Origin of the sequence: Enterococcus villorum (assembly GCF_007990225.1) — a bacterium.
In the GTDB taxonomy this organism is placed as follows: domain Bacteria; phylum Bacillota; class Bacilli; order Lactobacillales; family Enterococcaceae; genus Enterococcus_B; species Enterococcus_B villorum.
In genome coordinates, this window is sequence record NZ_BJWF01000021.1 from 1 (window position 1) to 43,861 (window position 43,861).

Annotated in this window: 35 protein-coding genes and 1 pseudogene; 11 read left to right on the forward strand and 25 right to left on the reverse strand. The window is 36.4% G+C overall.

The genetic code is table 11. The annotated features are described in order from the left end of the window. Nucleotides 1-276: 276 nt before the first annotated feature. The 3 genes from EVI01_RS08375 to EVI01_RS08385 form a co-directional block, all read right to left on the reverse strand. A complete protein-coding gene (locus tag EVI01_RS08375) occupies nucleotides 277-489 on the reverse strand; it encodes a hypothetical protein (protein WP_010750300.1) in 213 nt (70 codons plus the stop codon). A gap of 247 nt (nucleotides 490-736) precedes the next feature. Beyond that, a complete protein-coding gene (locus EVI01_RS08380) occupies nucleotides 737-1,078 on the reverse strand; it encodes a YlbF/YmcA family competence regulator (RefSeq protein ID WP_010750299.1) in 342 nt (113 codons plus the stop codon). 65 nt (nucleotides 1,079-1,143) lie between these two features. Continuing rightward, on the reverse strand, nucleotides 1,144-3,315 hold the full coding sequence (locus EVI01_RS08385; RefSeq protein WP_010750298.1) for a PBP1A family penicillin-binding protein: 2,172 nt from the start codon (nucleotides 3,313-3,315) through the stop codon (nucleotides 1,144-1,146). A gap of 205 nt (nucleotides 3,316-3,520) precedes the next feature. Here EVI01_RS08385 and EVI01_RS08390 point away from each other — a divergent pair, with 205 nt between their 5' ends. Next, the gene (locus EVI01_RS08390) at nucleotides 3,521-4,375 is read left to right on the forward strand and encodes an RluA family pseudouridine synthase (RefSeq protein WP_010750297.1); all 855 of its coding nucleotides are present in this window, start codon (nucleotides 3,521-3,523) and stop codon (nucleotides 4,373-4,375) included. 148 nt (nucleotides 4,376-4,523) lie between these two features. Here the strand turns inward: EVI01_RS08390 and EVI01_RS08395 are convergent, their stop codons facing one another. From EVI01_RS08395 to EVI01_RS08405, 3 genes are read right to left on the reverse strand one after another with little or no spacing between them, the layout of a single operon-like run. After that, on the reverse strand, nucleotides 4,524-5,387 hold the full coding sequence (locus tag EVI01_RS08395; RefSeq protein ID WP_010750296.1) for an ROK family protein: 864 nt from the start codon (nucleotides 5,385-5,387) through the stop codon (nucleotides 4,524-4,526). A gap of 3 nt (nucleotides 5,388-5,390) precedes the next feature. Beyond that, nucleotides 5,391-8,072: an alpha-mannosidase gene (locus EVI01_RS08400; RefSeq protein ID WP_010750295.1), complete on the reverse strand. Its 2,682-nt coding sequence runs from the start codon at nucleotides 8,070-8,072 to the stop codon at nucleotides 5,391-5,393. Nucleotides 8,073-8,082: 10 nt separating this feature from the next. After that, nucleotides 8,083-9,384, reverse strand: a complete 1,302-nt coding sequence (locus EVI01_RS08405) for a glycoside hydrolase family 125 protein (RefSeq protein ID WP_010750294.1) — start codon at nucleotides 9,382-9,384, stop codon at nucleotides 8,083-8,085. A gap of 154 nt (nucleotides 9,385-9,538) precedes the next feature. Here EVI01_RS08405 and EVI01_RS08410 point away from each other — a divergent pair, with 154 nt between their 5' ends. Both EVI01_RS08410 and EVI01_RS08415 read left to right on the forward strand, forming a co-directional pair. Further along, nucleotides 9,539-10,585 (forward strand): GntR family transcriptional regulator, encoded by a 1,047-nt coding sequence (locus EVI01_RS08410; RefSeq protein ID WP_010750293.1) that lies wholly within the window; start codon nucleotides 9,539-9,541, stop codon nucleotides 10,583-10,585. A 1-nt stretch (nucleotide 10,586) separates the two neighbouring features. Further along, nucleotides 10,587-12,737, forward strand: a complete 2,151-nt coding sequence (locus EVI01_RS08415; protein WP_010750292.1) for a GH92 family glycosyl hydrolase — start codon at nucleotides 10,587-10,589, stop codon at nucleotides 12,735-12,737. A gap of 256 nt (nucleotides 12,738-12,993) precedes the next feature. Here the strand turns inward: EVI01_RS08415 and EVI01_RS08420 are convergent, their stop codons facing one another. The 3 genes from EVI01_RS08420 to rlmH form a co-directional block, all read right to left on the reverse strand. Then, a complete protein-coding gene (locus EVI01_RS08420; RefSeq protein WP_010750291.1) occupies nucleotides 12,994-13,932 on the reverse strand; it encodes a 2-dehydropantoate 2-reductase in 939 nt (312 codons plus the stop codon). Nucleotides 13,933-14,256: 324 nt separating this feature from the next. Next, the gene (locus tag EVI01_RS08425; protein WP_010750290.1) at nucleotides 14,257-15,003 is read right to left on the reverse strand and encodes a TIM44-like domain-containing protein; all 747 of its coding nucleotides are present in this window, start codon (nucleotides 15,001-15,003) and stop codon (nucleotides 14,257-14,259) included. A 314-nt stretch (nucleotides 15,004-15,317) separates the two neighbouring features. Continuing rightward, nucleotides 15,318-15,797 (reverse strand): 23S rRNA (pseudouridine(1915)-N(3))-methyltransferase RlmH, encoded by a 480-nt coding sequence (rlmH, locus tag EVI01_RS08430; RefSeq protein WP_010750289.1) that lies wholly within the window; start codon nucleotides 15,795-15,797, stop codon nucleotides 15,318-15,320. Nucleotides 15,798-16,231: 434 nt separating this feature from the next. Between rlmH and EVI01_RS08435 the strand changes: the two genes are divergently transcribed. Continuing rightward, nucleotides 16,232-17,521 carry a S1C family serine protease gene (locus EVI01_RS08435; RefSeq protein ID WP_010750288.1) on the forward strand — a complete coding sequence of 430 codons (1,290 nt, stop codon included), beginning with the start codon at nucleotides 16,232-16,234 and terminating at the stop codon, nucleotides 17,519-17,521. A gap of 383 nt (nucleotides 17,522-17,904) precedes the next feature. Here EVI01_RS08435 and EVI01_RS08440 read toward each other — a convergent pair whose 3' ends face one another. The 5 genes from EVI01_RS08440 to pepA form a co-directional block, all read right to left on the reverse strand. Beyond that, complete coding sequence (locus EVI01_RS08440; RefSeq protein ID WP_010750287.1) at nucleotides 17,905-18,336, reverse strand: hypothetical protein; 432 nt, start codon at nucleotides 18,334-18,336, stop codon at nucleotides 17,905-17,907. A 263-nt stretch (nucleotides 18,337-18,599) separates the two neighbouring features. Beyond that, entirely contained in the window at nucleotides 18,600-19,205 is a 606-nt protein-coding gene (gene ytpR / locus EVI01_RS08445; RefSeq protein ID WP_010750286.1) for a YtpR family tRNA-binding protein, read from the reverse strand. Between the two features lie 186 nt (nucleotides 19,206-19,391). Continuing rightward, nucleotides 19,392-19,859 (reverse strand): universal stress protein, encoded by a 468-nt coding sequence (locus EVI01_RS08450; RefSeq protein WP_010750285.1) that lies wholly within the window; start codon nucleotides 19,857-19,859, stop codon nucleotides 19,392-19,394. Between the two features lie 21 nt (nucleotides 19,860-19,880). Further along, nucleotides 19,881-20,201 carry a thioredoxin family protein gene (locus EVI01_RS08455; protein WP_010750284.1) on the reverse strand — a complete coding sequence of 107 codons (321 nt, stop codon included), beginning with the start codon at nucleotides 20,199-20,201 and terminating at the stop codon, nucleotides 19,881-19,883. A 269-nt stretch (nucleotides 20,202-20,470) separates the two neighbouring features. After that, nucleotides 20,471-21,550: a glutamyl aminopeptidase gene (gene pepA, locus EVI01_RS08460; RefSeq protein WP_010750283.1), complete on the reverse strand. Its 1,080-nt coding sequence runs from the start codon at nucleotides 21,548-21,550 to the stop codon at nucleotides 20,471-20,473. Between the two features lie 193 nt (nucleotides 21,551-21,743). On the opposite strand from pepA, the gene EVI01_RS08465 reads away from it, so the two are divergent. Together EVI01_RS08465 and EVI01_RS08470 are read left to right on the forward strand one after the other, a co-directional pair. Next, a complete protein-coding gene (locus tag EVI01_RS08465) occupies nucleotides 21,744-22,088 on the forward strand; it encodes a PepSY domain-containing protein (protein ID WP_010750282.1) in 345 nt (114 codons plus the stop codon). 187 nt (nucleotides 22,089-22,275) lie between these two features. Next, nucleotides 22,276-23,232: a glycosyltransferase family 2 protein gene (locus EVI01_RS08470; protein ID WP_010750281.1), complete on the forward strand. Its 957-nt coding sequence runs from the start codon at nucleotides 22,276-22,278 to the stop codon at nucleotides 23,230-23,232. Between the two features lie 61 nt (nucleotides 23,233-23,293). Here EVI01_RS08470 and EVI01_RS08475 read toward each other — a convergent pair whose 3' ends face one another. Beyond that, nucleotides 23,294-24,751, reverse strand: coding sequence for an NAD-dependent succinate-semialdehyde dehydrogenase (locus EVI01_RS08475; protein ID WP_010750280.1), 1,458 nt, complete (start codon nucleotides 24,749-24,751; stop codon nucleotides 23,294-23,296). A gap of 291 nt (nucleotides 24,752-25,042) precedes the next feature. On the opposite strand from EVI01_RS08475, the gene EVI01_RS08480 reads away from it, so the two are divergent. After that, nucleotides 25,043-25,921 (forward strand): cation diffusion facilitator family transporter, encoded by an 879-nt coding sequence (locus tag EVI01_RS08480; protein ID WP_146811608.1) that lies wholly within the window; start codon nucleotides 25,043-25,045, stop codon nucleotides 25,919-25,921. Between the two features lie 325 nt (nucleotides 25,922-26,246). Here EVI01_RS08480 and EVI01_RS08485 read toward each other — a convergent pair. The 3 genes and pseudogenes from EVI01_RS08485 to EVI01_RS08495 form a co-directional block, all read right to left on the reverse strand. After that, a pseudogene (locus EVI01_RS08485) lies at nucleotides 26,247-28,375 on the reverse strand (HelD family protein). 76 nt (nucleotides 28,376-28,451) lie between these two features. Next, entirely contained in the window at nucleotides 28,452-30,107 is a 1,656-nt protein-coding gene (locus tag EVI01_RS08490; RefSeq protein WP_010750276.1) for an FAD-dependent oxidoreductase, read from the reverse strand. A gap of 1 nt (nucleotide 30,108) precedes the next feature. After that, nucleotides 30,109-30,420 carry a rhodanese-like domain-containing protein gene (locus EVI01_RS08495; protein ID WP_010750275.1) on the reverse strand — a complete coding sequence of 104 codons (312 nt, stop codon included), beginning with the start codon at nucleotides 30,418-30,420 and terminating at the stop codon, nucleotides 30,109-30,111. Nucleotides 30,421-30,591: 171 nt separating this feature from the next. Between EVI01_RS08495 and EVI01_RS08500 the strand changes: the two genes are divergently transcribed. Both EVI01_RS08500 and EVI01_RS08505 read left to right on the forward strand, forming a co-directional pair. Then, nucleotides 30,592-30,852 (forward strand): metal-sensitive transcriptional regulator, encoded by a 261-nt coding sequence (locus EVI01_RS08500; protein ID WP_010750274.1) that lies wholly within the window; start codon nucleotides 30,592-30,594, stop codon nucleotides 30,850-30,852. A gap of 13 nt (nucleotides 30,853-30,865) precedes the next feature. Next, nucleotides 30,866-31,177 (forward strand): DsrE family protein, encoded by a 312-nt coding sequence (locus EVI01_RS08505; protein ID WP_010750273.1) that lies wholly within the window; start codon nucleotides 30,866-30,868, stop codon nucleotides 31,175-31,177. Nucleotides 31,178-31,336: 159 nt separating this feature from the next. On the opposite strand, the gene EVI01_RS08510 is transcribed toward EVI01_RS08505, so the two are convergent. Both EVI01_RS08510 and EVI01_RS08515 read right to left on the reverse strand, forming a co-directional pair. Continuing rightward, nucleotides 31,337-31,885, reverse strand: coding sequence for a CDP-alcohol phosphatidyltransferase family protein (locus tag EVI01_RS08510; protein ID WP_010750272.1), 549 nt, complete (start codon nucleotides 31,883-31,885; stop codon nucleotides 31,337-31,339). 72 nt (nucleotides 31,886-31,957) lie between these two features. Beyond that, complete coding sequence (locus tag EVI01_RS08515) at nucleotides 31,958-33,868, reverse strand: endonuclease MutS2 (protein ID WP_010750271.1); 1,911 nt, start codon at nucleotides 33,866-33,868, stop codon at nucleotides 31,958-31,960. A gap of 588 nt (nucleotides 33,869-34,456) precedes the next feature. On the opposite strand from EVI01_RS08515, the gene EVI01_RS14270 reads away from it, so the two are divergent. After that, complete coding sequence (locus tag EVI01_RS14270; protein ID WP_369886505.1) at nucleotides 34,457-34,540, forward strand: putative holin-like toxin; 84 nt, start codon at nucleotides 34,457-34,459, stop codon at nucleotides 34,538-34,540. A 613-nt stretch (nucleotides 34,541-35,153) separates the two neighbouring features. On the opposite strand, the gene EVI01_RS08520 is transcribed toward EVI01_RS14270, so the two are convergent. The 5 genes from EVI01_RS08520 to EVI01_RS08540 all read right to left on the reverse strand — a co-directional run bounded on the left by EVI01_RS08520 (nucleotide 35,154) and on the right by EVI01_RS08540 (nucleotide 42,063). After that, a complete protein-coding gene (locus tag EVI01_RS08520; protein WP_010750270.1) occupies nucleotides 35,154-35,870 on the reverse strand; it encodes an MIP/aquaporin family protein in 717 nt (238 codons plus the stop codon). Beyond that, nucleotides 35,871-37,694, reverse strand: a complete 1,824-nt coding sequence (gene glpO, locus EVI01_RS08525; RefSeq protein ID WP_010750269.1) for a type 1 glycerol-3-phosphate oxidase — start codon at nucleotides 37,692-37,694, stop codon at nucleotides 35,871-35,873. It lies immediately after the preceding gene. 14 nt (nucleotides 37,695-37,708) lie between these two features. Continuing rightward, nucleotides 37,709-39,205: a glycerol kinase GlpK gene (gene glpK / locus EVI01_RS08530; RefSeq protein WP_010750268.1), complete on the reverse strand. Its 1,497-nt coding sequence runs from the start codon at nucleotides 39,203-39,205 to the stop codon at nucleotides 37,709-37,711. A 112-nt stretch (nucleotides 39,206-39,317) separates the two neighbouring features. Continuing rightward, a complete protein-coding gene (locus EVI01_RS08535) occupies nucleotides 39,318-40,778 on the reverse strand; it encodes an AcpB/EbpR/MafR family transcriptional regulator (protein ID WP_010750267.1) in 1,461 nt (486 codons plus the stop codon). Further along, entirely contained in the window at nucleotides 40,768-42,063 is a 1,296-nt protein-coding gene (locus EVI01_RS08540; protein ID WP_010750266.1) for an FAD-dependent oxidoreductase, read from the reverse strand. Before EVI01_RS08540 ends, EVI01_RS08535 begins: the two co-directional genes overlap by 11 nt. A gap of 454 nt (nucleotides 42,064-42,517) precedes the next feature. Here EVI01_RS08540 and EVI01_RS08545 point away from each other — a divergent pair. Then, nucleotides 42,518-43,861 (forward strand): hypothetical protein (locus EVI01_RS08545; protein WP_146811610.1); only part of this gene is annotated, 1,344 nt, incomplete at its 3' end.

Here is a 43,861-nt window from a genome sequence, read left to right on the forward strand (position 1 = left end):
CGGTTCTTTTTTAACAACTTAGTTATCTTATCACTAATAAAAACAGTTGTCAATGAATTTTTCTAAATAAATTTCATGAACATTTTCACGTTTTTAGCAACGTCAATTACTTTACCATTAACCAAAAAAAAGGTCAAGGTAAAAATTAATTTTAGAGAAACCTTATTTTTCTCTATAATTGTTTATTTCCTAATTGCTCTTCTATTTTTTCGATTACTTCTTCTGTATCTCGCTCCTGATAGATTCGGATAGTTTTTGTTTATAAGTTCTTTTTTGTTACTTCCTATGCTTTATTCCTTTATAAATTGCCACTGGAAGGATGACTAAAACAAATAATATGAAAATATCGATTAAATATTTGTCACTAAAAACTGTCATCAATGATTGATTCGTTGTCAAAGAATAAAATGCTGGTAGCAAAATAATGGTAAAAAGATAAGAACCACTGATTTCCCAAAAATCTTTCCAAGAAAATTTTTTGTTTTTCATCCCTTCACTCCTTCATTTTATTAAGTAACTTGGAATCCATTTCCGTTCAATCCGCATTTTTTTAATATTAACGATCCCTTTTTTCTATACAAAGTTAACACGTATTCTTTAATTATCCATGAAAAATAAGAAAATTTTTTATGCTTTATTTTAGTCTATTTCTTCCTATAAAAAAAGACGGATCCAACAAAAAATGTTAGATCCATCTTTTTTTTGACTCAATGTCCATTTTTCAATAACTAACCTTTTATTCGCTGTATAAATCTCTAACAGGCGTCATAATAATACGATTCAAGTCATTGATGATTGTGCTGAAATGCTGTTCTTTTTGCATCAAATCATTAATAACTTCTTCTGATTGAATTTTCATTGCCATTTCTTGCGCTTTCATTGCGTCTTCATCGCTAAATTCTTGGCCACTCATTTGTTTTTCTTGTAACTCAATTTGCATTGCTTGAAAATCTTTAAATAAACGATGGGCTTCTTCGTTTGCTTTTACTTTTGCATATGCTTCTTCTAAAGATTTAAATTCTGGCAATTGACGAATCTCACGTTCGATTTGGTTTGCACTATCATAAATATTTGACATAGTTAGCCTCTTTTCTATAGATGTATTCACTTTATTGTAACATTTGTTTATTCGTTTTCAAAGCGTTACTGGCCTTGATATTTACGCCATAGATTTTTGGCTGCTTCACCTAACCCTTTCATACCATCTTTCACCATATCACCAATATTTTTGAGCCCATCTTTTGCTTGTTCACCATAACGGTTTAGATTTTCCTTCCATTGCTCTGTGTCATCATCGGTTTGTGTCTGATTATTCACTTGATCAGCAGCTACTACTTTTCCGCCAGTTGCATAAGCATCAGCTACTTGGAAACTACTTTTTTCTGTATAAGGAAGTATTCCTTCAGCTGCTGATTTAAAGACTTTCCCTACGACATTTCCGCTGGTTCCTTCTAAATAATGGAGTTTACTGGATTCTTCGTAGCCCATCCAAGTAGTAATCACTACATCAGGAGTATAGCCTACAATCCACTGATCGTTTGCTTTAGTAGAATCAAAATTAGTTTCTGTTGTTCCCGTTTTGCCTGCTACCGTAAAGCCAACAGGATTTGCAGCAACCGCCGTTCCATTTGAAAAAGTTCCTAGCAACATCGCAGTCATTTGATTGGCTGTTTCTTCTGAAATAACTTGTTTTGGTTTTTGATTTGTATTGTCAACAATGACTGCACCTGTTGAATCGACAATTTTAGTAATCAGATGTGGTGTATACATTTTACCAGCATTTGCAAACGCACTATAAGCACCAGCCATGATCATTGGTGAAACCCCTTTTTCTAGGCCTCCCAGAGCTAATCCATAATATTTATCTGATTTCGACAATGGTAAACCAAATTCTTCCGCTTTATCATAGCCTTTTTGGAGTCCGATTTCATGAAGCAACCAGACAGCAGGTAAATTCAAGCTTTGTGCCACTGCTTGATACATTGGCACGTCACCTTGATAAGTTCCATTAAAATTATGAGCGGTGTAATACGATTGCGGTTCATCTTTCAAGATACTTGCTGGTGTATATCCTGCTTCTAAAGCGGGGGCGTAGACGCTGAGCGGTTTGATAGTCGAACCAGGTGAACGTTTCATTTGTGTAGCAAAACTAAAACCTCTAAAAACATGTTCACCACGTCGTCCTACTAGGGCTTCTACTCCTCCTGTTTGTGGATCCAATGCCACTGAGGCAGACTGAACCATTGCACCATCTGAAGCATTTGCTGGAAACAATGCATTGTTTTGATACGTTGCTTCTAACTGTTTCTGATAATTTTGATCCAACGAGGTATAAATTTTATAGCCTTTATTCATGACATCTTCTTCATCTAATCCGTAATTATTCACTGCTTCATCAATCACAGCATCAAAATAGTAAGGGTAGCGATACCCAGACTCAGAATTGTCAAAGGTGTCATTTAAGTATTGACTGATGTCTGTTTTGCTTTCCGCTTGGTATTGTTCTTTCGTTATCTTTTTATTTTCTTCCATTACACTCAACACCGTATTTTTCCGGTTGTTGGCATTTTCTGGATGGTCGATAGGATTATAGATACCCGGACCTTTTAACATACCCGCTAATGTTGCTGCCTCTGAGAGAGTGACATTATTTGCATCAACACCAAAATATTTTCTTGAAGCATCTTGTACGCCCCAAACCCCATTACCAAAATACGCATTGTTGAGATACATTGTTAAAATTTCTTCTTTGCTATACTTCTTTTCAATCTCAATTGCTAAAAATAGCTCTTTTGCTTTACGATCAAAGGTTTGATCAAGTGTTAAATAAGCATTCTTGGCTAGTTGCTGAGTGATCGTACTTCCGCCACCTCCAGAAGTCCCTCCAGAAAGAACCATGCGTACTGCAGCACGTGCAATCCCTTTAATATCAAATCCAGGATGTTGATAAAAATTTCGATCTTCTGTGGAAATCACGGCATCTTGGATGTAAGGGGAAATGGCATTTAACTCCACATACGTTCCTTTTTGTGCATAAAGCGTTCCTGCTTCTTCGTTCTTTTTATCATAAATCACCGTAGACTGACTGAGGCCAGATTTCAACGTTGCGACATTTGCTTGTTTCGCTAAAATAAAGAGATAAATACTAAGAATTAGCACACAAACTAACCCGATCAATAGGATCAATTTGTTAATATGATATTTTTTCCAAACTCGCTTTCGCCATCGATGGAATTGCCCTAAATAGGGTTTGATCCAACGCCAAAAACTGATCAAAGCAGCTTTTATTTTATTTAAAATGCTTTGAAAATCCATTTATCCTTCTCCTGTCTATTTCATTCAATTGCTTTATTTTACCACAGGAGAATAGTTGATTCTTCCTGCTTAAGATGTAGATGAATTGTTTTTATTCGTGACGATAGTTTAGCATAAGAAATACCAAAAATAGTTCACTTTTTTCTTAAATAAGTTTTAAAAATGGTACAATAGTACTGCATTTTGGTTACGAAGGAGTAAATTTATGGACATCACGATCACTTTACCTGAATCTCATCCCATGACGACGATTCGAAATTTATTGGAACAAGAATGGTTGGTTCCTAGAAAAGTTCGACACTTTTTGCGTATACGAAAAAACGTATGGATCAATCAAGAGCCAGCGTTATTTCATTTCGAAGTCCGTGGTGGCGATCGTATTACTTTGCGCTTTGAAGAAACGGATTATCACTATCAAGAAGTTCAATTAGGCCAACCCTCTCACATTCAACCATTGTATGAAGATGAGCATTTGATCATCCTAAATAAACCTGCTGGGATGAAGACTCATCCAAATGAGCCCACGGAAAAAAATACTTTGTTGAATCATCTCGCTGCCTATTTAAGAAAAAAAGACCAACGTCCCTATGTCGTTCATCGATTGGACAAAGAGACAAGCGGAGCAATCTTATTTGCTAAAAATCCTTTTGTTTTACCGATACTTGGCAGAATGTTGGAGCAAAAAAAAATATATCGCCGTTATCAAGCACTCGTCTGGGGAAGCATCCAACAAAATTTGGATTTAAAAGATAAGATTGGTCGTGATCGACACGATCGAAGAAAGCGAGTCGTAGATAATAAGAATGGTCAATCTGCGTTAACTCATATTTATGTTGATCAAGTATTAAAGGAACAAACTCAAATTTATTGTGTATTAGAAACTGGTCGAACCCATCAAATCAGGGTGCATTTGGCGCATAATGGATATCCTATTGTCGGTGACCCACTCTATCAAAACCGCCCAGGCAAACGACTAATGCTTCATGCTTTCGAATTACACATGATCCACCCTTTCACCCATGAAAAGCTCATTGGCAGAGCACTTCCTGGTTTATGGTGATGAGCAACAATTGAATCCCTTTATTTTCAATTGTTACTATAAAAGTAAGTCACTAGTTTCAGCCACAAATAAAAAGCGGTCCATCAACTATGTTTTGACAGACCGTTTTTTGTTTCTACTATATATAATATTATTCTATTGTTTCCTGTTATTTTGTCGCTTTATGTTCTTTTTCTGCTAACAATAAGCTACCAATAATCCCACTTTCATTAGGCAGACCCCAACGAACAATATAATCGCTCACTTTTGGCGTTTCCATATACCCGCCCATTAATTCAACAAATTGTTGACGGATTTTTTGTAATAAATGATCTTGGTTCATTACTCCGCCACCTAAAATAATTTTTTCAGGTGCTAATGTCAGCGTATAATTGATTAAAGCTTGAGCAATATAGAATGCTTGCATGTCCCAAACTGGATGATCTTGTAAAAGCTCCTGTCCTTTGATTCCTGTGCGTGCCTCAATGGAAGGTCCAGCTGCTAAGCCTTCCAAACAATCTTTGTGATAAGGACATGTTCCTTCATACGTATCTTCTGGATGACGTTTCACCCAAATGTGTCCCATTTCCGGATGGGCAATCCCAGAAAAAATATCTCCACCAATAACCACTCCAGCGCCAATTCCTGTGCCAACAGTCAAATAAATACAGCTGTTTTTCCCTTGAGCGGCTCCTTTTATTAATTCACCATACGCCGCTGCATTTACATCAGTTGTCCATGCAATTGGAACATCATAGCGTTCTTTGATACTGCCTAAAAAGTTGTAATCCGTCCAGCCTTTTTTGGGAGTAGCTAACACATACCCATAGCTATCTGTCGTTTGATCAATACCGATTGGGCCAAATGATCCGATTCCCATCGCATCTAATTCATATTGATCAAAAAATGCAAATACTTGCTGTAATGTTTCTTCGGGTGTTGTTGTAGGAATACTTACTTTTTTAACGATACCGCCTTCATTTGATACTGCACAAACAAATTTTGTTCCGCCTGCTTCTATTCCACCATACATTTTTTAGTCCTCCTCGAATCCAATTGTCCGAATTTCATAAGGTGTTAGTGTCGGAGCCAACGTTTGTTCAACTTTTTCTTCCAACAGATTCAACAATTCGCCGCGTTGGCCATTTTTGGTAACTTCCAATGGCTCGGTACAATTAGATAAATTAAATCCTCGCACCACTACTTTATCATTAAACTTGCTACGTTTCAAAGCAGTAATTGCAAACGTTTCCCCTTCGCAAGTCAAATACTGATTTTTTTGTGGTAGTTCTCCTTCTTGAATGGCCATTTGACAAGTAGAAAAAGGAATTTGAGCGCTATACGCATGCTGATAACTTGCATATTTTTCTGTTGGTTCATGCAATTCAATGCTATAGTTAAAGCGATGCTCCCCAATACATTGCGCTTCTGGAGTTGGGAAATAACCCCAATCCCCTAATTCACCCACACAACGAAGTAAAGTCACAGCGATGATACTATGATCAATCACTTCATATTCGTTTAGTCCATAATTCCCCACAGTTACACCATATTTTTCATCTGCTAAACGGACAAATGCTTGTTGATGCTGTGGATTCGTTGGATTTTCCCATCCTTCAGGCACTTCATTTGGTCGAGTGACTACTTCAAAAATGCTGTCCGCTTCATGTTGTTTCACATGTAACTTTGTTGGAAATAGTACACGCAAGCGATGATCTTTCATTTGATTATTCAACATCGTTTCAAAATCAATTTTCTTGCTATCTTTTCTTAAAGAAAGGATAGTTGTTAATTCCAACATGCGCATTTCTTTTGCACGCCCTGCTTTACGATGTCGAAATTCGATAACCATTTGTTGTTCTTTTTCTAACCGTTCATCTGCAGCTACTGGAACAAATAGTTGTTGCGTAATTTTCACTTGAGCTAATTCAGTGGTATCCGTCACAATTTCCACTTGGCTATTCTCGTTGTCTTTTGATAAAATTGCTTGGTCATTTTCAGGCTGTTTAAAGATGTACTCATTACCGACATCACCAACATCTTCAAAAGTTAACAATTCATCTAGTTGTACCCCAGTCGTTTTGTCTAATAAGGTTACTGTACCATTTGTTTGAATTTCCAAACGGACTTTTTGGTTTTCTAATACTCGTCCTTCATGTTGGATCATTGTTTGTTTTTCTATTTCAGCAGGTCCTTCGACTAATAGGAATGTTTCCCATGAAAAAGCAGGCATTTCATTAACTGGCAAAGTGACAGTAATTTTTCTAGCCATATAAGGAATCCTAAAGCGATCTTTTGGCAAATCATAGTCAAATGTCACAAATGCCTCAGACAATAAAGCAGGCAAATATTTTCCATCCACTGTTTCTACATGATACGTTTTTGGTGGTTGATTTTCTAATTCCGCATATAGTTTTTCTGGAACACCTTCTGCAAAACGTTTTCTTTCTAATTCAATCGTTACTTCTGTTTCGCCTGTTTTGGGGGTTCCTGCTGTGTTCATGACTAAGAAAGGATAACTCTTATCAGGTAACTGACTTGTATCAATTGCCCCAGCTAATTTTCTCATGGCCTCTTCTGCTAAATATTTTCCTACTTCATCCGCTTTTTCAAACCGCGTTATCATTTCACGGTGAACAGAATCAACAGAGCAACCACATATACTATCGTGCGGATGATTTTGCATCAAGGTTTTCCAGGCATAATCAAATTGATCGTGTGGGTATTCACCAGATACTTCGTAGGCCATTGTTGCTAATGGTTCAGCAATATTTTCGAGTTGTCTTTGCACTTTCGTATTCCATTGTTTCAAATAAACTCGTGCAGAAGCGGCATTTGCCAAAGTATACCATCCATCTGTTTCTTGACTGGTCAATTCTCCTTCTACGGATCCAAGGTCTTTTGGTAAGTCTCTTTGAACTGCTTCAAGATAATCAACAAAATTGGAATGAATAAATTCATAGTCTGGGTACAATTCATTAGCAAGTTTTATTGCTTTTGTAATATCTTTTTGTACCGGTTGATGGTCTACACCATTCATCATTAACAAGTGGTCAGTAGAAGCATATTGCTCTGCATCGGCTAATTTTTGATTCCAAAAAGCTTTGGCAGCTTCTTCTTCAACAGGCACTTCATTTCCATTACTGTACCAGTTGGCAAAAAGTAAGCCAAAAATCTCGGTATTATCTGGCCCTTTCCACCACATTTCAGAATACTGAGAAGAATAGTTTTCTGCTGCTAATACTTGATTGTCAAAGCCAATTGGTTTCACGCCACGACCAAATGCAGCAGCTGATAATCCGGCTTGTTTCATCATTTGCGGAGTTTGTCCCATATTCCCAAATGTATCGGGGAAATACCCTAACATGACAGGCGTTCCCCATTTTTTACTTTCTTCCATCCCGATCAACATATTACGAACATTGGATTCTGAGCTGATCAAAAAATCATCTTGTAGGATATAAAACGGTCCAATTCGAAGCTTGCCAGCGTCAATAGCTCGTTGGACTGCTTCTTTCTTTTCTGGACGTACTTGCAAGTAATCATCTAAAATAATCGTTTGTCCGTCTAAATGAAAACTATCAAAATCCGGATCTGTTTCAAATAATTCCAAAAGGTCATCCATCAATTCAACTAAACGCATATGATGTTGTTCATAAGCCATGTACCATTCACGATCCCAATGACTGTGAGAAATGATATATACTTTCTTTTTCATTTTTCTCCTCCTATTTTTCCACTCGAATATCAAAATAATCCATGACTAATTCACAAAACATCATATTTGCCCAAGAGAACCATTCTCTTGTGTAATTAGTTGGATCATCCACATCAAATCCTTCGTGCATGAGATGTGTGCCAGCATCTGTTGCGACGAGTAAATCAAGTATACGTTTTTTCTCTTCTTTACTTTCAGTGGTCATACCTTCCATTGCTAAAGCAATCGGCCAAATATAATTTTCAGGCGTGTGTGAAGAGCCAATGCCTTTTGCATATTTTCCTTCATAAAAATAAGGGTTTTCTTTACTTAACAATGTTTTTCTCGTCACAAGATACTGTTCATCCGTAGAAGAGCAATAACCTAGATATGGAGCAGAGATTAAATTAGGTACATTGCTGTCATCCATAATAGAGGCGTTACCTAACCCATCCACTTCATAAGCATAGATTTGCTCGCCGTTTTTATTTTTAGTGAATGCATGAACTTCAATTCCTTTTTGAATCTCTGCTTTTAAGGTTGCTGCTACTTCGATAATTTCCTTCGCACTTTCTTCTTCTGCCAAAAGATTCGTAAAGATTTCTTCGATATAACCCAAAACCACCGCTGCAAACATATTGGAAGGAACTAGATACCCAAACTGACAAGCATCATCACTTGGACGAAATCCCGACCAAGTCATTCCAGTTGGGACAACCTCTGTCCCTCGACCATCATTTACTAATGTATCTTCTTTTCTCGTCGTCTCTCTTTCAAAAGTATAAGGTGATTGACGGTGATCTTGTTCTGTTTTAAACACGTGCAAGACTTTTTTGATACCTTCAATAAATGAAGCATTGAATTGATCCGTACGTCCCGTATTTTTATATAACAAGTAAGCTAATTGAACAGGATAACATAAGGAATCGATTTCATATTTACGCTCCCAAATCCAATCATTCATTTCTGTATGATCACTTTGATGGCCTGCACCATTTGCTTCTTCATTAAACGCATTTGCATAAGGATCAATATTAATGTAGTCAAATTGTTTTTTTACTAAGCCGCTAATCATCGCAGCTAGATCCTCATCTTCTTTTGCAATCACTAAGTACGGACGAACTTGTGCAGTAGAGTCACGTAGCCACATGGCAGGAATATCTCCTGTTAATAAAAACGTTGTTCCATCTGGGTGTCTTTTCACAGTTGTTAATAACGTATTAGCAAAGGCCGCTGAAAAATTGGTGGCCCAATCAGCATGTTCTTCTCCACACTTCTCTTTTATTTCATCCATAAATTTTTGCACTGATTTTGGTATGTCTTTATAAACCATCTAACTTCCTCTTTTCTCAATTGATATATCATAAGAGGATTATACCTTGATAAAGAAGAAATGTCTACGCTTTCAAAATGAGATTTTTCTTATTTACTTTTCTACATTTTATGCTATGATTTATATATGATATATCTTATAAGAAGGTGATTGAATGAATCAACCATTGTACCAACAAATATTTAATGACTTACAAAAAGCGATAGCGGATGGCTCATTGCCTGTTGATAGTCAAGTTCCCACAGAAAAGGAACTCTCTCAAAAGTACCAAGTGAGTCGTATCACTTCAAAACGCGCATTAACTGAATTAGAACAATTAGGTTTAATTTATCGTGTACGAGGAAAAGGGAGTTTTGTCAAATCTTCTTCGATTGAAGAGGCAAAAGAAACAGTCATCAAAAATAGTCGTATCCTTTTTTTACTACCTTTTTTATCTGATCTTTCGGTCGGAGATTTTACCAAAGGATTGAACCCAGTCATGCAAGAAAATCAGTTAGAAGTCATGATGACGACACTTGATTTTCTATCCAATAAAACAGCTAAAGTAATCATGCAAGAATTTGATGGCTTAATTTACTATGCCTTTGATGTGGATCAACACCTTGATTTGCTATTTGAATTATCTTTGAAGCAATTTCCCGTTGTGATTTTAGATAAGAAAATCTATGAGCTACCTTTTCCAACGGTACTTTCAGATAATTTCCAAGGTGGCGCTTTAGCCACTTCTCATTTGATTGCAAAAGGTCATCAAAAAATTGCCTACCTCTTTGGCGAACAAACGCATCCACAATCTGTCCGACAACGCTATTTAGGGTATCTGGAAGCCCTAGATAAAGCAAAACTACCTTTCCATACCACCTTAGATGCAAAAGGTACGTCACTGGAAACATTGCTTACTTATATTAATGAATATCAAGTTTCTGCATTCGTTTGTGAGAATGATCTTGTGGCCATTCAAACCATGAACCAGCTAAAACAACAAGGCTATCGTATCCCTGATGATTTTTCGATTATTGGATTTGATGATATTCAAGCTGCTGCTTTGGTTGATCCACCTTTAACAACAATTGCGCAAGACTTTCACCAATTGGGGGAACTTGCAGGCAACGCTTTAATTACTTGGTTAACAACAAAAGAAATTCCAAGTGACATTAGTTACCCCGTTTCATTTATTAAACGACATTCAACAAAGGAGATTTAATATGAATATCCAACATATTGATACACGCCACGGTACCGCAAACCAAGCAACATTTTCCAATGGGAACTGCCAGCCTTATACTGGGGTTCCTTTTGGAATGAATTACTTTGCTCTACAAACTACTGATCAAAAAGGTAGTTGGTGGTTCCATCCTAATGATCGTGTTTTTCAAGGGTATCGTTTGACGCACCAACCAAGTCCATGGATGGGTGATTTCAGTCATTTTGTTCTGACGCCGTTCAATGGTTCTTTAACCGAAAATACTTTGTTCCACGCCCAAAGTTCCTACCGTCCAGAAGAAAGTACTTTCTGTCCGACGCACTTAACGATTCATCAATCTCGTTATGCGATTTCTTCCACGATGATTCCTAGCATGTACGGAGGCATCTTGACGATTGATTCTCACAAAAATGAGAGCGGTTTACTTTTGTCATTTCCTGGAAAACATCGTATCGTTCAAAAAGATGATTACACAGTTGAAGGGCAAGTAACCCATTTTGCTGGTTCAGAAGATCCTAACTTTACTTTTTACTTTACTTTACGTTTTGATCAACCACTTCAATCAAAAACGCTTTTGTCAATTGAACATAACGAAGCCGCTTCGATCCCACTTTATTTTGGCAATATAGACAAACAGATTGTTCGATTCGGCACATCATTCATTAGCCAAGAACAAGCGTCCTTTAATTTAGAACAAGAGATCAACCAAACACCTGAAGAGTACTTAGCTGATAGTACTAAGCAGTGGCAGAATTATTTTGATCGCATAAAAATTGAACATCACGATCCGAAACAATTACGTACGTTTTATCATAATCTATACCGTGTCTTTTTATTCCCTCAGACCTTTTATGAAATTGATGCAACCGGGCAAAAGATCCACTATGATACGACAAGTCGAACGGTAAAACCCGGCGTGCTTTATACAAATAATGGTTTTTGGGACACCTATAAAACCGTCTATCCACTTTATTCTTTAATTGCGGTAGAAAAATATGAAGAAATGTTAGAAGGATTTTTAAATAGTTATTATGAAACCGGCTTCTTGCCTAAATGGCTTTCACCAGATGAACGTGGCTTGATGCCCGGTACATTGATTGATGCAGTAATTGCAGACGCTTCGATTAAAGGTATTAGAAAAGATTTAATGGTCGATTTTTTAGAGGCTATGAAAAAAGGCGCAACGGTTCAAAGTGAGAAATCAAATTATGGACGTCAAGGAACAACTGATTATTTAAAATATGGTTATGTTCCAAACACTTATCATGAGTCCATCAACCACACACTTGATTACGCTTATAGCGATTTTTGTATTAGCCAAGTCGCAAAAGGCTTAAAAGATTCTGAGACAACCCGACATTATCAAAAACAAGCCTTAAATTATCAAAATATCTTTGATAAAGAAACAGGATTTATGCGTTCTAAAGATACCAACGGCACCTTCCGTACCCCATTTTCTTCTACTCGCTGGGGACAAGATTATGCAGAAGGAAGTGCTTGGCAAAGTAGTTTTGCTGTGTACCACGATTTCGATGGACTAATCAATGCTCATGGTGGTTCCGAGAAATTTGAAGCGAAGTTGATCGAACTATGTAACCAAGCTCCTACCTTTGAAGTAGGCGGTTATGGATTTGAAATCCATGAAATGAGCGAAATGGCAGCCATTGAATTTGGACAAGTCGCCATTTCCAATCAACCAAGTTTCCATTATCCGTATCTATTCAGCTATATTGGTAAACCAGAAATGGCACAGCCTTTAATTAAACAATTGTTGACTCAAACTTTTGACGATACGCCTACAGGCTACCCTGGAGATGAAGACAACGGTAGTATGGCTGGTTGGTATATCTTTAGTAGCTTAGGTTTTTATCCAGTCACCCCTGGTTCTGGAGAGTATGTCATTGGTATGCCACTCATTGATAAAGCCGTGATCCGTTTGTCAAATGGTGAAAGTTTGACGATCGAAGCTAGCCCTAATTACCCGCAACAACAATTTATCCATGAAATAAAAAGAAACGGTACAGCCTATAAAAAACTCTTCTTCACTCATCAAGATTTGTTAGAAGGTGGGACTATTTCCTACAAATTAGGTATCGTTCCTAATCCTCTTGTTCACTCAAAAGAGGAGCTACCTTATTCTTTATCAAAATAATTGTCATAATAGGCGATCTATTTAAATCAAAACAGAACAAAAATAGAGGATCAACTCATCGACGGATGAGTTGATCCTCTATTGCTCTTTTAAACATATAGTTGTTTGAGTAGTTAAGTTCACAAACTTACTTAAATAGATAAAACAACCATCTTTTGAACAATTTTACGACACTCGAATCACACGCTATTTAAATAAATAAACCTATGTTTCATTAGAAAAACTTTATCCAAGTATCTCATGTTTTCTTTATTGTTTAGTTAACATTCAAGCTGTCTTCCTTCGCATGAACCAATTCTGTCAAGAAATCACAATAAGGGGTAGCAATGCCATATTTTTTACCTTTTCTAGAAACAGCCCCATTGATGTAATCGATTTCTGTTAACCGATGATTTTTTATTAAATCTTGGTACATGGATGGATAGTGCATGCCAATCGTCTCCGGATCAAAACAGGATTCACAGTGAGCAATTACTTCTGGAATATCTAAATGGATATTTTCTGCTTCTGCGACTTTGGCGAACTCATTCACGATTGTTTCAACCATTTTATGTGCTGTAGAAGTTTTTCCTAGCCCAGCCATATTGACATCTAAAATTGTACATAAGCCGTTCATTGTACCATTCACACAAGCTTTACGATAGATCGAATAATGGATATTCTCAGAAAATATTGCGTTCAATCCTGATTCTGAAAGTTTTTCAGCTAACTCTTTGGCTTGAGCTTCTTTACCTGCTCCAAGGTTTTGTAATTCAACAGAACCATTTCCAAATAATTTCACTTGGCCAGGACCTTCTAAACCTGCTGTCCACATGGTGTTTCCAATATAAATATTTTCCATTGGCACAAATTTTTCAATAACGTCTTCATGACCGATCCCATTTAATAAACACAATACTTCTGTGTCTTCTTTGATCAAGGACTGGATATCCGTTAACATCTTTTCTAACTGCATCGCTTTTGTAAACAAGATAATCAAATCTACCTGATCTTCTTTGCCCACTTCAGATTGAAGAACTACCGGCAAATGAGCAACCACTTCTTCTCCATTAAAATCCGCTTTTAAGCCATGTTCTTTGATTTGTTGGACATGCTCTGCCCATCCATCAATCAATAATACGTCATTTCCACCTTGATGTAACATCAAACCGAAACGACTACCCATCGCTCCAGCACCTGCAATTGCAATTTTCATTTATCCTTCCTCCTTGTCGCCTTTTATTTATTATACCTATCTAAGATTTATTACACAATTTTATTTGTTTGGTTGTTTTTTATTTCTCCTTTGAATCAAACTTCTTGTTTTCTATACTTGATGCTTTTTCATCATTCTGCGTTATTCAAAAATTAACCCCAAAAAACAACCTATTCTTGCTAAATATTTTGAGGATCGTCTCGTCAGTAATTTTTGGATATTGCTATTTTATTACACCACTTCTGCCAAAAGAAAGCATTATGATAAAAACATCCGCATGATTCTAGAAGATCTACATACTAAAAAACTTCTAGTATCCCCAACTTATTCTAAAGAAAGAGGTTGGATAAAATCTGCTTGCCATTTTTCTTCTTTTTCAGAATAATTGAAATACCATACTTGCGAAAAATGTTGTCTTTTATGCTTGTATCCAGAGACAATTTGTTTGTTTACTCGATCAACCACATAATCATAACAACTAAAATCAATCCGAATAGAAAAACTATCTTCACGTATTTGTCGATAATTCCCTAATTGTTGAAGGATGATTTTTTTTGTATGATTTCTTACACCAGTATTTTTATTCTGATGCAATATTTGTTGATGTTCCATCAATAATTTATCGGAGTAATAGCTTTTAGCCTTCTCAAGTTTTTCTTCTTCCCAAGCTGTTTGAATAGCAAAAAAGATCCTTTGAATTTCCGAAATCTTCTTTTTCTTCTCACTTTTAGTTCCAGGCATATAATCGTATAGTTCATTTATTTTAGTTCCTTGGCCTTTTTTTCTTCTAAATATAGAAAAAAAGACCATACCTCCAAGTGATATTCCCATGAAAAGTTCATCTTCTAGATTGTAAGAACCATAATTCCCATATCTCTGTGATCTCCACCCTCTATGATAAGAGTTTGAATAGTCATTAAATGTATGCCCCCCGCTAAAACTACCACCAGAAGATCGACCATTGCCAGTCGAACCTCCACTATGTCCGCCAGCCACCGCAAATCCTTGAATCGGCAGAGTAAATAAAAAGAATAAGATTAGTAAAAAAATTATTACGTAATGTTTTTTCATAAAATTTCTCCTTTCTTCTATACTTATGACCAATTTGATTGTCTTTAGAATAGGATTTTATTAAGCTATTCAAGCATAAATATTATTCACATTATAGTTCGACATAGTTAACTCCTCCACCTACTTTTTTATAACTAAAATTCGAATATTACGAAGCAAATTTCCCCACAATGCAACGTATTCTGTTTTTTATGGTTAATAAATCCTAAAATATTTGAATATTCCTTACGCATTCACTTTACTATCACTGAACTTTTACTATATTAATATAGTTTACTAATTAAACACTTGCTCATTCAAGGACAAAAATATCATCACTTATGATACGGCGCCCCAGTATTGATTCGAAATGCTCGGTAGATTTGTTCGACGAGGATCAAGCGCATAAGTTGATGGGGATAGGTCATTTTTCCGAAAGAAATTTGGGTGTTGCTACGTTTCATGACAGCTTCACTTAATCCTAGTGAACCTCCGATGACGAAAGTTAGTTGACTTTTCCCTTGGATACCTAATTGATTCATTTCTTTAGCAAAAGCCTCACTCGTTGGATTCTTCCCTTCGATTGCTAAAGCATAGACGTATTCTTGTTCTTTGATTTTATTTAAAATACGCTCGCCTTCTTTTTCTTTGACTTGACGCATCTGTGCCTCACTTAAATTTTCAGGTGCTTTTTCATCCGATACTTCGATTAATTCAATTTTTCCATAGGCTTTTAATCTTTTGACGTATTCATTGATTCCTTGGATCAAGTACTTTTCTTTTAATTTTCCTACTGAAATGATTTTGATGTTCAAGTTAAGATACTCCTTTATCTCTTCATTTTTAACATGCTTTTCTATTATAAACGAAAACACCGTTAAAAGAAAAACTGTGTTTTTTATTTTTTAGAGATTCCCACATAGTTATACACATCATCCACAGGTTTATCCACAATGACTCTCTTGTTTTTTTCTTATTTTATAAGTATTTCTTAAGCAAACATATGTTTTACACTGATTTGTCCACTTTTTCCACATATTGTGGATAAAAAATATAGCTGTTTTTCTGCTATTTATCCGCGGATTTCTACACACCTTCTGTGGAAAACTTTTTTCTTATTTTTTCATCTGAACGCAATGATTTTTCCTAAGCTTTTTCATAAAAAGTTCATAGTCTCCAAGTAGACTAAATTTAACAAATAAGTCTATACTTATAGAGTGGAAGAAAATAATAAATGGAGGACGATCACATGGAGAGAAAAGATGTGACACCAAAGATGAAAAAGAACAAAAATAACGGAATTTGGCGCAAGCTTGGCTTGGGCTTAGTTGGAGGAATTGTTGGAGGATTACTGACAGCAGGAGTCTTTTATGCGGTCATGGGTTCTGGTAACTCTGCCACAAGCTCTAGTGGAAATCAAAATTCAGCTGGGGAAACTGTGGTTGAGAATGTGAAAGTAAACGTTAATTCCGATATTACAAATGCGGTAGATAAAGTACAAGATGCGGTTGTTTCAGTCATCAACTTACAAAGTCAAAGCCAAAGCAATGGTTTTGGGCAACTCTTTGGGCAACAGCAACAAGAAAGTACAGATGACAGCAACTTAGAAGCTTCCAGTGAAGGTAGTGGTGTGATTTATAAGAAAAGTGGTAACACCGCTTATATTGTCACAAATAACCATGTTGTTGATGGACAACAAGGGTTAGAAGTTTTGTTAAAAGATGGTACCAAAGTAAAAGCTGAACTAGTCGGTACAGATGCTTATTCTGATTTAGCCGTATTAAAAATCAGTGCGGATAAAGTAAGTAAAGTAGCTTCCTTTGGCGATTCTAGTGCATTGAAAGTGGGTGAACCTGCGATTGCGATTGGTTCTCCTTTAGGTTCTGAATATGCTAACTCCGTTACTTCGGGTATTGTTTCTTCATTGAATCGTCAAGTTACAAGTACCAATGACTCAAATGAAACTGTCAATATCAATGCTATCCAAACCGATGCTGCTATTAATCCAGGTAATTCAGGTGGTCCATTAGTTAACATTGAAGGGCAAGTCATCGGAATCAACTCAAGTAAAATCGCTAGCACTTCCGCTTCTTCTCAAGGTGTTAGTGTCGAAGGAATGGGCTTTGCTATTCCAAGTAATGATGTAGTCAATATCATTAATCAATTAGAAAAAGATGGCAAAGTGACCCGTCCAGCTCTAGGAATTACAATGGTTGATCTTTCAGCTGTTTCAACGCAACAAAAAGAACAAATTCTAAAAATCCCTTCTTCTTTAACAAATGGTGTAATCATCACGGATGTACAAGCAGCAACCCCTGCTGAAAAAGCTGGTTTGAAACAATACGATGTCATTACAAAAATTGATGATACAGATGTTTCTTCTGGTGTAGAATTACAATCGGCACTTTATCAGAAAAAAGTGGGCGATTCTGTGAAAATCACATACTATCGTGGAAAAGAAAAGAAAACAGCGACTGTTCAATTAACCATCGATCAAAATTCATTAAAACAAAACCAATCAAATAGTTCTGGTAACTAAGCCGGCTAAATACGAAAAAAGAAGCAATAATCAGAATACTTCTGATACTGCTTCTTTTTTTATTACTATAGAATCAGCTTTAAATTTGAAAGACTAGATGTCTCTGTTCTTTTTTGATGCCAATGAAAGATAGAATAATCGGTAAAAGGGAGATTAGATTTATTTTAGAAAAATTTCCCATACAAAGTTAAAATGAATGAATCATTTGCATTTTATCATGTGTGCAATATAATAACGGTTTTCACAACGATGGTCTCTTTTATGAATAAAATGGAAACAGTAGAAAAAACTAGTCTGATTTCAGAGAATGAAATCAGACTAGTTTTGTTTTACAAAATCTTGTTAATAGGTGACATTCTATGTTTCTATCTATTCATTTTTGATTATTCAAAAACTGGAGTAGCTCCTTCGATTGGTTTAATATCTTCGTAATGATCTTGCTCTTCTACTTCTCCAGTATCTAGATCAGTAATTCTTAATATGCCGGTTACAGGATTAAATTCTTCTTTGAGGTTATCTTTTCCATCGACATCACTGATCATCAGATCGTCACTATCAAGTGTATAGAATTTATTTTCATAGCCATATTTCTTTTGGAAATATTCTTTTTCTTCTTTAATTGATTCTTCGTGGGTTTCTGTACCCATTTCCCAGTTTCCTAAAGTAGATTCAGCAGTTTCAGTCGTCATTTCTTCTTGGCTACTCACTGCATTTTTATCTTCTACTTCCTCAGCAAATGAATTGTTTTTTCCTAAAATCAACATTCCTCCCAAAACGGCAACAGCTGCACCCATTACATAAATTTTCTTTGTCATATCAATCATCTCACTTTCTTTATTTAATATATTTGTATTATAGCTACCCTATATGAAATACCTTAAATAAATCTTGTGAGTTTTTCTTACCAATTTATGAAAAGAAATTGAAACGACAAAAAGTTCTATAATTATTTATTATGAATTTTACCGTACTATAGAAATTAAGAATTTTTTTTATTATTTAATAAAAAAAGTTCGCCTAATTTTGACATTTATCAAAATCAGACCAACTTTCTTTTTAAGTCTTTTCAAACGATCTATTATTTAAAAAAAGCTTCTCCTACCACTGCATCTTCTGGTAAAACAAGGATTCCTTTCTTTTCTGGTGCATTAGGAATTTGTAATTCTTTGGCAGAGCAAATCATGCCATAACTTTCTACGCCACGCAAAGTACCTGGCCAAATCATCATGCCATCTGGCATCATTGCGCCAGGTTTTGCAACCACCACTTTTTGTCCTGCCTCAATATTAGGTGCGCCACAAACAATTTGTAACACTTCTTCTTCACTTACTTGTGTTTCAGTGATCGATAAATGATCAGAATCAGGATGTGGCACACAAGTTTTTACATACCCGATAACGATTTTAGGTTCATTTTCTTCAGTTAATGTTTCTTCAAAACCTGCTTCTTTGACCAAGTGGTTTAATTGGGCAATTTGTTCTTTTGTTAGTTTGACTTGTCCATTGCCTTCGATCGTTAAATGATCTGAAATATGGAAAAAATTCCAGCCAACAATCTGCCCTGCTTCATCTTTGATTTGGGCAACATTCCATTTACGAATGACGGTATTTTTTGTTCCTTTATCATCGGAAACAATCACCATTAATGTGTCTCCAACGTGTGCTTTGTTGTAAGCAAAAATCATGTGTTTTCCTCCATTATCAATTGCTGTCATTTATCTTAACAAAAAAATTGTATTTGTGCATGACTTTTTTTATTTACAAAAGTAAAACATCTGTTTTTCTATCATCCTTTAATATTAGAAGTTTATTTTGCGTGACAAAAAAATAAGGCGCGATAAGCATCACGCGCCTATTCGTTTCATTTTCAATTAATTGTTTGCTGGTTTTTCTGCTACATCCGAAACAATCAAGACATCACAAGGCGCACGGCGAATGACATAACTTGACACACTTCCAGTCATAAAACGTTCAACAGCGTTTAATCCCGATTGCCCCACCATGATCAAATCGATGGCATATTTTTTAGGCAAATTGACCGCCATTGATTCTCTTACAGACCCATAAGCAATGATTCCTTCAATTTTTGGGTAATCGACTGATTTTCCATAAGCCTTACATTCTTCAATCATTTGCTTGGCGGTTTCCGTTTGTTGATCAACCAAGCTTTGATCAATTGGGACATAGCCCATGAAATTATAAAATTGTTGATCGATTACATTGGCGACATAAACCGTTCCGTTGTTTCTTCTAGCCACTTCCACCGCTTTTTTAAATGCTGAAAGTGCTTGATCACTGCCATCAATGCCGACTAAAATATGTTTATATTCTTGTTCCATCATGATCCCTCCTAACAGATGTTAACCTTTTGTTACACGATTTAAGAAGTCCGCAATTTCTTGTTTTGTTTTACGGTCTTTATTAACCAAACGGCCTAATTCTTTACCGTTTTGAATGACCACAAAACTCGGGATTCCAAAAATGTTCCACTCAGCGGCTACATCTATGTATTTGTCACGATCTACCTCAACAAAGTGCCAATCAGAAAAATCTTTTTCAATTTCTGGCATTTGTGGTTTGATAAAACGGCAATCTCCACACCAGTCAGCAGTAAAGAAAAAAACATGGTTTCCTTTTTCAACGTAACCCGCTAATTCTTCTAATGTTTCAGGAATAATCATATTCGTCCCTCTTTTCTTATTCTTACGTATAAATTATACACCTTTCTGTCAAAGAGACCAAATCCTAGCCAAGAACAATGAAGATGATTGTGCTAAAGTAGGTTATTTACATCGTATGAGGAGAAATTTTTACAAGTAAAGCTAAAATAATAAGCCAAAGAATGACGAAAATAACCGCAAATTTTCGTATTCTTTGGCTTTATTAATTTCGTTGTCTTATTTCAACTAAACGAATTATTTTTTACCCGTCTATTTTTAGTGGGTTATTATTATTTACCGTAAACAATCGTATTGACAGTTGATTTATCTAATCCTTTTAATGTTTGGATCAACATTTCTCTGGCAGCTTCAAAGTCACGAATACTAAACATCGTTTGGTGCGTATGGATATAACGTCCAACTACACCGATCACTGTACTTGGGATCCCTTCATTTTGTGTATGCGCAGCCCCTGCGTCTGTGCCACCTTTTGAAACAAAATATTGATAAGGAATATTGTTAGTCTCAGCCACATCTAATAAATACTCACGCAATCTTGGTAACATAATCAATCCTGGATCTTGAATACGCATCAGCGTGCCTTCTCCTAAATGACCGAATGTACCATTTTTCGTTACTGTATCATCTGCTGCTGAACAGTCAACGGCAAAGAATAAGTCAGGTTTAAATTTATTGACTGAAGCTTTTGAACCACGCAAGCCGACTTCTTCTTGAACGTTTGCTCCAGCAATCAATGTATGACCCAACTCTTCATTTTGAAGTGCTTCTAGTGCTTCTAAGACCATCGTGCAACCATAACGATTATCCCAAGATTTACTGATAATGTTTTTGCCATTTGCTGTTTTGACTGTTTCAGCAAAAGGAACGATGGTATCACCAGGTAATACCCCAAAGCTTAATGCTTCTTCACGTGATTCAAAACCAGCATCAAACAAGATATCTGTTACTTCAACTGATTTTTGACCACTAGTTCCACGTAACAAATGTGGAGGAACGGAGGAAGAAATACATGGATAGTTTTTCCCAGAAGAAGTTTTCAAAGTGTAACGTTGTGCAGAAACAACATAAGGATTCCAACCACCTAAAGGAACTACTTTGAATAAGCCGTTTTCTTGAATCTGAGTAAGCATAAAGCCAACTTCATCCATGTGAGCTGCAACCATCACGCGTGGGGCATCAGCATTCGCATGTTGACGTAAGCCAAAGATACCACCTAGGCCATCTAGCTGCAATTCATCCACTAAAGGTTCCATATGTGCTTGCATGTAGGCACGAATGTCTTGTTCAAAACCACTTGTTCCTTGAAGCTCTGTTAACTCTTTGATACGTTGAAATGTTTTTTCATCCATAATAATGTTCGTCTATGATTCAGACTATGCTCCTCTCAAAATAATAGTTGATTGGCTACTATACACTTAGTCAATCACTCACATTTATTATAGCTTATTTTTATAAGTAACGGTTATTTATTTCATAGAAAAACTCAGAGTATGGTAGAATAAATGAAGAAGAATCTTTTTGGATAAAAAGGAGGTAAGACGTATGTATGAAGAATGCGAAATAAGCAATTTTAAAAACGGTCTTGCTGTAGGTATTGGTCTAGGATTGTTGAGTGGTATTACCTCAATGATTTGGTATCAGCGCAAGAAGACATTGTCAGCTGATCAAGTTTTGAATCATATCAAAGAGTCATTTTTAAAAGAAGGCTCAATTGAAGGTTCTTGGATTTCATTCGAAAAAGAACCTACCAGAAAATTTGCCATTCATTCAAAAGCCTATCGTGGTGGTATTTCTCGTCTCGAAGATGGAGAAGTCGTTTGTTACGAATTTTTAGCTGATGCATATACCGGTACGGTGTTAGAAATTTCAAGAAAAAAAGTGAATTGAACAAATGAAGTAAATAATCAATAAATATCCCTTTTTCAAAAAAACAAATTTGTTTTTTTGTAGGGGTCTTTTTATAGTAAGCACCATCAAAAAGAAGTGAAAATTCTCTATGGGAGCTAGTATTTAAACAAGTGATACGGTATTCTTAAAAGAGATTTTGTTTTCGATAATTTAAGGAGAGTGAAAAATGGAACAACAAGAAAAAATTGCTGTTCTGATTCCTTGTTATAATGAAGAAGCGACGATTTCAACTGTCATTGCCGACTTTAAACGAGAGTTACCAGAAGCAGAGATTTATGTTTATGATAATAATTCAACAGATCGTACTTATGAACTTGCGGTAGCGTGCGGAGCGATCGTCAAAAAAGAACCCAGACAAGGTAAAGGTAACGTCATACGTCAAATGTTTTTTGATATTGATGCTGATTATTATCTCATGGTAGATGGGGATGACACATACCCCGCTGAAGCTGTTCATGGATTATTGGATAAGCTTCGTTCTGGTGAAGCAGACATGGTTATCGGTGATCGACTTTCAAATGGAACATACTTTGATGAAAATAAACGCCCTTTTCATGATTTTGGTAATCATTTAGTCAAAAATACGATCACACGTCTATATAAAACAAAAATTCGTGATGTCATGACGGGCTATCGCGGATTTAATCGAATTTTTGTCAAAAGTTTCCCTATTATGAGTTCTGGTTTTCAAATTGAAACAGAATTAACCATTCATGCTTTGGATAAAAAATTCAAATTAGTTGAATTGCCCATCGATTACCGAGATCGTCCTGAAGGAAGCGAATCAAAATTAAATACCTTTTCAGATGGCTTCAAAGTGATCATGATGATCATTAAAATGTGGAAAGATTATAAACCGTTGATGTTTTTTGGCATCTGGACATTGTTCTTCTTTGTGTTTGGTCTATTTACAGGTGTACCAGTCTTACGTGAATACATGCTAACTCATTTTATTACTCGGGTTCCTTCTGCTATTTTAAGTACTGGCTTGATGATACTGGCCTTACTCTCGTTAGTTACAGGACTTATTTTAGATACTGTGGTCACGAACGCTAAAAAAGATTATGAATTAAATCTCTATCATGTTTATCATGAATGCAAAAAAAAAGAACAACGAAAATAAAAAAAGGCTGGGGACAGACGAACCCAGCCTTTTTTAAGAATCCTATTACTGTGTTAAAAAATTATTTTGCCGTCCGTATTGTCACGAATTTAGCTGTGACATATTCTTCTACGCCATAGGTACCATTTTCCCGACCAAATCCAGAATGCTTCACTCCGCCAAATGGTGTCGCTGAGTTCGAGATTGCTGTATCATTGACTCCGACCATGCCATATTGTAGTTTGTTGCTGACATTAGCAATCGTATGGATATTAGTAGAAAAGAAGTAAGAAGCTAAACCAAACACCGTATCATTTGCATCTTTGATCACCTGCTCTTCTTCTTTAAAAGTGATTAATGGGATCACTGGTCCAAATGTTTCTTTATAAAAGATCGCCATTTCCTTTGTCACACCGTCCAAAACCGTTGGCTCAAAGAAAAAACCATTGGCAAATTCACCTTTTACTAATCGATGACCACCTGAAAGAATGGTAGCTCCCTTTTCAACAGCATCTTTTATTTGCTCTTCTACTTTTTCAACGCCTTCTTGATTGATTAAGGGTCCCGTAGTAGGGTCAGCTAACCCATTACCTACTGTAACTTTTTTGATTTTTTCTACAATCAATTTTGTTGCTTCTTCTTTAATGTCTTCATGTAAGAAAATACGATTGGGAGAGGTACATACTTGACCATTATTAATAAATTTTGTTTTGATCAGCTGGTCTGTCGCTAAGTCTAAATCAGCATCTGGAAAAATAATAAATGGCGCATGTCCACCTAATTCCATTGAGACTTTTTTCAACGTAGAAGCAGCTTGTTCGTTTAAGATTTTTCCCACTTCTGTTGAACCTGTGAATGTAATTTTTTGAACATCCTCAGATTCTGTCAAAATTTTGCCAATGGTTGAAGAATCCCCCATCACAATATTTACAACTCCATTGGAAAATCCAGCTTTTTCAAAGAGTTCCATCAAAGCTAATGCAGAAAGTGGCGTAGCTTTTGCAGGTTTCAAAATAACCGTACAGCCAGCAGCAATTGCAGGTGAAATCTTCCGTATAATCATATTTGATGGAAAGTTCCAAGGCGTAATCGCTCCGACTACTCCAACTGGTTCTTTACGAACTTGCCATTCATTGGTCGCAGGTGCTGGAATAAGATCACCTAAAATTCGTTGCCCTTGTGCCGCATTCCAGCGCAAATTCTCCACATTTGTTTTTATTTCAGCTGTTGCTTGAGCGATTGGTTTTCCTTGTTCCATCGTCATAATTGTCGCTAAACGCTCGCTATCTTTTTCTACTAAATCTGCCATTTTATTCATTAATTTTGCACGTTGAGCAGGAGATGTTTTCGACCAGCTTTCAAAAGCCTGATTGGCAGCTTGAATGGCTTTTTTGGTCTCACTTTCTCCTCCTTTTTGTACATTTGCTAAAATTTTTCCTGTCGCAGGATTCACTACTTCAAACGTGCCTTCTGATCCTTCTAGCCATTTGCCGTTGATATAAAGACGAGTTTCGACTTTTGGTAAATCTGTTTTTGCCATGTGTCTATTTCCTCCTTTATGTTCGGTACAAGACTACCCTAACATTGTTAAAAACAAACCTCAAAGCATACGCATCCAAACATACGAAGCATCATTTTTTTAAGAATGACCTCAGTCACGCAAGCATTGATGAAATGAAAAATGATTGATTCGACACTCCTATTTATTCATTTAAGAGGGGGATAGTTTAAAGTTTCGCCACTCCAAAACCATTATATTTTCCACACTTTTATAGATTTTTATTGAAAATATTATATGATAGTAAAATATTTGATTTTGGAGTGATAAAGTGTGAACAACGACAGATACAAACAATTAAAACAAGCAGAGTTAGGTGCAATCATCAGTATCGTTGCCTATATTATTGTTTCAATATTGAAATTAACAGTAGGGAATATGGCAAATTCTGAAGCATTGAGAGCGGATGGTTTGAATAACTTTACCGATATTTTAGCATCAGTGGCGGTATTGATTGGTTTGAGGATCTCAAGAAAGCCAGCAGATAACGAACATCGCTATGGACATTGGAAAGCCGAAAATATCGCAAGCCTAGTGACTTCTTTTATTATGTTGTTGGTTGGATTGCAAGTATTGTATTCTGCTATCATGTCAATTGCAGACAAAAAAATGGAGACCCCAGATATGACAGCAGCTGTTGTCGGTGTTCTCTCGGCTATTTTGATGTATGGGGTGTATTCTTTTAATAAAAGATTAGCTGCTAAGGTCAAAAGTCCTGGTTTACTTGCAGCAGCAAAAGATAACCTGAGTGACGCTTGGACAAGTATTGGGACTGCTGTAGCCGTTTTTGCCGCTTCTTTTAATTTAGGATGGCTAGATAGTTTAGCGGCTATCATCGTTGGTTTATTGATTTTAAAAACAGCCATTGATATTTTTAAAGAAAGTTCGTTTTCTTTATCTGATGGCTTTGATCAAGAAAAATTAGATCAATACAAACAAATAATAGAAGAAATTCCTGAAGTCCAAAGTGTGAAAAGTATCAAAGGGCGTACGTATGGATCAAACACCTATGTTGATATTATGGTCACAATGAATCCAAATCTAACAGTAAAAGAAAGTCATGCGGTGTCTGATTTAATTGAAAATACATTATTTGAAAAATTTCAAGTCCTTGAAACAGATGTCCATGTCGAGCCTGATAGTGAAGCTTAGACCCTTATATTTAGTATAAACTGATACCTCGTTTGTGGGTTGATCAATAAAAAAGATGATGCCTCTTTTATGGTAAATATAAAGAGAAGCACCATCTTTTTTTATATTTTTTTCTTAACTACTTTATTTTTCAAATAGAAAATTTGAATGGCATTTTGTAGCTATATCTTTCGTTTTTCTTCAAAAAGTTATTCACTTTTACGCTCAGGACTTTTCCATGTCCCACTACCGTAACCTAAAATGGTTTTTACTGCTGTATATTTAAGATTTTTTAACTAAATAAACCGCCCCAATATTTTCATTGGAGACGGTTTAAATGATGGACCTATGATTTATCTAATTGCGTAATAAGGATCGTTTTCATTCCCCGAGAAATGGCCGTGTACATTTTCTTTCTTTCACGAGAAGCATTGGTTGGTTGTTTTGACAGATAAAGAACGACATGATCAAATTCTAAGCCCTTAGAAAGACTTAATGGCAGAACTTGGATGTTTTTATTCATTACGTCTAATGTTTGGCGTAATGCTTCAGCATCCCCATCATCGAAGGTAATAACGGTTAAATTCTCATGATCTAAGTGTTGTTGCCTGTCATTTATTTTGTTTACCCATTGATCAAAAGTAGTAAAGGTAAAAAATTCTGGTTCTTTTCCGTGAGGTCGGACAGGTATAATCGCCATTGTTTCATCTTCACCAGAGTATTGTTTAAACAGATTGGTAATGGCACCTGTGGAACGATAACTATTGACTAAATCATAGCGAGTCACGAAACGATTGGTAGCTAAAAAACAGTTTTCAATTTCTTCAAAGGAACTGGCAGAATTAAAAATCGCTTGATTCTCATCACCTACAAGCGTAAAACGAGTTTTTGGAAAGACTTTCAGCAACAATAATAACTGAGCAGACGTGTAATCTTGGATTTCATCAATCAACACAAACGTCTCTGATTTCGTTCTTTTTTCAATCATTGTATGGCGAATGTGTAAACGAGCAACTGCTTCATCTAAAGTGAGTGGCACTTTTGGCACATACTCTTGATTCGTACAAGAATGATAAATCGTCTCAAGCATTAAATGCTCATCAATAAAAGCCATCTGATTCAATTGCTCGGTTATATGTTTATATTTTCGTTCAAGTAACTGTTTCCCGTAGATGACTAACTGTTCCTGTGATTCATCAGTGATCAGTTGATGAAAGTATTTTTGTTGTGTTTCTTCGGGTAATGAAAGCAATTGATCTTTGATTGTATTGCTATTTGCTTGTTTTAACAAACGTTCTTCCCAATACCGCAACAACTGTTCTTTGGTGGCTTGGAGTTTTTCTCTCAGCTGTGGGTAATTTGGTGTGTTACGATAGATTTTCTTGATCACTTCTTTTGAAATCACTACTTTGTCTTTCTTTTTGATGTCTAAAAAGAAATCTTCACGAGCAGCAAACAAGGAAGTAGATTGTTCGATTTGTTCAATAAAGGGACGACTTCTTAAAATTTCCGTTTGTTCATCTATTCTTTCTTGCGAAATCCGCTGAAAATAGCTCTCTTCTTGTTCGATTGGTTCAGAAAAAAGCTGACCGATAAATTGAAGCATCGTTAAATTCAGCGGATTCTTCTCTCCTAATGAGGGCAGAACCTTAGCGATATAATCGATAAATTGGTGGTTAGGCGATAAAATCAACACATCATCAGAAGATAATTGTTGTCGATATTGATAGAGTAAATAGGCGATTCGTTGCATGATCGTTGAAGTTTTCCCACTTCCAGCTACTCCATTGACTAAAATATTTTTGCTGGTTGTATCCCTGATAATGGTATTTTGCTCCGATTGAATAGTCGCTGTGATTGCCTTCATTTCAGATGTTTCATTTTGTTCTAAAGCATCTAGTAACACGTCATCTTGAATGGCAACAGACGTATCAAAAAAGTGAAGCAATTGATTTTTTTCAAGATAAATTGGCGCCGTTCATGAATATTCACGTCAATAGAATGCTGATTAACGATATAAGAAGAACGTCCTAATTCATTATTATAAAAAAGCGAAGCGATTGGGGAACGCCAATCATAGATTAAGGTTTCTTCTTGGCTATTCGTAAAGTTGGCTGTACCGATATAAAATGCTTCTTTGTCGTCTGTGTCCTCGTCTAAAAAGTCGATTTCTATTTTTCCAAAATAAGGATTCAATAATAACCGTTCCACTTTTTTCAATGATTCACTGGCAGACTGGATTTTTATATTCAATTGATCAATTTCTCGATTTTTCATTTCAATCATTGAATAAGTATCTAGGTTATCTAAATAACTATCAAAATTAAGGCGGATATCTTCTGACATCGTCTGGAGAGAGTCCATTCCAAAAGCATTTGTTTCTTTTAACAACTGTTCGTATTCTGCTTTCTTTTCAAGTAACTGATGATAAACGACTGCAAGATGTTCTTCTTCAAGTTTCCGTGTGTTGACCATACACATTCTCCTTTTATATAAAGTTGTGGAACCGAGTAGTTTATCATTAATTGAATAAGAAAACAAGAAAAATTATTTATTTTTGTGGATCAACTATTTCTTCCGGACGAACCGTATGATACAAGGCAAATGCGCCATCTAAGTTTTTCACTTTAAAACCCGCTTGCTTCAAGATGCGTTCAGCCAAATAACTGCGTAATCCGCTATGGCAACTAACCACATATTCTTGTTCAGGATCCAGTTCTTTGATACGACAGCGTAATTCATGTAAAGGAATATTCAAAGCCTTTTTAAATGCTCCATTTTTTAATTCTTCTTTGTTACGAACATCCAATAATATTTTCCCATTAGCTAAAGCGTCAGATAATTCATGCCATTGTACCATTTCACTGAGTCCTTCTGCTACATTCATCGCAACATAGCCCAACATGTTCACTGGGTCTTTCGCAGAACCAAATGGAGGAGCATAAGTAAATTCTAATTCTGGTAGATCAAAAATAGTTAAATTCCCCTTGATTGCTGTAGCTAAACTATCTATTCGCTTATCCACGCCTTTTTCCCCGATTCCTTGCGCACCATAAATCTCCCCAGTCTTAGGATTAAAAACTAGTTTTAGCAAAATATCTGTCGCTTGCGGATAATAACTCGCATGGTCTTTCCCTGAAACATGCACTACGGAAAAAGGTAAGTTGGCTTGTTTAGCCATTTTTTCTGTTAAGCCGGTTGATGCAGCCGACTGATCAAATACACGTAAAATCGACGTTCCCAAGCTTCCTTGATTTTTTCGTGGGATTCCTGCAATCGTATCAGCTACTTGACGTCCTTGACGATTAGCCGGAGAAGCAAGCGAAATCAAGGCATCTTCACCTGTGATTTGATGTTTGACGATGATCGCATCACCAACTGCATAAATGGATGGATCACTTGTTTGATATTGTTCATTCACAACAATTCCACCACGCATACCTGTTTTCAATCCAGCCATTTTGGCCAAATTACTATCTGGCTGCACACCAACCGATAAAATCGTGAAATCAGTGTGAATCGTTGTACCATCGTTTAGCCGTAGTGTTTGTCCATTATTTTCAAATGCCGTCACAGCACAATTGGTTCGGACAGTGACTTTTTGTTTCGTCAATTCATTTTGAATATAACTCGCCATTTCTTCATCTAAATTTGGCAAAACGTGTGAAGAGAGTTCAATGATGGTTACTTCTAATCCACGTTTTTTCAAGTTTTCTGCCATCTCAAGTCCAATAAATCCTGCACCCACGACGACTGCTTTTTTTGGTTGTTTCTCAAGTTCCTCCATTACTAAATCAATATCTGGTACATTCCTAATCGTATAAACATGGTCTGCTTCATCCAAACCAGCAATTGCAGGTTTAAATGGTTTTGCTCCTGGCGAAAGAAGCAAGACATCATAATTTTCTAAGCTTTTTTTTCCACCAAAAGTAACTTCAATTCTTTTTTTCTCAGGAAAAATGGCGGTTACTTCATGATTAGGACGTACATCGAGTTGAAAACGCGCAGCCAGTGTTTCAGGTGTTTGTACTAAAAGGGCGTCTCTTTCTTTGATTTCACCAGAAAGATAATAAGGTAAACCACAATTAGCAAAAGAGACATACGGCCCTTTTTCCAACACCACGATTTCAGCCTCTTCGTTTAATCGACGCAATCGAGTTGCAGCAGACATGCCCCCAGCAACGCCACCTACAATAATGATTTTCATTTTATTTTCCTCCTACTGTTGGTTCAAACCATTGATTCATTCCACCACGTACATTCATAACATCATATCCCATTTTCTTCAATTCTTTACTTGCTTGTTTGCTACGCATGCCAGACTGACAAATAACATAGACAGGTTCACTTTGTTTTCCTTTAAAACTTACGATACGCTGTAAAGGAATATTGATTGCTTGTTTAATATGCCCCCCTCGGTATTCCATTGGTGTTCTTACATCAATTAATTGAATCGGATTTTTCAATTTCTCCTTTAATTCAGTTGTTGAAATTGATTTAGTTGGTTGAAATAGCCCCATTGTATCTACCTCCATATTTTTATTCTCTAAAATACCTTACGGGGTATATTCAATACAAAAAAATGGGATTTGTCAACTTTTTGATTTTTAAAAATCTACTAACAGTTTCATTCTTTACAAAATATACCATTATAGGGTATTATCTCAATAGAATCAAAAGGAGGGGTTTAAATGGAAATGAATAACAAGAATATTATCAATCGCCTCAAACGTACAGAAGGTCAAGTTCGCGGTATTCAAAAAATGATCGAAGATAATAAAGAATGTATGGACATTATGACTCAATTAAGTGCTGTTCGTTCTAGTATTGATCGTGTGATGGGAATGATTGTTGCTGAAAATCTAAAAGACTGCTTTGAGCACCCAGAAAATAGCCCTGAAGAACAAGCAAAAAAATTAGAACAAGCCATCAATATGATTATTAAAAAATAAGGAGCAAAATCAAATGAAGGTTGTTTTCCACATTGATGAATTAACCAAATGGCAAGAAACCAAAAATAATGTCAAAAATCTATTGAAAATCGCTCCTGAAGCAATAATCGTTGTGAGCGTCAACGGTCAAGGAATCACAGGTTATCTTGACCCTGTAAATGCAGAATTTCTTGAACTAGCGGTCACTTTTCATGCCTGCGCCAACGCTTTAAAAAGCAATGGACTATCAAAAGAAGCATTGCCTACTAAAGTAAAAATAGTACCTGCAGGAGTTTTAGATCTCATTGAGTTACAAGAAAAAGGTTTTGCGTATATCAAACCTTAAAAAACTGACCTTCTAAAAAGTTAAAATTTCTCTAACTTTGAAGGTCAGTTTGCGTTTGCGATGAATACAATTTTAATTTATTTTTTGCAGAAAATAGTTTTCGCTTACTCTTTGAATAATTTTAGGGATTGGATCGTTATTTTTCATTAACTAACAGCACTACTTTAATAATCTTCGGTATTCTAAGATATATAAAATGAATGATTGAAACAAGCTATAGGCAATCACACCAAATATCCATTTGATCTCAGTTTCTGATAGTTTAGGAAACAGCAATAAAATAACCATACCACCATAGATAACTGCTGTTGCTAATTTGCCGTACCATTTTGCACCATCTAATTTTACATTTTTGCTTAAACCAACCATACCTGCGATAAGCATAAAGCCTTCTTTCACAAGAAATAAACCTAAAACCCACCAAATCAGTGGCTGTTGCCACGCCATAGATAAAATCAATACCAGCTGTGTCAGTTTATCTGCCACTGGGTCTAATATTTTCCCTAATTCTGTCATTTGGTTGAATTTACGTGCAATAAAACCGTCTAAAAAATCAGTTATCCCTGAAATTACAATGACAATACCTGCATAAACAAAAGATTGTTCAAGAACAAAGTAAAGATAAAGTGGTAATAAAAAAACACGGAAGATCGACAATAAATTAGGAATCGTTCCTATTTCTTTTTGCCAGTTTGATGTCCATTTCATTGGATACAACTCCTTTGTTCCAGTTTAACCTAAATCAAGACAAGTGCCAATTTTTTCCATGTTACAAAATTGTTAGTCGTTTTCCCCTTGTTTTTTTACTTTACGTTCCCGTGCTTCTTTTAACAATTGTTTGTGCGCTTTTTTTGATCCACGGAGCAAATCCTTTTCCCTTTTTCTTGTTTGAAAATCCGTAAATAACTGATCGAGCTCATACCCGTCTGGATAGAGTTGTTCTGCTGACATCTTTAAGTTGAGTCGCTTGCGTGGCACCATTATCATTTCTTTATTTAAGTAGATCGTTATCATTTCCTCACCCATATCTTCATACACTAAAGCTTCTTTTTGGTGCATCGTTGAAAGTACTCGATCTCCTTTTGAAAATAGTTGCTTTTTCTGTTTTATAGTTGGCTCTTTTGCTTTTACCACCTTAAATTCTTTTTTCTTTCTTTGATAATCTTTGTCATGAATATAGTGATTTGCTTGCTGGATCAACTTTTCGGACATATTCATCTTTTTAGCAATCCACAGTGCTTGACTTTCTCCAGTTTCTCCCACTTGAAGCAAATACTTTGGTTGTAATGCTTCTCGGTCAAAGGCCATTGCTGCTGGAATGAAATCTTCGTGGTCATTAGCAAACTTTTTGATTTCACCGTAATGAGTGGTCGCTACAATCAGTGCTCCTTTTTCATACATGGTTTCCATGATGGCAACAGCTAAAGCTGCGCCTTCATTTGGTTCGGTTCCACTACCAATTTCATCAAGTAAAACAAGTGTATTTCTTTTTACTTTACGTAGAATTTCTGCGATGTTTTGCATGTGGCCAGAAAACGTACTTAAGGCATTCTCAATATTTTGTTGATCCCCAATATCTACAAAAACTTCATCAAATACCGCTAATTCCGTCCCTTTTGCTGCAGGTACTTGTAAGCCAAACATGGCCATCAAAGTGAGCAATCCTACCGTTTTCAATACAACCGTCTTACCCCCAGCATTGGCACCAGTAATCACTAATCCACGGTAATTGTTTCCAAGTTCAAAATCTAAAGGCACCGCATCTTCTGGTAATAAAGGATGCCTTCCTTGTTTGATTTTAATGTATTCTGCTTGGTTCACTTCCGGTGTAACACCTTGAATTTCACGGCTATATTTTCCTCTAGCAAAAATAATATCTAACCTTGTGACTGTTTCAATGATCAAGTCAATTGCTTGTTCTTGTTCGGCCAAAGCACCTGTTAGAAAGGCAAGAATTTGATATTCTTCCGCTATCTCTTCGGCTTTTAGTAACTGGTGATTCATACTGGCTTTTTCTACGGCTACGGGTTCAATAAAAACAGTGGTTCCTTTATTTGACTGTTCAATGATATTTCCAGGCACTTTGTTTTTGTAACTAGCTTTAATAGGAATTGTATAATGTTCCCCTTTTTGAACAATCATTGATTCTTGGATCATTTCTTTATTATGCGGATGTCTCAAGAATTTCAACAAACGATCTTGGATTTCTTTTTCTGTTTGTTGTAATTGTTTGCGTACTTTACGTAAATTCCGTGATGCGTCATCACTGACTTTTTGATTCTTGATTTGTTGATAAATCAACTCTTCGATTGTTAATAAATCAAGCATGTTCTTACTATAAGCATGTAATAATGGGGTTTGATATTGATTTTTTTCAAAGAATCGTCGGATCATTCGGCTACTTCTTAAAAAATCGGCATACTCGATTAATTCCGCAGGCGTTAAGATCAAGCCTTTTTTCACTTGGGCTGTTAATGTATCAATTCTGGTCAATCCCATAAAAGGAACATGCTGATGACTGTCTAATATCAAGCGTGCTTCTTTCGTTTCTTCTTGACGTGTTCTTACTGTTTGTAAATTGGTTTGAATCGTCATTTCTTCAATACGCATTTTACTGTATTGTCCAATAGCACGTTTTTGGACTTCTTTTTTAATTTGTTCAAATTGTAATTGATCGATTGTTTGTTTCATATTCTCTCCTTTGATTGAAGAGATACCTGTCCTAAAATAAATAAGACCTAGTAAAAAATAAAAGAATGGTTTACATCTTAAATAAGACGTACCCCATCCTTCATCATGACAAATTATTGGTTTTGACAGGTATCATCTATAAGCATGCCAAATAAGCTTCTTGCTTTATTGGCTATTCAACTTACTACATTAGATACCTACTACACTCATCAAAATACCTCATTCATCTAGGTTTTATTTATTTTCACTCTAACTATAACAAGTTTGTATTTTAACGTCAATTGATATAGAGAATTGTTTTATTTAAATAACATTTCCTTTTTTTGGTGCTGTACTTGCCAATAGTAATTCGTTCCAGATTTGTGGATTTATTTATTAAAGAATTGATGTTATTAATTATCCACATCAATTTTCATTAGTCTATTTATAGAACAATCTTCTCGCTAATTAGACGAAGAATACTATATAAATTATTTGTTTTTTTATGTTATAATCAAGGGGTAGAGAAGTGAAAAGATGGTGGCTAATCTCTTGAAAAAGGGGTGATGCCTATGGTTCATCGCTTTATCCCTAGAAGGGAGTAGGCAAGTGTCAACTTTTGAAGCAATTCAGCTGATGATCGCTTTTGCGACGTTAGTTTTGCTGATAATTGACTATAAGGACAAAAAATAACCATCTAAACACTTTGACAGGGCGTTAGATGGTTTGAAAAACAATTAATAACTGTCACCGTCTTTTTAACGGTTCTACAACTGGGGCTATGTTCGCGCATAGCTCCTTTTTCATCTTTATTATAGCTTATCTCATTAACCATTACCAGTACAATATACATTGCAACGTTTTTCCAGATATGAGAAGAATTTATACTAACTATTAAGTACAGATTTTAGAAAAATATTGCTAAGTATCTGACAAAATTAGAACAAACGTATAACGTCGAAATAATGATTTTAGATACTAATTAAAGTTAGAAACACAAGTATCTCATTTTTTTATTAGAGCTAAACAGTTTCCTCACACCCTCTGATAAATGGCGTTCAAAGAACTGATCATCAGCAATAAATCAAAAATCTCAAAATATGAAAATCCATTTTTCTCTGCGAGTTCTTACTGCTTGAAATACTTCAAACCTTTTTACACTCCTGATAAACGATGTTCCAGAGCCAGCTCCTCGGTAGGAAGTCAAAGTTAGAAAAAAGAAAAAGCCATTTTTCCTGTTGCCTCCTTACTACTCGGAGCTAAGCGGCTCTGTCACAACTTCTAATCCACGGCGTTCGCAACCTTCTTAAACCATTAACATATACATACCTACTGCAATGATTGCGCCTGCCATTGGGGCAATTACTGGTACCCATGAATAGCTCCAATCAGAGTCTCCTTTATTGGCAATTGGTAAGACAGCATGGGCGATACGTGGACCTAAATCACGAGCGGGGTTGATGGCGTAGCCTGTAGGTCCCCCTAATGAAAGACCGATGGCTAAGATCAAACCACCTACAGCAAAAACATTGGTTCCATCGGCAAAAGTGTTTTGCCCAAAGGCTAATAGTCCTAAAACTAAAACGAAAGTACCAATTAATTCCGTAATAAAGTTTGCTGGATAATTACGAATCGCAGGTCCTGTAGCAAACGTTCCTAAAATGGCGCCTTGATCTTTGGTTACATTCCAATGAGGCAAATAAGTTAGCCAAACAAGAACCGCTCCAACAATTGCACCTAACATTTGAGCAATAATAAAAGGAATCACTAAATTCCAGCCAATGGCACCAGTCATGGCCATTGCTAATGACACAGCTGGGTTTAGATGAGCGGGTCCCATAAATCCTGAAATATAAACAGCCATGGTCACTGCGAGTCCCCAACCAAACGCAATCACAATCCAACCAGAAGCCTGCGCTTTACTCTTATTCAAGTTAACCGCAGCACATACACCATCACCAAGTAATACCAAAATCATCGTCCCAATAAATTCACCCATCATCTGTGTCATGTCTGTATTCATTTATTTTTCCCCCTTTAAATCACGTAAATCCGATTCAGCAATTAATTCTTCCAAATGTGTCTCTTGACGTGTTTTCTCTTCTGGCGACCAAGCAAAGTAAGCCGCAATAGCATCAATAATTGGTTGTTTAATAGCATCTAGTTGATCTCTTTCAAAAAGTAAATGATTGGTTCGACGAATCAAGTAATCACCAGGCGTCAATACCATTTCTTCTTCTAATCCATAACGCAAACGAGCAGATTCAGCTAAACTTAATCCCTCATATGGTGCCATTTCTTTTGCTAAAGCAAAAATCTTTTTCGCATTTGTTCCATAAAAATCGGCTATATATCTGGCATCTTCTTCTGTTAGACCAGCTTCTCCCCCTATTTTCGTTAATTCTTCCACTGTTTCTTCCAGTTTGGTTGGATCAAAATCCCCACCAGATACTGGATAATGCTTGGAATCAATTTCTTTTACGGTCATCTTGTATTCCTCTTTTAGTAGCTGGCGGATAAGTTTTAGGGCGCCTTCTGCCATTTTGCGATAGTCAGTGATTTTCCCGCCTGACAAGGTGATTAAGCCATCTGGTTCTCTTTCTAATGAACTGCCTCGAGAGACCGTTGAAGGTGCTTTTTCATCCCGACTATTTTCTAAATGATTCAATACGTCTTCCACTTCTAAGCGAGAGGCTTTGTTTTCTTTGTATTCTGTTACCGTGTCAATGACTTTATTAAAGCTTTTATCTGAAATTGAACCGTTATCCCCACCGTTATAGTCAGAACCAGCATTGCCAATCAACAATGGTCGTAATCCCGCCCAACTTGCTTCCACATCTTCTAGTGTGATATTCGCCTCTGGATAACGATGATTGATGACTTCTAATAAATAATCTACATCTTCTTGCGTTACCTTTGGATCGGTATAATCACCTTGATAGTCCGTATCTGTCGTACCAAAATAGGTTTTATTTTCTCTTGGAATCGCAAATACCATTCGACCATCTTGTTTACCTGTATCAAAATACGTGGGTTGTGGAACCGGTAATTTCTTCGCATCGACCACTAAGTGGATTCCTTTGGTTGGACGCATTTTAGGTAATACTGCTCGTTTGAAGTTTAAATTACGAATCTTGTCTACCCATGGTCCACTCGTATTGATCACTAATTTCGCTTTGATTTCCACCACTTCATCTGTCAACAAATCACGTGCTTTTACTCCTACAATTTGATCTCCTTCGTATAAAAAGCCGATCGCTTTCATTTTACTTACGAGATATGCACCATCTTCTGCTGCCTTTTTGATGTTATCAATTACTAACCGAGAATCATTGTTACGAAAATCTAAATACACGCCCGCTCCTTTTAAACCTTCTTTTTTCAAAAATGGTTCACGTTTTAGGACTTCTTCTGGTGTTAAGGTATAATTTTCGTATTTTGTCCCGGTGACGTTAGCTAATTTATCGTAAAGATCCATGGCCACTTTAACTGAAAAGAGGTTAAACGTGGTAGCTCCTTCGTCATCATAAATAGGTAATAACATCGGATCTGGTTTTGGAATGTGTGGAGCAATGCTTTGCACCACTGCTCGCTCGCTCACCGTATCCGCTACCACTTCTACGTCAAAGGTTTTTAAATAACGAATCCCACCATGAACTAGTTTAGTGGAACGTGAAGATGTTCCTTCTGCAAAGTCTTGCATTTCGATCAAACCTGTTTTGATTCCAGATGCAGCCGCTTGAAGTGCTACACCTGCGCCTGTGATCCCCCCACCAATAATGAGCAAATCCAATTTTTCTTGTTGCATTTTTTTAATACTTTCTTCTCTGGTTCCTCTTGAAAACATGCGATTCCCTCCCTTTACTCAAATGCTTGGGTAGCTGCTACCGCTTTTTTCCAGCCACTGTACAATTTTTCTCTTCGTTCTTCTGGCATTTCAACTTCAAACATCTTACCAGCTTCATAAAATTCTCTAATTTCATCTGTATCTTTCCAAAAACCAACAGCTAATCCTGCTAAAAAGGCGGCACCTAATGCAGTTGTTTCTAGATTTTCTGCCCGTTGGATCGGAATGTTTAAAATATCAGTTTGAAATTGCATCAAATATTCATTGTTTGCAGCGCCACCATCCACTTTCAACACAGGTATTTTAATTCCCGTATCTTCTTGCATCGTATCAATGATGTCTCTCACTTGATAAGCAATTGATTGTAATGTGGCTTTGATAATGTCTTCTTTTGTCGTTCCACGTGTTAAGCCAAACATCGATCCTCTTGCGGCTTGATCCCAATAAGGAGCACCTAAGCCAACAAAAGCAGGGACAACATAAACTTCATCTTCACTTGTTGAACGTTTTGCCGCTTCTTCAGAATCACTGGCTTTTTGAAGCATTTGTAATCCATCTCGCAACCATTGAATAGACGATCCTGCGACAAAGATACTTCCTTCAAGGGCATAGTAAACCTTTCCATTTATGCCATAGCCAATGGTTGTCAAGAGATTGTTCTTAGATAACTGAGGTTCTTCCCCTGTATTCATGACGATAAAAGAACCGGTTCCATAAGTATTCTTGACCATACCTGGTTCAAAAGCCATTTGACCAAAAAGGGCCGCTTGTTGATCTCCTGCCATCCCTGAAATAGGAACTTCACTCCCATAAAAATGATACCCTTGTGTATACCCATAAATTTCAGAATTTGACGTCGGTTTTGGTAACATTGACCGTGGAATATTCAATAAATCAAGAATTTCTTGGTCCCAATCAAGGTCATGGATATTAAAAAGCATCGTACGGCTGGCATTGGAGTAATCAGTCACATGTGCTTGCCCATCCGTTAATTTCCAAACCAACCAAGAGTCAATGGTTCCAAAAAGCAATTCTCCTTTTTCCGCCCGTTCTTGAGCTCCTTCTACATGATCGAGGATCCAACGAATTTTAGTAGCTGAAAAATAAGCATCAATCACTAATCCCGTTTTTTTATGGAAAAAATCTTGGTACCCTTCTTTTTTTAGCCCCTCCGCAATTTCTGCAGATTGACGAGATTGCCAAACAACCGCATGGTAGATAGGACGTCCTGTGTCTTTTTCCCAGATTACTGTCGTTTCACGTTGATTAGTGATCCCAATCCCAGCAATTTGGTTTGGTTTGATTCCCGATTCGATAAATGCTCCGGCAATAACGGATTGCACGGAATTCCAAATTTCATTTGCATCATGTTCGACCCAACTTTCTCTAGGAAAGTATTGGGTGAATTCTTTTTGGGAACTACCGATATGTCTACCTTTCTTATCAAAAATAATTGCACGAGAACTAGTAGTTCCTTGATCAATTGCCATGATATATGTCGATTCTGTCATTCTAATCTCCTCCATTGTTTGCAAACGCTTTCTTATATGTTTTTATCTTACACTGATTTATTTTTAAGAAACTGCCAGAAAAACAATAATTCATTCTTTTTTTGACAGTTTTTTAATTTTTCGCTTTTTTTGCTTGTTCAATTTTTTGTTTCAGCCTTGCAATATCATAAGTTGAAGCAAACTCAGATAGATAATAATAATTTTGTTGCGGTTCTTCTTGATTAAATGTAATGACTAAATCATAGTTTTTTCCTTTTTGTTTGTTTTCAATTTCGATCCCACTGATACCTTTTAACTCGCTTAATAAATATTGCTGAAAAGCAATCCGATAAATCGGCAATGTATGAATATCAATACCAATTTTGACAGACTTGGCAATATAAAAATCAATCATCATCAGTATATTGGCATACTCGATCATTAAATAATTTAAAGCAGATGCTTCTAATTGTTTGGCTGATAGTTGAGCGATTGTTGTTTCTTTTAATCGTTCTAATAACTGACTAAGAGACTGTCCTAACATCTTTTTTTGTTGCGCTAAGAGATGCTTCTCCTCATAGATCATCATTGTGCCTTGAAAAAAGTAGCATTCATTATGAATTTGCGCCAACTGATAACCAACCGCTTTTTCTTCCTTTATTTTCAAGCGTCTTGGACGATAATGCCACAACATTGTTTCCCGAATATAAGTATCCAATACCGCCGTTGGTAATTTCTTGCTTCTCGTTAAATCATATTGATAGAATTGTTCTTCATCCAATACAGCAAACGACACGAAAAAACTATAAAACATCAACGCCTCATACCCACTTAAATCCGCTGCTGTTCGACTTAAATAAAGGGATAGAATCGGATCAATCGCCTGATACAATCGATCTTTTTGATATAGCTGTTTCTTTTCCTTTAATGTATCAAATGTTGTTTTTTCACTTAACAGACGTTTTCGTGTGATCCCCAACCAACAAGCAATCTTTCTCGTTGCCTCTACGGTAAACGTGGTTTCTAATCCTCGTTCCAGCCCTAAAACAAGTGGCGCTTTATGGATAGGTTGTCTTAAAAACTGTGGGCGTTGTGATTCAGGAATAAATTGGAATAATACAAAATAAAAATATCGAACTTGTAATTCTTCGCCGTAGAGTTGTCCATTTTTGATCTGAAGTGAAAACTCTCGCAACAACTGATTGAGTTCTTTGATTTTACGAAAAACAGAGGATTCACTAATATTAAATGCTGTTGCTAAGCGAACAATTGAAGCTTGATGGTGTTCTAATAAATAAGTAAGTAAATTGAACTTCAAACTTTGTTGAACTAAAAAGATAAGAATCTTTTCTAAACTATTATCATCCGCTAATTCTAATACCAATTGAAATTCCGTTCTTTTAATCGCCACTTTCTTTCCCATCATCAAGCCAATCACTGAAATTTCTTCGAGGTATTGATCAAAGGCAGATTTAGAAAGACCCACTTTCTCCCTTAATTCGTTCGTAGCCACAATGCCACCTTGTAACACTAATTCTCTAAGAATTGTGATCTGTAATTGTTCTTTTTTTTCTAGCAACTGTTCAATCTTCATCGATTGCATCCACCACCTTTATCAGTTGGCTAGGCATCCGATATTCTGGTTGAAAGAACCATTCATGTTCCAGCATTTTCTTTAACGTCCAACCCTCTTCCACAGCAAGCGTCAATCGATCCAATAAATAAAAGATTTCTTCTTTACTATAAAGTTGTGCTCCAAGCACGTGTCCTTTTTCATCGCAAATCACTTTGATCTTTGCCTCTTGTCGCCTCGTAGCAGTCAATTGGACAACCAAGTATTTTTTAAATATTTTCTGTGGGTAAAAAATACTTTCTTCTTCGGTTAAGCCAACACTTCCGAGAAAATACCCAAACCAATGATTGCCAATTGCTCGATAAGTCCCTGGATCTTTTTTAGGATTTCCACCAATCGTTTGACTGACAACTTGCGCTGTCCGTATGGCATGATTGACTAAAGAAACATACATTTTTTCTTGGGTCGGTTGAAAGGTTGCTTGGATGGCATCACCTATAGCATACACGTCCTTAGCAGATGTCTGTAAGTAGTCATCTACCCAAATTGTGCCATCTTCATTTAACTTTAGTTGCTCTTGAAACATGCGATGTTCTGGTCGTGTGTGATTGGCTAACAGTACCAAGTCATAGCTTTCTTTTTTTTGATCCGTCACAACTATTACCTGTTCTTCTTCTACCAGAGAATGGACTTGTTCATTTAAAAAAAGCTGAATTTGTTTATTTAGTAATTCTTGCCTTAATGGTTCAACCATTTCAGGATCAAAGTAACGAAACAACAAATTTTTGCGACTCTCGTAAAGATGCACGTCTTTTTTTTGTAGATACATCGCTTCTGCTAACTCTAACCCGACTTGTCCCGCTCCGATAATAGCAATCTTTCTTGCTTTTGCCATTCTTTCTTCCAGTGATGCATTCAAGCGCAACTCTTTCACTGAGCAGATTTTAGAACTGTTTGTTACATTTCTAAATTGTTGGCTTGATCCGGTCGCAATCACTAACGTATCAAAGGAAATCTGCCTGCCATTTTGGATAAATAATTTTTTCGTAGCGATTTCTAGAGAAACTACCTCCGTACGTACTTGAACGTCTATCGCATATAACGCTTCCAATTCCTCTTTTGACGTCCAGTAAAGCTGTTCTTGATTGCCGATTTCTTTTTTTAAAAATAAATTTATACCACTTGGGATAAAGCCAATTTTTTTTTGTTTTTCAATTAATATAATTTCACTATCTGGACAGCTCTTACGCAGTGACATAGCGGCATAGATCCCCGCAAAAGAACCACCAATAATTACGATTCGCATTCATTCCCCTCTTTTCCAACATCCTAATAGAAGAGTATCATGTAACCGCTAATGTTTCAAAAAATGTACTCAAGGAAAAGAACAAACTTCGCTTTATTCCTTCTAGAAAAAGGGAGAAAAAAACACCAGACGATCTTTTAATTTAGAAAGATAAAGGCCTACTAAAAACAAACATAACAATAATTTTATAATTAAAAATAGATGTTATTTTTATATTATTTTTTCCATGACGATTATGAACTCATTTCCAACGATTATGATGTTAAATAATTAGAAATAGCTTATTTTAACAAGGTTTCCACTATAATAAAAAGAAGTTTTTTTTATTATTTATTTTTTAAATAATATAGATTTCGGAAGTTATTTATAGGATAATATTAAATGTAAGCGAATACATCAAAAGGAGGGTTGTACTTGTTGCTCGTTGCTTGGGTTTGATAAAAAAGGAGAAAAAATGAAAAAACGAAATTGTCTATTCCTCACGTTGTTGTTACTGATGTCTGTTGTCACGTCCCCTTTGTCTGTTTACTCACTTGCAAACACTGAACCACCAGCTACCGTACCAGAAGAATCACTCGTAGTCACTCAACAGCTTCCTGAGATACTCCAGCCAGAACCTCAAAGTCTTGCAGGTTCTGTCACCTTGTTTAATAATATTTCATTTTCACAATATGCGGTTGCCTTACCTAGTACATTAACTTTAGGTGCTAGTTTTTTAAGTACAGTTGCTGCCCCCATCATTATTCCAGCCATTCTTGGCGCCAGTGTGGCCTATGGTAGCCTTCAACTTGGGAATCAATTAGGAGTGATGACCAGCGACTTGCTTCAAACCTCTACTGGTCTGAGAGAATCCTTAGCTGCCGATCCCACACTCCAACAAGAGCTCTCTGGGTTTGCTCTATCGGGGATGGAATCAACCACCGGCACCTATAATTTTTCTCAGAACTTACAAACACGCTACGCCCAAGATTTAACAAGCCATGCCATCATGCGAGAATATTTGACTGGTACAGGAGATTATGGCGCTTATGGTTTAAGCATTAATGACAATATCAACATTACCCGCAGATATATTGATTACAATGTCCTTTGGTCCGAACGAGAACGAGCAGCGATCATCGGTCGCGATGCTTCTGTAGCGTCTCTCCCATACGCAAATGATCAATTTTTTGTGTTAGAAGGTATTAGATTAGCCGAGACCAGCCGTGGCAGTAATCAAACGATCTTAGAAGTCGTTGGACGAGCTTATATTGAAACTGGCGATTCTCAATCTTTTCTTTATGAAAAAGAACTAAGTATTCCAATGACGACCGCCTTGGAACAACTGACCACGTTAGAAGCTTTTCTTGATTATGTTCAACGAACCACGACGTTTACAATTGGCTCGATCAGTACTCCTTCAAAAGACGAAGCCATTGAAACCGCCCAAAAAATGGCTAAGCAATATCAATCACGGACAAAACAAGTCAGTGAAGACTTAGCCAAAGCACTAGCACCTTCTAATAACGGGCTAGATTTTGATCCATCTGGCATGATTGCGACTTTGTATGGGCAAGCTATTGTATTAAATCAAGCAGGCCAATTTATCTATGCCACCACCAAAGAAGCAGTGCCTACGTACCTTTGGGATGCCATTGAATTTTCCTATAGCGCCACTGCCATTCCAGCAGACGATGCCATTACCATTGATGGTAGACGTGGGGTGTTAGATGAAAAAAACGGGGATATCATTGACGAAAAAACCAAAAAGGTGCTAGTCAAAGGTGCCATGGGCGTTACGTGGACCGCCCTCAGTATG

What these genes read in the sequence shown, in the direction of transcription:
- EVI01_RS08470 (WP_010750281.1), top strand. Translation starts at nt 22,276, where the DNA reads ATGGAACAACAAGAAAAAATTGCTGTTCTGATTCCTTGTTATAATGAA.
- EVI01_RS08540 (WP_010750266.1), bottom strand. Translation starts at nt 42,063, where the DNA reads ATGCGAATCGTAATTATTGGTGGTTCTTTTGCGGGGATCTATGCCGCT.
- EVI01_RS08490 (WP_010750276.1), bottom strand. Translation starts at nt 30,107, where the DNA reads ATGAAAATCATTATTGTAGGTGGCGTTGCTGGGGGCATGTCTGCTGCA.
- EVI01_RS08385 (WP_010750298.1), bottom strand. Translation starts at nt 3,315, where the DNA reads ATGGATTTTCAAAGCATTTTAAATAAAATAAAAGCTGCTTTGATCAGT.
- EVI01_RS08455 (WP_010750284.1), bottom strand. Translation starts at nt 20,201, where the DNA reads ATGATTATTCCTGAAACATTAGAAGAATTAGCGGGTTACGTTGAAAAA.
- EVI01_RS08435 (WP_010750288.1), top strand. Translation starts at nt 16,232, where the DNA reads ATGGAGAGAAAAGATGTGACACCAAAGATGAAAAAGAACAAAAATAAC.
- EVI01_RS08395 (WP_010750296.1), bottom strand. Translation starts at nt 5,387, where the DNA reads ATGTATGGTGGAATAGAAGCAGGCGGAACAAAATTTGTTTGTGCAGTA.
- EVI01_RS08450 (WP_010750285.1), bottom strand. Translation starts at nt 19,859, where the DNA reads ATGGAACAAGAATATAAACATATTTTAGTCGGCATTGATGGCAGTGAT.
- EVI01_RS08505 (WP_010750273.1), top strand. Translation starts at nt 30,866, where the DNA reads ATGAAGGTTGTTTTCCACATTGATGAATTAACCAAATGGCAAGAAACC.
- EVI01_RS08375 (WP_010750300.1), bottom strand. Translation starts at nt 489, where the DNA reads ATGAAAAACAAAAAATTTTCTTGGAAAGATTTTTGGGAAATCAGTGGT.
- EVI01_RS08415 (WP_010750292.1), top strand. Translation starts at nt 10,587, where the DNA reads ATGAATATCCAACATATTGATACACGCCACGGTACCGCAAACCAAGCA.
- EVI01_RS08510 (WP_010750272.1), bottom strand. Translation starts at nt 31,885, where the DNA reads ATGAAATGGACATCAAACTGGCAAAAAGAAATAGGAACGATTCCTAAT.
- EVI01_RS08425 (WP_010750290.1), bottom strand. Translation starts at nt 15,003, where the DNA reads ATGAAAAAACATTACGTAATAATTTTTTTACTAATCTTATTCTTTTTA.
- EVI01_RS08520 (WP_010750270.1), bottom strand. Translation starts at nt 35,870, where the DNA reads ATGAATACAGACATGACACAGATGATGGGTGAATTTATTGGGACGATG.
- EVI01_RS08410 (WP_010750293.1), top strand. Translation starts at nt 9,539, where the DNA reads ATGAATCAACCATTGTACCAACAAATATTTAATGACTTACAAAAAGCG.
- EVI01_RS08465 (WP_010750282.1), top strand. Translation starts at nt 21,744, where the DNA reads ATGTATGAAGAATGCGAAATAAGCAATTTTAAAAACGGTCTTGCTGTA.
- EVI01_RS08535 (WP_010750267.1), bottom strand. Translation starts at nt 40,778, where the DNA reads ATGAAGATTGAACAGTTGCTAGAAAAAAAAGAACAATTACAGATCACA.
- EVI01_RS08420 (WP_010750291.1), bottom strand. Translation starts at nt 13,932, where the DNA reads ATGAAAATTGCAATTGCAGGTGCTGGAGCGATGGGTAGTCGTTTCGGT.
- EVI01_RS08400 (WP_010750295.1), bottom strand. Translation starts at nt 8,072, where the DNA reads ATGAAAAAGAAAGTATATATCATTTCTCACAGTCATTGGGATCGTGAA.
- glpO (WP_010750269.1), bottom strand. Translation starts at nt 37,694, where the DNA reads ATGTTTTCAAGAGGAACCAGAGAAGAAAGTATTAAAAAAATGCAACAA.
- EVI01_RS08380 (WP_010750299.1), bottom strand. Translation starts at nt 1,078, where the DNA reads ATGTCAAATATTTATGATAGTGCAAACCAAATCGAACGTGAGATTCGT.
- pepA (WP_010750283.1), bottom strand. Translation starts at nt 21,550, where the DNA reads ATGGATGAAAAAACATTTCAACGTATCAAAGAGTTAACAGAGCTTCAA.
- EVI01_RS08440 (WP_010750287.1), bottom strand. Translation starts at nt 18,336, where the DNA reads ATGACAAAGAAAATTTATGTAATGGGTGCAGCTGTTGCCGTTTTGGGA.
- ytpR (WP_010750286.1), bottom strand. Translation starts at nt 19,205, where the DNA reads ATGATTTTTGCTTACAACAAAGCACACGTTGGAGACACATTAATGGTG.
- glpK (WP_010750268.1), bottom strand. Translation starts at nt 39,205, where the DNA reads ATGACAGAATCGACATATATCATGGCAATTGATCAAGGAACTACTAGT.
- EVI01_RS08495 (WP_010750275.1), bottom strand. Translation starts at nt 30,420, where the DNA reads ATGGGGCTATTTCAACCAACTAAATCAATTTCAACAACTGAATTAAAG.
- EVI01_RS08515 (WP_010750271.1), bottom strand. Translation starts at nt 33,868, where the DNA reads ATGAAACAAACAATCGATCAATTACAATTTGAACAAATTAAAAAAGAA.
- EVI01_RS08390 (WP_010750297.1), top strand. Translation starts at nt 3,521, where the DNA reads ATGGACATCACGATCACTTTACCTGAATCTCATCCCATGACGACGATT.
- EVI01_RS08475 (WP_010750280.1), bottom strand. Translation starts at nt 24,751, where the DNA reads ATGGCAAAAACAGATTTACCAAAAGTCGAAACTCGTCTTTATATCAAC.
- EVI01_RS08405 (WP_010750294.1), bottom strand. Translation starts at nt 9,384, where the DNA reads ATGGTTTATAAAGACATACCAAAATCAGTGCAAAAATTTATGGATGAA.
- EVI01_RS08500 (WP_010750274.1), top strand. Translation starts at nt 30,592, where the DNA reads ATGGAAATGAATAACAAGAATATTATCAATCGCCTCAAACGTACAGAA.